At 61.3% G+C, this 57,671-nt stretch carries 41 protein-coding genes (2 of these 41 running past the window's edge); 20 read left to right on the top strand and 21 right to left on the bottom strand.

Annotation, left to right across the window (positions count from 1 at the left end):
- The 4 genes from ROSERS_RS14960 to ROSERS_RS14945 all read right to left on the bottom strand — a co-directional run.
- Positions 1 to 444, bottom strand: partial view of an acyl-CoA carboxylase subunit beta gene (locus tag ROSERS_RS14960; protein ID WP_011957619.1) — the 5' portion only. 1,101 nt of this gene lie to the left of the window's left edge; the window shows 444 of its 1,545 coding nt (coding positions 1–444); the start codon lies at positions 442 to 444; its stop codon lies off the left edge, out of view.
- On the bottom strand, positions 441 to 1,202 hold the full coding sequence (locus tag ROSERS_RS14955) for a 4'-phosphopantetheinyl transferase family protein (RefSeq protein WP_011957618.1): 762 nt from the start codon (positions 1,200 to 1,202) through the stop codon (positions 441 to 443). The genes ROSERS_RS14960 and ROSERS_RS14955 overlap by 4 nt, the downstream gene beginning before the upstream one ends.
- A 69-nt stretch (positions 1,203 to 1,271) precedes the next feature.
- Positions 1,272 to 11,003 (bottom strand): type I polyketide synthase, encoded by a 9,732-nt coding sequence (locus ROSERS_RS14950; RefSeq protein ID WP_011957617.1) that lies wholly within the window; start codon positions 11,001 to 11,003, stop codon positions 1,272 to 1,274.
- 13 nt (positions 11,004 to 11,016) lie between these two features.
- On the bottom strand, positions 11,017 to 12,654 hold the full coding sequence (locus ROSERS_RS14945) for an acyl-CoA dehydrogenase family protein (protein WP_011957616.1): 1,638 nt from the start codon (positions 12,652 to 12,654) through the stop codon (positions 11,017 to 11,019).
- 165 nt (positions 12,655 to 12,819) lie between these two features.
- Here ROSERS_RS14945 and ROSERS_RS14940 point away from each other — a divergent pair, with 165 nt between their 5' ends.
- The 4 genes from ROSERS_RS14940 (at position 12,820) to ROSERS_RS14925 (ending at position 16,492) form a co-directional block, all read left to right on the top strand.
- Positions 12,820 to 13,362, top strand: a complete 543-nt coding sequence (locus ROSERS_RS14940) for a hypothetical protein (protein WP_011957615.1) — start codon at positions 12,820 to 12,822, stop codon at positions 13,360 to 13,362.
- Positions 13,363 to 13,807: 445 nt separating this feature from the next.
- Positions 13,808 to 14,281: a response regulator gene (locus ROSERS_RS14935; protein ID WP_011957614.1), complete on the top strand. Its 474-nt coding sequence runs from the start codon at positions 13,808 to 13,810 to the stop codon at positions 14,279 to 14,281.
- Between the two features lie 409 nt (positions 14,282 to 14,690).
- Positions 14,691 to 15,044: a hypothetical protein gene (locus ROSERS_RS14930; protein ID WP_011957613.1), complete on the top strand. Its 354-nt coding sequence runs from the start codon at positions 14,691 to 14,693 to the stop codon at positions 15,042 to 15,044.
- A 485-nt stretch (positions 15,045 to 15,529) separates the two neighbouring features.
- Complete coding sequence (locus ROSERS_RS14925; RefSeq protein ID WP_011957612.1) at positions 15,530 to 16,492, top strand: IS110-like element ISRfsp2 family transposase; 963 nt, start codon at positions 15,530 to 15,532, stop codon at positions 16,490 to 16,492.
- Positions 16,493 to 16,548: 56 nt separating this feature from the next.
- On the opposite strand, the gene ROSERS_RS14920 is transcribed toward ROSERS_RS14925, so the two are convergent.
- On the bottom strand, positions 16,549 to 17,430 hold the full coding sequence (locus tag ROSERS_RS14920; protein ID WP_011957611.1) for a metallophosphoesterase family protein: 882 nt from the start codon (positions 17,428 to 17,430) through the stop codon (positions 16,549 to 16,551).
- Positions 17,431 to 17,498: 68 nt separating this feature from the next.
- On the opposite strand from ROSERS_RS14920, the gene ROSERS_RS14915 reads away from it, so the two are divergent.
- The gene (locus ROSERS_RS14915; protein WP_157041098.1) at positions 17,499 to 17,708 is read left to right on the top strand and encodes a hypothetical protein; all 210 of its coding nucleotides are present in this window, start codon (positions 17,499 to 17,501) and stop codon (positions 17,706 to 17,708) included.
- 533 nt (positions 17,709 to 18,241) lie between these two features.
- Here ROSERS_RS14915 and ROSERS_RS14910 read toward each other — a convergent pair.
- Positions 18,242 to 19,201, bottom strand: a complete 960-nt coding sequence (locus ROSERS_RS14910) for an MBL fold metallo-hydrolase (protein WP_041333776.1) — start codon at positions 19,199 to 19,201, stop codon at positions 18,242 to 18,244.
- Between the two features lie 488 nt (positions 19,202 to 19,689).
- On the opposite strand from ROSERS_RS14910, the gene ROSERS_RS14905 reads away from it, so the two are divergent.
- From ROSERS_RS14905 to ROSERS_RS14880, 6 genes are all read left to right on the top strand, one after another.
- The gene (locus tag ROSERS_RS14905; protein WP_011957608.1) at positions 19,690 to 21,048 is read left to right on the top strand and encodes an extracellular solute-binding protein; all 1,359 of its coding nucleotides are present in this window, start codon (positions 19,690 to 19,692) and stop codon (positions 21,046 to 21,048) included.
- Between the two features lie 89 nt (positions 21,049 to 21,137).
- Positions 21,138 to 22,088, top strand: coding sequence for a carbohydrate ABC transporter permease (locus ROSERS_RS14900; protein ID WP_011957607.1), 951 nt, complete (start codon positions 21,138 to 21,140; stop codon positions 22,086 to 22,088).
- 12 nt (positions 22,089 to 22,100) lie between these two features.
- On the top strand, positions 22,101 to 22,994 hold the full coding sequence (locus ROSERS_RS14895; RefSeq protein WP_011957606.1) for a carbohydrate ABC transporter permease: 894 nt from the start codon (positions 22,101 to 22,103) through the stop codon (positions 22,992 to 22,994).
- Between the two features lie 28 nt (positions 22,995 to 23,022).
- A complete protein-coding gene (locus tag ROSERS_RS14890; protein WP_232282624.1) occupies positions 23,023 to 24,702 on the top strand; it encodes a CRTAC1 family protein in 1,680 nt (559 codons plus the stop codon).
- A 13-nt stretch (positions 24,703 to 24,715) separates the two neighbouring features.
- A complete protein-coding gene (locus ROSERS_RS14885; RefSeq protein WP_011957604.1) occupies positions 24,716 to 25,489 on the top strand; it encodes a hypothetical protein in 774 nt (257 codons plus the stop codon).
- Positions 25,490 to 25,542: 53 nt separating this feature from the next.
- Positions 25,543 to 26,949 carry an alpha-glucosidase/alpha-galactosidase gene (locus ROSERS_RS14880; protein ID WP_011957603.1) on the top strand — a complete coding sequence of 469 codons (1,407 nt, stop codon included), beginning with the start codon at positions 25,543 to 25,545 and terminating at the stop codon, positions 26,947 to 26,949.
- Positions 26,950 to 27,265: 316 nt separating this feature from the next.
- Here ROSERS_RS14880 and ROSERS_RS14875 read toward each other — a convergent pair whose 3' ends face one another.
- Both ROSERS_RS14875 and ROSERS_RS14870 read right to left on the bottom strand, forming a co-directional pair.
- Positions 27,266 to 28,345 carry a UDP-glucose--hexose-1-phosphate uridylyltransferase gene (locus ROSERS_RS14875; protein WP_011957602.1) on the bottom strand — a complete coding sequence of 360 codons (1,080 nt, stop codon included), beginning with the start codon at positions 28,343 to 28,345 and terminating at the stop codon, positions 27,266 to 27,268.
- A gap of 429 nt (positions 28,346 to 28,774) precedes the next feature.
- A complete protein-coding gene (locus tag ROSERS_RS14870; protein WP_011957601.1) occupies positions 28,775 to 29,452 on the bottom strand; it encodes a hypothetical protein in 678 nt (225 codons plus the stop codon).
- A gap of 213 nt (positions 29,453 to 29,665) precedes the next feature.
- Here ROSERS_RS14870 and ROSERS_RS14865 point away from each other — a divergent pair, with 213 nt between their 5' ends.
- Positions 29,666 to 30,808, top strand: coding sequence for an SH3 domain-containing protein (locus ROSERS_RS14865; protein ID WP_011957600.1), 1,143 nt, complete (start codon positions 29,666 to 29,668; stop codon positions 30,806 to 30,808).
- A 3-nt stretch (positions 30,809 to 30,811) separates the two neighbouring features.
- Here ROSERS_RS14865 and ROSERS_RS14860 read toward each other — a convergent pair whose 3' ends face one another.
- The 9 genes from ROSERS_RS14860 to ROSERS_RS14820 form a co-directional block, all read right to left on the bottom strand.
- Positions 30,812 to 31,507, bottom strand: a complete 696-nt coding sequence (locus ROSERS_RS14860; protein ID WP_011957599.1) for a hypothetical protein — start codon at positions 31,505 to 31,507, stop codon at positions 30,812 to 30,814.
- 112 nt (positions 31,508 to 31,619) lie between these two features.
- Positions 31,620 to 33,134, bottom strand: coding sequence for a xylulokinase (xylB, locus tag ROSERS_RS14855; RefSeq protein ID WP_011957598.1), 1,515 nt, complete (start codon positions 33,132 to 33,134; stop codon positions 31,620 to 31,622).
- 188 nt (positions 33,135 to 33,322) lie between these two features.
- Positions 33,323 to 36,298 (bottom strand): PKD domain-containing protein, encoded by a 2,976-nt coding sequence (locus tag ROSERS_RS14850; RefSeq protein ID WP_011957597.1) that lies wholly within the window; start codon positions 36,296 to 36,298, stop codon positions 33,323 to 33,325.
- 270 nt (positions 36,299 to 36,568) lie between these two features.
- Positions 36,569 to 37,738, bottom strand: a complete 1,170-nt coding sequence (xylA, locus tag ROSERS_RS14845; protein ID WP_011957596.1) for a xylose isomerase — start codon at positions 37,736 to 37,738, stop codon at positions 36,569 to 36,571.
- 27 nt (positions 37,739 to 37,765) lie between these two features.
- The gene (locus tag ROSERS_RS14840) at positions 37,766 to 38,188 is read right to left on the bottom strand and encodes a DUF4332 domain-containing protein (protein WP_011957595.1); all 423 of its coding nucleotides are present in this window, start codon (positions 38,186 to 38,188) and stop codon (positions 37,766 to 37,768) included.
- A 110-nt stretch (positions 38,189 to 38,298) separates the two neighbouring features.
- Positions 38,299 to 39,075: an SDR family NAD(P)-dependent oxidoreductase gene (locus ROSERS_RS14835; protein ID WP_011957594.1), complete on the bottom strand. Its 777-nt coding sequence runs from the start codon at positions 39,073 to 39,075 to the stop codon at positions 38,299 to 38,301.
- A gap of 102 nt (positions 39,076 to 39,177) precedes the next feature.
- Positions 39,178 to 40,176 (bottom strand): sugar phosphate isomerase/epimerase family protein, encoded by a 999-nt coding sequence (locus ROSERS_RS14830; RefSeq protein ID WP_011957593.1) that lies wholly within the window; start codon positions 40,174 to 40,176, stop codon positions 39,178 to 39,180.
- 129 nt (positions 40,177 to 40,305) lie between these two features.
- Positions 40,306 to 41,469 carry a Gfo/Idh/MocA family protein gene (locus ROSERS_RS14825; protein WP_011957592.1) on the bottom strand — a complete coding sequence of 388 codons (1,164 nt, stop codon included), beginning with the start codon at positions 41,467 to 41,469 and terminating at the stop codon, positions 40,306 to 40,308.
- Between the two features lie 38 nt (positions 41,470 to 41,507).
- A complete protein-coding gene (locus tag ROSERS_RS14820) occupies positions 41,508 to 41,894 on the bottom strand; it encodes a VOC family protein (RefSeq protein ID WP_011957591.1) in 387 nt (128 codons plus the stop codon).
- Between the two features lie 258 nt (positions 41,895 to 42,152).
- On the opposite strand from ROSERS_RS14820, the gene ROSERS_RS14810 reads away from it, so the two are divergent.
- Positions 42,153 to 42,446, top strand: coding sequence for a hypothetical protein (locus tag ROSERS_RS14810; RefSeq protein WP_011957590.1), 294 nt, complete (start codon positions 42,153 to 42,155; stop codon positions 42,444 to 42,446).
- A 139-nt stretch (positions 42,447 to 42,585) separates the two neighbouring features.
- On the opposite strand, the gene ROSERS_RS14805 is transcribed toward ROSERS_RS14810, so the two are convergent.
- Genes ROSERS_RS14805 through ROSERS_RS27255 form a run of 3 tightly spaced genes read right to left on the bottom strand, consistent with a single transcriptional unit; the run spans position 42,586 to position 44,494 of the window.
- A complete protein-coding gene (locus ROSERS_RS14805) occupies positions 42,586 to 43,779 on the bottom strand; it encodes an MFS transporter (RefSeq protein WP_011957589.1) in 1,194 nt (397 codons plus the stop codon).
- A 1-nt stretch (position 43,780) separates the two neighbouring features.
- A complete protein-coding gene (locus ROSERS_RS14800; protein WP_011957588.1) occupies positions 43,781 to 44,212 on the bottom strand; it encodes a tetratricopeptide repeat protein in 432 nt (143 codons plus the stop codon).
- Between the two features lie 15 nt (positions 44,213 to 44,227).
- The gene (locus tag ROSERS_RS27255; RefSeq protein WP_011957587.1) at positions 44,228 to 44,494 is read right to left on the bottom strand and encodes a YkgJ family cysteine cluster protein; all 267 of its coding nucleotides are present in this window, start codon (positions 44,492 to 44,494) and stop codon (positions 44,228 to 44,230) included.
- Between the two features lie 91 nt (positions 44,495 to 44,585).
- Between ROSERS_RS27255 and ROSERS_RS14795 the strand changes: the two genes are divergently transcribed.
- On the top strand, positions 44,586 to 45,383 hold the full coding sequence (locus ROSERS_RS14795) for a DUF4058 family protein (RefSeq protein ID WP_011957586.1): 798 nt from the start codon (positions 44,586 to 44,588) through the stop codon (positions 45,381 to 45,383).
- Positions 45,384 to 45,418: 35 nt separating this feature from the next.
- On the top strand, positions 45,419 to 46,216 hold the full coding sequence (locus tag ROSERS_RS14790; RefSeq protein WP_011957585.1) for a DUF4058 family protein: 798 nt from the start codon (positions 45,419 to 45,421) through the stop codon (positions 46,214 to 46,216).
- Between the two features lies 1 nt (position 46,217).
- Here ROSERS_RS14790 and ROSERS_RS14785 read toward each other — a convergent pair whose 3' ends face one another.
- The gene (locus ROSERS_RS14785) at positions 46,218 to 47,015 is read right to left on the bottom strand and encodes a metallophosphoesterase (protein ID WP_157041097.1); all 798 of its coding nucleotides are present in this window, start codon (positions 47,013 to 47,015) and stop codon (positions 46,218 to 46,220) included.
- Between the two features lie 229 nt (positions 47,016 to 47,244).
- Here ROSERS_RS14785 and ROSERS_RS14780 point away from each other — a divergent pair, with 229 nt between their 5' ends.
- The 5 genes from ROSERS_RS14780 to prfA all read left to right on the top strand — a co-directional run.
- Positions 47,245 to 49,794, top strand: a complete 2,550-nt coding sequence (locus ROSERS_RS14780) for a PBP1A family penicillin-binding protein (RefSeq protein ID WP_232282623.1) — start codon at positions 47,245 to 47,247, stop codon at positions 49,792 to 49,794.
- Between the two features lie 32 nt (positions 49,795 to 49,826).
- Complete coding sequence (locus tag ROSERS_RS14775; RefSeq protein WP_011957582.1) at positions 49,827 to 56,402, top strand: Ig-like domain-containing alpha-2-macroglobulin family protein; 6,576 nt, start codon at positions 49,827 to 49,829, stop codon at positions 56,400 to 56,402.
- 20 nt (positions 56,403 to 56,422) lie between these two features.
- Positions 56,423 to 56,632 (top strand): hypothetical protein, encoded by a 210-nt coding sequence (locus ROSERS_RS14770; RefSeq protein ID WP_041333765.1) that lies wholly within the window; start codon positions 56,423 to 56,425, stop codon positions 56,630 to 56,632.
- 191 nt (positions 56,633 to 56,823) lie between these two features.
- A complete protein-coding gene (gene rpsU / locus ROSERS_RS14765) occupies positions 56,824 to 57,024 on the top strand; it encodes a 30S ribosomal protein S21 (RefSeq protein WP_041333761.1) in 201 nt (66 codons plus the stop codon).
- Between the two features lie 104 nt (positions 57,025 to 57,128).
- A protein-coding gene (gene prfA, locus ROSERS_RS14760; RefSeq protein WP_041335494.1) for a peptide chain release factor 1 crosses the window boundary here: on the top strand, positions 57,129 to 57,671 show its 5' portion. 540 nt of this gene lie beyond the right edge of the window; 543 of the gene's 1,083 nt are visible here — the first part of the coding sequence; the start codon lies at positions 57,129 to 57,131; the stop codon falls past the right edge of the window.

Below are 57,671 nucleotides of genomic sequence, written 5' to 3'. Positions count from 1 at the left end.
GAAGATGCGCGCATACCCGCCAAGGCTATCGACACCCTCCTGGATCCGCGCTCCGCCGGAGTCGTTGATGGCGATGAAAGGGCAGCCGTACTTCAATGCCATGTGCATCGCCTTGACGATCTTGTTGGCGTGCATTTCGCCAAGCGATCCGCCCATTACCGATGCGTCCTGCGCCGCCACGAATGCGCGACGCCCATTGATCAATCCGAAGCCGGTCACAACACCATCGCCGTAGCGGGAACGCTTCCCGCCAGGGTACACGTCGTAGCGCGGAAGCACGAGCGTGTCGATCTCCTCGAACGTGCCCGGGTCGAAGAGCAGGTCGATCCGCTCACGCGCCGTCAGACGCCCTTTCTTGTGTTGCGCTTCAACGTCCTGCGCCGTTCCGCGAGCAATCGCCTTGCGCTGGCGCAGTTTCTCGATGTATTCCTGCATACTCGTCATGGTGAAACTCCATCTCCAATCCGTTGCACTTCTGCAATCGGAACGGCGGCGTGGGTCGCCTGTTCGCTGTCTGCGGTCGCCAGGGTGAGCACAAACCTGCCGATCTGTCGCCACCAACCACAGCGAACGGTTGCGTTCAGTTCAGGGGAGCATATCACCGTCACCGGCGACCATCCGTCTGCCACAGGCTCTTCGGGCAGACAGATAATGCAGCGCGTGTCCACCGTCAACCCGCGACGGATCGACTTGAGAGCGGCTTCCTTGGCGCTCCAGATCGCCGTCGTCAGCAAGGGTTGCGCCGATGGCGGCGCCCGGTGCACCCGCTCGATCTCTACGTCAGTGAAAAAATCACTCACGAATGCGGGATTGCGCTGCTCAATATATTCGATGTCGGCGCCTGGATGGCGCCCTGGAACGTCTGTCAGCGCACAAAAAGCATACCCGTGACTGTGGCTGATCGAGATCGCCAGCCGATTGATGAAGGCATATCCGTTTCGACTGTGCAGACGGGGTGCACCGTCTGGATCGGTTGTGATCACGATGTCGCTCAGTGCGGGTCGCCGTCCGGTGATCGACTCAATATACTGTGCTGTCAGACGCTTCGCCGTCCAGCGTCCCAGCAACCAGTCGCGGCGGCGCTTGTCGCGTTTCAGCGACTGGAAGCGCACCTGTTCGCCCATACTGAGCATCCCTTCCGGGACTTCAGCGCGGGCGAGCGCAGGATGATCGGCGAGCGTCTGGATCAGCCAGTGCATCATGGGGTAGACCTGTGAGGCGGGGCGTCAGGACCGGCGGAGAGCATACCCGACGCCCCGCATACGGTGAGATTACACATTCACCTCGCCCGGCAATCGCACCGTGCGATAGCCGCGCAGTTCGACATACACGTTGCCGTCGGTATCGACCACGTGCGCGTCATACGATGATCCGTTATTGATGGCGGTGACGAGTGCGTAGAGGCGTCGCCCTTCCGCACTCTCCGGATGCCGGTAGATAGTGACGCTCCCGATGGCAGCCGGTAGCGCCATTGCCCGATGCGTCACCATTTCCCACATGCCAGCCGTCTGGAAGCAGAGTTCGATCAACCGCGGCGCAACCAGCATGGGCGTCTCCGGCACGCTGTTCGGCGGTAATCCGTCGGTCATCAACGCCACTGCCTGATCGCCCATCACGCCGACACGCTCCATCACCTGGTACGCCGGACCGTGGAAGTAGACCCGGTAGATGCGTTCACGGTCGATGTCGAGCGCTTCGGCAGACGGCGGCGTGAAGTTGATCGTCCGCTCCTCAACCGGCGCCGTCGTAAGGTATACCTCACCGACGAAGTGAGTATCGAAGCGCGGTGGCATATCGGGGCGCGGTTGCACCATGCCGCGCAACGTCGTCTTCGCTACCAGCGTTCCGTGACCCGTGGGATGGATCGTCGCGCTCATGTAGAGTGTGCGCGGTTGACTGCGGTGGAACTTGAACGGGCTGCTGAACTGCTCGGTGATCGAGGCGACGCGGAAACCCGGCGTGAGAAGGGTGGCCAGTTCAGCAAATGCTTCGGTTCCCATCACGCCCGGTAGCACCGGCACCCCGTCGATCTGATGATCGTAGAGGAACGGTTGCTCCTTCGGATCAAGGGTCGTCTCCACCTCGATACCGCCGTACAGTTTGAAGGCTTTGACTGACCCGATCATCAGGCGACCGCCGGTATCGACCTTTGACAGGTCAAGGCCGCCGGTCTCGTCGAACTCCGCCCCCAGGATGCCGAGTCGCTGCCCGACGACGATTTCGCCACGGAAGGCGCTCTGCGTCAGTTCGCGGCGAATCGTCGGGATACCGGCTTCCGGCGGCAGCATGTCGATGCCGGCCATTTCCATGATCTTCGGAATGGACCCGCGGGTTGCCATCCCGATGCCGCCCCACGCAGTCCAGTCGATGGCGATGCCGCGCGTCTCCGGTCGCCACGAGCGCATACTGCTCGTCACCTTGCAGAGCAGGTCGTTGGCGGATGAGTAGTCGGACTGACCGCTGTTGCCGAAGCGACCGGCGACCGAACTGAACACCACCGCCGCGCCAATCGGCATACCTTTCGCCGCATTCAGGATGCTGAAGTAGCCGTCCGCCTTGATGTCGAACACCAGGTCGAACTCCTTCGGCTCCTTGTCTGGCAGCGCCTTGGAGATCTCAATCCCGCCGGCGTGCAGCAGGACATCGATCCGCCCATAGCGCTCGCGCACATCGGCGATGACCGCAGCAACGCCAGGACCGTCGAGCAGGTTGACGCTGAAGTAGTGCGCCGTACCGCCTGCAGCCTGGACTGCCTCAATAGCGCGCAATGCCGCCTCTTCACGCTCGATCGCCAGGATCTTGCGATCGATCATGACCGGCGTCGGTCGCTCGCCAGCCGCGCGGAAGTCGTCGATCAACTTGCGCTTGAGCGCCTCTTTGTCCTGGCGGAACAGCGCAATGTTGGGATCGTCCGGGTCTGGCTTCGGCGTCAGGTCGAGCAGGTAGAAAACACCGCCCGACGCCGCTGCCAGGTCGGCAGTGATAGCCGATGTGATGCCACCGGCCGCGCCGGTGACAACGAAAACGGTATCTTTGCCGAGATACATCCCTGGTGTGCCATCGACTGCCGGGCGCTCCTCGAAGGTGACCGTGTAGCGCAAACCGTCACGGTAGCCAACTTCGACAACACCGGGATCGAAGAGGGTCTCGGCAATCAGCAGGTCTGCCGGTTCTGCTGTCTTGCGTCCCGGTTCGAAGTCAACCGCTTTGACCAGAATGTTCTGCCGTTCGCGCTTGTACGACTTGGTGCATCCGACGACGGCGCCGCCGAGAGGTGCGCTGGCGCCCTCCGGTCCGTAGCCGTGCAGACCGCCGAGCCGCGTTGCCGAAACCAGGAATGTGCCGGGTCCGACAAGCGTGTCATACAGCGTTCGCAGGGTCAGGTAGAGATTCTTGACACGCACCCGGTTATGCTCGCGCCACGTCGCCAGGTCCATGTCTTCAATTGCCGGTTCGACATCGAGCGCTGGCAGCCAGTAGACGCCGTGGATCGGTCCTTCTGCCAGCCAGCCTTTGAGTTGCTGTTCGAGCGCTTCGGCGGATGGTGGTTCGTCGAACACCAGCGTGCCGACGCCGCGCTTCTCCAGCCGGTTGAGCAACGCCTTGCCGACGCCGCCACGATCCATCATCACGACGACGCGTGTGTTACCGTCGAGTACGACGCCGGTTGGCTTGCACAGTTCGATAGGCGGGCGCAGCGCCGGGACGACGACGCGGCGCGGAACCATATCGGCGTTCTCGACCGGAACGAGCGTCACGGCTGGTCGGGCTGCGGGTGCGGGAGCGGTCGGTGCGGAAGGATCAGCCACCGGTGCAACCGGTGTCGCTGACGCCTCTCCCGTCGGCTTGAGGTCGGGTCGGCGCTCGTAGACGAAGTTGATGACGTGGCGCAGGGTCGGATAGTCGCGCAGTTTCAGGTCCTCGACGCGCTCGATGCCGAACGCTTCGCGGATGGCGGCGAACGTCTCCGCCTGCTTGACGGTATCAACCCCCAGGTCAGCTTCCAGGTCAAGGTCGAGTTCGAGCATCTCCGGCGGGTAGCCGGTCTTCTCCGCCACGACTGCCAGCACCTTCGCAGTGACCGGGTCTGCCGCAACCGTTGTTGCTGTTGCAGGGGCAGGCGTTGCCGCAGCAACCGCTACAGGCGGGGCCGCCGGTTCAGGCGTTGGCGCGGCGGTCGGCTTGAGGTCGGGTCGGCGCTCGTAGACGAAGTTGATGACGTGGCGCAGGGTCGGATAGTCGCGCAGTTTCAGGTCCTCGACGCGCTCGATGCCGAACGCTTCGCGGATGGCGGCGAAGGTTTCCGCCTGCTTGACGGTATCAACCCCCAGGTCAGCTTCCAGGTCGAGATCGAGTTCGAGCATCTCCGGCGGGTAGCCGGTTTTCTCCGCCACGACTGCCAGCACCTTCGCAGTGACCGGGTCTGCCGCAACCGTTGTTGCTGTTGCAGGGGCAGGCGTTGCCGCAGCAACCGCTACAGGCGGGGCCGCCGGTTCAGGCGTTGGCGCGGCGGTCGGCTTGAGGTCGGGTCGGCGCTCGTAGACGAAGTTGATGACGTGGCGCAGGGTCGGATAGTCGCGCAGTTTCAGGTCCTCGACGCGCTCGATGCCGAACGCTTCGCGGATGGCGGCGAAGGTTTCCGCCTGCTTGACGGTATCAACCCCCAGGTCAGCTTCCAGGTCAAGGTCGAGGTCAAGCATCTCCGGCGGATAGCCGGTCTTCTCCGCCACGACCGCCAGCACACGCTCGGTCACCGGGTCGGCGACCGGCGCCGCTGCTGCCGCAGGTGTGACTGGCGCCGTCACGGGTGCAGACGTTGCTGCGGGTGCGGCGGCCATTGCCATTGCGGGTGCAGGAGCGGGCGCTGCCGACGGCTTGAGGTCGGGGCGGCGCTCGTAGACGAAGTTGATGACGTGGCGCAGGGTCGGATAGTCGCGCAGTTTCAGGTTCTCGATCCGCTCGATGCCGAACGCCTCGCGGATGGCGGCAAACGTCTCCGCCTGCTTGACGGTATCAACCCCCAGGTCAGCTTCCAGGTCAAGGTCGAGGTCAAGCATCTCCGGCGGATAGCCGGTCTTCTCCGCCACGACCGCCAGCACCTTTGCGGCGACCGGATCGGCGGCTGGCGCCGGTGCTGCCGCAGGCGCGGCTGGCGCTGCCACAGGTGCAGCGGCAGCCATTGCCATTGCGGGCGCAGGAGCGGGCGCTGCCAACGGCTTGAGGTCGGGGCGGCGTTCGTAGACAAAGTCGATGACGTGGCGCAGGGTCGGATAGTCGCGCAGTTTCAGGTTCTCGATCCGCTCGATGCCGAACGCCTCGCGGATGGCGGCGAACGTCTCCGCCTGCTTGACGGTATCGACCCCCAGGTCGGCTTCCAGGTCAAGGTCGAGGTCGAGCATCTCCGGCGGGTAGCCGGTCTTCTCCGCTACAACTGCCAGCACCTTTGCGGCGACCGGATCGACTGCCGGCGCCGCTGCCGGTGCGGGCACCGATGTCGGAGCGGGGGCAACTGCAGGCGCTGGTGCAGGTGGTGCAGCCACCGCAGGTGCGGCGACACTTGGCGCGGATGGTTTGAGTTCCGGTTTCTGCTTGTAGACGAAGCCAACCACATCGCGCAGGGTCGGGAAGTCGCGCAGTCGCAGATTTTCGACCTGCGGAATGCCGAATGCTTCACGCACTGCAACGAACGTTTCTGCCTGCTTGACCGTATCCACCCCCAGGTCGGCCTCCAGGTCGAGGTCGAGGTCGAGCATCTCCGGCGGGTAGCCGGTCTTCTCGGCTACGATTTGCAGCACTTTTGCTGTCACCCCATCCATTGCTGGTGCAGCGGTAACCGGCGCGGGTGCAGGCGCAACCGGTGCGGGTGCAGGCGCAACCGGCGCAGGCGCCGGTGCAACTGGCGGTGCAACGACCGGCTCGGGAGCCGGGGGTGGTGGTGCGACTGGCGCCGTCTCAACCGGTTTGCCGTTGATTGGCGCGGGAGCAACCGGTGCGGGCGGCTCAACCGGCTTTGGCGGAGGAGGTGGCGCGACCGGCGTGGGTTGAGGCGCGGGCGCGTACTGGATCGTGGCCGGCGCAACGGTCACACTGTCACCCGGTGCAGCAGCGCGCAGGGTCGGACCCGTACCAGGTTGCCACGTACTGGGCGCGGGGCGGCGCGCTGGCGCACCTTGCGCCTTGATGCGCAACACACGTTTCACCACTTCCGTTTCAGCGTGATCATACCCGCTCACCTGGTCGAGCCAGTAATCGTAGCGCGCGCGGTTATCAATCCGATCAATGCTTCCGGGGACGCGGCGCAGCAACGTCATCGCAATCTGCGAGCCAAAGCCGGCCGCCAGGTGCAACGCATACTGGACCGGGTAGCGTCCGCCACGGCTCAGGTTGAGCGTGCCCAGATCGGGATCGACCTCCTTATAGTTCGGAACCGGAGGCACAATACCGTGTTCAAGGATCTTGACAGCGATGACATCTTCAATGCCGACCCCCATCGGGTGCCCGGTAAAGCCTTTGGTGTTGGCGACGATCACCTGATTCGCCGCTTCGCCGAAGGTCTTGCGGAGTGCGACCACTTCTGCCGATGCGCTGCCGCCACGCGCGGGGGTGAACGTCTCGTGCGAGACGAAGACCAGGTGCGGCGCAATCGTTCGGCGGTCGATGCCAAAGCGACGTTCGGCGGCGGTCATCAGGCTGTTCATCACGCTGGAAATGTGCTCAACATCGAGGCGTGTGCCGTGGAAGGCGCTATTCGCCGCTTCCGTGCTGAGCACCTCAACGATGCCGCGCATACCACGTTCGCGCACCGCATCTTCGCTTTCGACCACCAGCGCGCATGCGCCCATCCCCAGGATCATGCCATGACGCCGACGGTCGAAGGGGAGCGCCGCCTCTTCGACGCGGTCATCGGTTGCAGCTGCGCCGGTTGCCAGGAAACCTGCGCCGATCCATCCCAGCAGATGGTCGCTGGTGACATTATCGGCGGCAATCACAAGGACGCGTCGGCAGCGACCGGTGCGAATCCAGTCTTCGGCAATGGCAATCGCCTGGGTGGTTGCAGCGCAGGCGGCATTGACGTGCGTGTTCGGACCGCGCGCGCCGATGTATTCGGCGAACTGGCTATGTCCCATCGCCAGAATGCGGAAGAGGAACCGCCGGTCGAAGACATACGGCTCACGTTCCAGCAGGCTGCGCAGTTCACCGATGCGTCGAACGATTTCGCTCAGTGTTGCGGGGTCGGTCGTTGTCTGGCGGAGCGCCTCCAGCATCTCCAGTTGTTCACGACGGTGTTCGTAGGTGTAGTACCGTTCAAACTCTTCCGCGACCCGGTCCAGACCTGGAAACGCCGAGGCGAAGATCACGCCGGTTTCATCACGCAGGGCTTCGGGCAACATCCAGCGATCCGGCAGGTCTTTCCCGGTGGTCGTTCGGCGGTAGGTCTGCACCAGTGGAATGCCCGCTTCGCGCAGTGCATCAAGACCGGCGGCCATCGCCAGTTGGGTCGTCGAGTCGAGCGCCTCGACAAGTTTGGCAGGCACGCCATACTCTTCACTGAGATTGAACGGTCCGGGGCGTCCGGCAAGGCGAATAACTTCGTCGGGTTCAGTCAGCGTCTCAAAACTGCCGCTGCCGTCTTCGCTCTTGACGACGCGCGTGATATTATGCGCCAGCATCTGGCGGCGGAAGCGCTCCGGGATCAGGTCGATGAACTGCTCGCCGTGCAGGATGCGCAACGCATTCTGCTCATCCATCACGGGTTTCTCGGCGCCGGGCAACCCCAAACCCGTACCCGAAATAACGACCGAACCGGTTGGTGGCAAATTGCGGTCGTACACCGGCGCGCCGGGTGTCGCAGGATGCACGGCTTGCGCGCCCTGGAGCGCCTGTACGAGAAGTTTCCCAAGCGTATCGATCGGTATGCCGTTGACCATATTCGCCTCTTCAGTGGTTGGTCGTGCTGGTGCGCTGGCGACGGCCGTCGCGCTGGCAACCGGCGCGGGTGTTGATACCGGTGCACTGACAACCGGCGCAGATGCGGACGCTGATGCGCTAACGACCGGTGCGGATGCACTGGCAACCGATGGTGCAGCAGACGCAACCGTCGCAGCGACCGTTGCGCTGCTCTGTGTCGCGCCATCCTGGCGAGCGTCTATCGTCTCATCAGCGAGACCATACCCCGCCGCATAGAGACCGCAGAGCGCCTGATTGAAACTCTGAAGCGTACCGGTCTTCGGATGGTTGGTAAACAGCGACACCACATCGGGCTTATTGCCCAGCACATCATCAACGAACCCCTTGAGCGCCTTCTTAGGTCCGACTTCGACGAAGCAGCGCACTCCCTCGCGGTAGAGGGTTTCAAGCCCCTTGACCCACTGAACCGGTGATGCGATCTGCTTTTCGAGAATATCCTTGATCTCTTCGACCGTGGTTGGATAGAGCTCACCGGTCACATTCGCGACCAGCGGGATGCGGGGCGGGGCGATATGGAAGCGGTCGAGCTGTTTCCGCAGCGGACCAGACGCCGGTGCGACGATGCGGGTATGGAAAGCGTGGCTGACCGGGATGCGCTGCGCCTGATACCCTTTCTGCGTGAAGACCTCGATGGCTCGCTCGACGGCTTTGCTGGCGCCGCCGATCACCACCTGGTTGTACGAGTTGATATTGGCGGGAATGACATACCCATCAATTTCGTTGAGGGTGCTCAACACCACATCGAGCGGACCCATCACCGCCGCCATCCAGCCATTATCATCAACCTTCACCTTGCTCATCTCGGCGCCACGCGCCGCCGACGCCTCCAGCGCCTCGGCGAACGGCATAATGCCAGCCGCATTCAGCGCAGCATACTCGCCAAGCGAGTGCCCCATCACCATATCCGGCTCGAAGCCGTATTCCTTGAGCAGGCGGCAGAGCGCAGCGTCGAGCATCAGCATCGCCGGTTGCGTAATCGCCGTCTGCATCAGGTCGTACTCAGCCTTCTTGAGCGCGTCGGGGTCATTTGCATCAACATAAATGTAACTGGTGAGCGGTTTGCCCAGGATCGGCGTCATCACCGCATCACCTTCTTTGATCACCTCAGCGAACGCCGGTTCACTGAGGAGTTCTCGCCCCATGTTGACATACTGGCTGCCCTGACCGGGGAAGAGGAAGGCGATCTTGCCGGGTTTGGGACCGCTGCCGCGGAAGACGCCCTGCGCCTGCAATGACTTCCATGCCGCAGGACTATCGAAACCGGCCGCTTTTTGCGCCTTTTTCAGGCGATCAAGCAGTTCGTCATGGTTGCCGAAGTCGATCACCACACGTTCCGGCTGTGCCAGTTCGTTCGGGTCGGGCGGCGCAACCGGCGGCGTCCAACCACCCTCGACTTTCTGGTAGATCGCATCGATCTTGTCCTTCAGCGCTTTTGGCGTTGGCGCCCCGATCGCCAGAATGCCGCGCAGTGGCATCTTGGCAGAGCGCAGTTTTGGTCCAGTGGGGGGTGGGGCGCTGGCGGTCACCGTGGACGATGCGACGCCCATCGCTGCTGTCGTGCTGCTGGTCGTACCGGTTTGGGGAACGGCGGCGCTGGCGTAGACCTTTGGCTCGGTGCGGATCATTCCCGGAATATACTCCTCGAGGACGACGTGGAAGTTCGTGCCGCCGAAGCCATAGGCGCTGACGCCGGCACGTCGCGGCGTGTTGCCGCGGCGTTCCCACTCGCGCGCTTCGGTGAGCAGGTAGAACGGTGTCGCGTTGAAGTTGATATTCGGGTTCGGCTTTTCGCAGTTCAGGGTTGGCGGCAGGATCTTGTGATAGATTGCCATCACCGCCTTCAGCAACCCGGCCGCACCCGCCCCCGCCTTGAGGTGGCCGATATTGCTCTTCACCGAACCAAGCCCGATGCTGCCGCGCTCCGCTCGACCGAAGCAGGACGACAGACTTTCAACCTCCACGACATCGCCAACGCGCGTGCTGGTGCCGTGCGCCTCAACCAGCGTCGCCGTCGCCGGGTCAAGCCCTGCATCCTGCCAGGCGCGCTCGACGGCGAGAATCTGCCCGATCGGGTTTGGCGCGGTAATCCCTTTCCCCTTGCCGTCGGACGAACCGCCAACGCCGCGGATGACGGCGTAGATCCGGTCACCGTCACGTTCGGCGTCGGCGAGCCGTTTGAGCAGGAAGGCGGCGGAACCTTCGCCCATCACAAAGCCATCAGCACCATCGCCGAAGGGTCGTGTGCCGGTGGCGGAGAGCGCGCCGATCTTGCAGAACTTTACAAACGTGCTGGCACCCATATTGCGATCCACGCCGCCGGTCAACACTGCGTCGCACTGATGATGGATGAGTTGTTCACACGCTGCATCGACTGCCGCAAGCGTCGAGGCGCAGGCGGCATCGGTAATGAAGTTCGGACCGCGCAGGTTCAGCACATTCGCCACGCGCCCCGAAACGATATTCGGCAGTTCGCCGGGCATCGTATCCTCGGTCACCGGCGGGAGACTGCGGTCGAGTTCTGCGTGCCACTGGGCAATCAGCGCCTGCTGCACGTCTCGCGGCAGGCGACGCCAGGCTTCGGTGCGTTCGAGCAGATGGACATAGTCGGGGAACACAATGCGCTGGTGCGTAATATAGTGCAACTCACCCCCCATTGCCGTTCCCAGAATGACGCCGGTGCGATCGGTATCGAGCGGACGTTCGGGATAGCCATAGTCGGCAAGCGCTTCGGCGGCGATTGTAACCGCCCACTGCTGCCCTTCGTCCATCGCAGCGGCAACGCGTGGCGGTATCTTGAATCGCTTCCAGTCGAAGGTGAACCCGCGCACCCAACCGCCAATCTTCGAGTAGGTCTTATCTGGAGCGGCAGGATCGGGATCGTAGTAATCCGCGATGCTCCAGCGCTCCGGCGGCGTTTCGGTAATGCTATAGCGCTTGTTCAGAATATTGTTCCAGAAGGCAGGCGCATTGGGGGCATCGGGAAGGATAGCGCCCACCCCGACAATCGCAATCGCCCGTTCTGCTGAGTCACTCATCGTTGTCTCCCTTTCAGGTTGCCGGGAATGCCTCGACCAGTTTCGCCGCGACAAAGTCCATATCTGCGATCTGCCCTGCCTGCGCCGCAAAGATGGCGGGCAGGTTGAGCGTATTTGCCAGGTTCGGATCGGTCTGACCAGCGCCGATCAGCCAGGCAAGCCCATCAGTTGCCACCTTATACGCCGCCATGCGCGCAAAAATGCGGGCAAGCGCCTGTTCGGTCGGAAGATCAAGCCCGGAGGCAACCGTCGGTTTGCTGGTCACGCGCTCACTGAAGATTGCCGCAGTTTCTGCCCAGGCGATCAGTTCACCGAGGCGGAACAGGATATGCTGATTGCGCGTCAGGCGGTCGATACGGGCGCGTTCGAGGATATTCGCCAGCGCATGCATCGCCAGTGCAGCGACGTTCGCGCCATTGTTCGGCTCGCGCTGATGCGCCTGTTCGACCCGCGCCGCCCAATCGTGGTAGTATGCGCCTTTGGTCTTCAGATGGAGTTGCCAGCGGTCGCGCGCAATCGTCCACTCCATGATTTCGGACGTACCCTCATAAATGCAGGTAATGCGCACATCACGCTTGATCTTCTCGACCATGTACTCTTTGGTGTAGCCGTAGCCGCCGTGAACCTGAATGGCATCTTCGGCAGCCTTGTTGCCGGCTTCGGTCGCCATATACTTCGCAACGGCGCCTTCGGTTTGCTGCTGATCGTTGCCGCCGTCAATCGTTTCGGCAACCCACTCGATATAGTGGCGCGCCGCTTCAAGCCGCGCGACATTCGGCACAATCAGTTTATGGGTCAGACCCTGCTGCTGGCTGAGCGGCTTGCCGCCCTGAATGCGTGTTTGCGCATAGCGAATGGCGCGCCGCATCGCTTCCCAACCGGCGCCAAGTCCAAATGACCCGACCATCAGGCGGGTATACCCGAAGACTGCCGCCGCCTGCGCCAGTCCTTTGCCTTCCACGCCGCCGACCAGACGATCGGCGGGTACGAAGACCTCATCGAGGAACAGCGCCGCAGTATTGGAGGCGCGAATGCCGTGCTTATCCTCCGGTTTGCCTTTGGTGAAGCCGGGTGCATCGTGCTCGACGATGAACCAGGAAATGCCGCCTGGCGCGTTTGCAAGAATGGTATAAATCTTTGCGACGCCGCCATTCGAGATCCACTGTTTTCGCCCGCTGATCTTGTAACCGATCACCTTGCCGTCTTCCACCACAGGCACGGCTTTGGTGGTGAGCGTCGCCAGGTCGGAACCGGCTTGCGGCTCGGTTGCCCCGTAGGCAACCAGCAAGCCCTCCTCGGCGATGCGCCCCATCCAGTATTTCTTCTGCTCCTCCGTACCGCCGACCGTGATCGGGTCAGTGCCGAGGAATGTCGCCAGAACGCCGGTGGCGATACCCAGGTCAATTGCAGCCATCGCCTCTGAAACCCGGTAAATATCGTAGGCGCCGCCGCCCAGACCGCCGTACTCCTCTGGGATGAACAACAGATGAATGCCCAGTTTGTCGGGGTCGTACAGGTCTTTCAGAACTTCGGCGGGGAATTCGTCGTTATGATCGAGTTGGCGGAGATATTCGGGCGTCAACTTTCGCGCTGCATATTCGCGCAGCGTCGCCAGAACCATATCAAGCGTCTCAACGTCCAGAGTGGTCATTGCCTGCTCCTCCTCACAACGTACCGCACGGTACACTTTGCACCTGACTTCACGGAAATCCGTTGCAGATTGTAGCGATGCGCACTGCGCCATGCAGGAAAGAACCATCTATCGTATGGAAAGAAGTCTTCACCTGTCTGTAACTTTTGCGGTACACTGCGCATCATGAGAAACACACCTCACACCACACCGCTCCTCATCGGACTGGCGCTGCTTCTGGTGCTGTATCTCGCCGTGAGCGCCTGGATCGGCGCCGGCGAGCAGGAACGTCTGTCCAGAGCGCGTGAACGTATTGCGGCGCGCGCCTTGTGGGAAGGACGTCCCTTCCGCGATTACCACCTGGTGGTTGAAGATGGCGACTGCACCTACGACGTGGTGGTACGACAGGGACAGATCGCCGGCAGGTACCGCGACAGTTGCAATCTTCGCGCGCGCACGATCGAAACACTCTTCCTCGTTGCCGAAGGCGACGGCACTGTAACGCCTGTCTGTGGCATTCACGGATGTATATGTGAAACGCACATTCGTGTTCTTGCCACCTACGATCCGGTATTGGGTTACCCGCGTTCACTCGTCATCGAAGCGACGCTCCGACCGAACTGGCGCCACCAGGACTTCTGGCGCAATGTTTTGTCCAGCGGTATCGCCCTGTGCCGTGGCGCGAGCCAGCGAACGATCAGCGTGTTGTACGTCGCTGCTGCAACCTGAGCCTGCGAAACAGCAACGTTCCTGGATACCCATATGATATGAATGAACTGGCAGATGGTTCGGAATGTCGTGGCGCGGATAAGCGGTACACCGCTGACCGGGTTCGTTGACAGTTCTTATTCTGACATAAAGCGCGCAAGATTGCAACCTTTTTTTGAGGTCATTTGACCACGATCGCGGTCTGTGCGCTGAGCGCTCCCTGATTTCGTAAGTGTTCACATGCCTTTCGGGAGCGAGGGCATCGTGCCCTCACGGACGTGACGAGGGCGTCCCGCCCTCGCTCCCAGGCGCGTGTGTCGCCCCAGGTGTGTGTGAGCAGTTACCTGATTTCAGTCTTTTGACATACTACGATCTGGATTCGTACCTCATGCGCATTGGCACGTATCTTTCCGGTGCATATCTGCATTTGTATTCAGTAGAAAAGATTGTAAGGGAGGAAGCATCTATGGCGCGCGTTGTTTGCCTGTCCGACACGGTCTCACTGGTGCGTGCAGTGCGTGAAGAAATCGCCGCCTGGGGGCATACCCTGTACCCGTTCCCATGCTCCCGTCTCAATGATGCGCTCCGGCAGGCAGTGCGGCAGGCATCGCCGGATGTTATCCTCCTCGAACTGACCGGCGCTACCGATAATCCGCACATCTACTTCTTCCTGCGCGCCGATCAATTCACCCGCAATGTTCCGGTGATCTTCCTTTCCGCCTCTCCTGATCTTGCAATGTTTGCCGAGGCGCTCGGTGCAAATGGGAGCCTCCGCATTCCCTTTGAGCGTGCGATGCTTCGTCGCGTGCTCGGCAACTATCTGGATATGCCCCGCGTGGTTGATACGCCGCGCATCGAGGTTCCTCGTTCAACAATCCAGCGCTACGCATCATTGCTGCAACGCCCGCAGTTGATGACAGTCGCTGCGCCAGCCTGGTAGCATGCCAGCCGGGTGTGGCGGCGCCTGTGCAACCAGGTCTTGCCATCGGTGCTGATGATCAGGGTCCGCTGCAAAGACGCAGCAGACTCGCAGCGCTCCATGACTTTAGTCCTATCCGCTGATCCGCCGTTTGTCCGGTTGTGTATCTGGACAAAATGACCTCTTTTATGAAATGCAGGTTCATGGTATCCTGCCGCCCGGCGTATGCGCACGCATGCACCATTGAGTCCACTGCAAATAAGGGTAGGTCACTGCAGCGGCGCAGCGTTCGCAGCGGACGATGCCAGAGCGAGTCGCTCCAGCGCCTCACGCTTCGCCGCGCATATGTTTGAAGTTCTCTGCGCGCCCGGCGTCTCGGCGGTGCGTTTTTGCAGTGAAGTCACCATTGTTATGATGAAAGGAGTGCACGATGGCTCCCCGCCCTCAGTCAGCAGCCAGCCGCGCCCGTCGAGCACAGGAGCGTCTCCGTGTATGCGGCGGCGGCGATGCCCTGCCCGCTGTGCTGACCTCACACGATGCAATCGCCTGCCTTGGACGGGCGTGGTTCCATCATCTGTTGCGCCACAATGCTCTGCCGGGTGTGCAGGTGATACGGTTCGGCGTGTGGCGCTGCGCACGCGAAACGTTTCTGACCTGGCTGGCGGAGATGGCGAACGAAGTCACCCTGCCAGCGGAAGATGTTGTCGACGCACCCGTGCGTAGCGTCGATACAGTCCGCACAACTGCCAGGGTGCGTCGTCGCAGTGCAACAACGCACAAGTAGGGCGCAGCGCCGCTGCGCCCGTGGTGCGCCCCTACGCCCCCGCGCGTGTCCGGCGTTCATTCCGCGCCCGTGGTGCGCCCCCGCGCGTGTCCGGCGTTCATTCCGCGCCCGTGGTGCGCCCCCTCACCGGGTAGATTTCTTGGCAAACCCCTGCGTGCCATCTTCCGTTTCAGGCATCAGGATGCCCAAACTCCCCCTTCTCCCCGTGTGGGAGAAGGGGGTTGGGGGGATGAGGGGCAAAGGCGCACGGGAATGTAGAACATCGCTTATCGCTCCCAAAGACTCGCCCGGCGTTCGTTCCGCGCCCGCTGCGCCTAGTATAATCTAACGGGACACGGTATACCGTTCTGCGCCAGGTTCACGAGATCGCCGCGGAGTGTTGGGTAGCCGTGTCCTTCAACGCGACCAAGCCGAACAGTTATCTGGGCCCTCAAACCCGCATATGCTAGCAAGGCTGGCGCCGTTTTCCTCAGGAGGTTCTGTGTATGGCTTCCCGTGAGTCGCTCTTTATCGGCATTGATGTCTCCAAACAGACGCTGGATGTGGCGTTTGGCGCCGACCCGCACGCGCCACTCGAGACGATACCGTCTACCGACGAAGGTGTCCAGCTCCTGGTCACGCGACTCCAGCGCCTGCAGCCGACCCTGATTGTGCTGGAGGCGACCGGCGGGCTGGAGCGCATGGTGTTCGCCCAACTGCTCCAGGCTGGCGTGCCGACGGCGCGGGTGCAGCCACGCCGCGTGCGCGCCCTGGCGCACGCGGAAGGACGCCAGGCGAAGACCGACCGCCTGGATGCCCGGTTGCTCGCCCGCTTTGCCGAACGGGTGCGCCCGCCGCACCACCAAGCGACGGACGAGCAGCGCGCATCCTTGCGCGACCTGCTGGTCCGGCGGGAGCAGGTGATTCAGATGCGGACGGCTGAGATCAATCGGTTGACGGCTGCCGCGCCGAACCTCCGCCCGGGCATCCAGCAGCATATTGATTGGCTGGATCAGGAGATCCGTGCGCTTGAGCAGGAACGCGACAACGAGGCGGAGCGCACCGACGAGGTGCGCCGGAAACGGGAGCTGCGCGAAAGCGTGCCCGGCATCGGCGCGATCACCGCACTGAACCTGCTGCTCCGCCTGCCCGAACTGGGGACCATCAATCGCAAGGAAGCGGCGGCCTTTGTGGGCGTTGCGCCGTATGCCAATCAGAGCGGCGCACAGCACAAACCCCGGCATATCTCCGGCGGCAGGAGGGATGTGCGCAGCGTGTTGTACATGGCGACCCTGGCGGCCACGCGGCGCCGTCTGGTCAGGCGCGCCTTCGATCAGCGCCTGTGTCAAGCTGGCAAGCCGCGCAAGGTCGCCATCGTCGCTGCGATGCGCAAGCTGCTGACTATTCTCGGCGCAATATTGCGTCAGCAAAAGCCCTGGGATCCGGCTGTGCATACGAGCGCCCCTTGACAAGCAACACAGTTACTCCGCGCCCGCGCCCCGCACCCGCCATTCGCCGGGATCATTCAGGAAAACGGCGCTGCCGGTTGTTTCCAGTCGGGGGGTGGTCCGCCATTGCAGAGCGCCAGCAACTCGTCAATCGACTCATCGACCGATAGTTCACCCGCCAGCACCGCTTCGCGGTACCGCGACACCCATGTGTAAATACGGGGCCAGCCGGTGCGGAACTCATCGTACACCAGGCGCGCCACGGGACCGCTGGTATCGAGATACCCGGTCGCAATAAAGTCGTATTCCGCCCGTTCGCGGTCATACGGCAGGCGCACGATTTCAGCGTGCCAGATTCCATCGCGCCACTCCATACGTCCATAACACGCACGCGTATCGCCGTCGAACGGCAATCCCACCGAACCGACATTCACGACCAGCGTTGAGTCGATCCGCCGGATGAGCGGACGATGCGTATGCCCGACCACAATCAGGGGGCAGGGAGGCGCAATCTGCTCGCGCAGTTCGTCGTCGGGGGTGGTTGCCAGCACATTGTCGCGGTTGTGACGCATCGATGCGTGCACAATACGCACCTCGCCGCCGGCGGGATCGTGCATGCTGATAATCTCCGGCAACCGTTCCAGTTCTGCCGCCGCCGCGCCGAGTTGATCCGCCGTCCAGCGCACATTGCGCCGGATTGCCCCTTCGATGCCGGGGCGATCAGTTGGATCATGCACGACGGAAATGACATAATCTTCGTGATTCCCGCGGATCAGACGCCATCCACTGTCCGCGCAGCGCTCCTGGACGAAGCGCAGGCACGCGGCGGAGGACGGACCACGGTTGACCACATCACCGCCGACAGCGATGGCGTCGGGGTTCCAGGCGGCAATATCGGCGGCAACGGCTGCGAGTGCGGGGAGGTTGCCATGAATATCGGCGAGAACGGCGATTTTCATACGTTTCCAGGTGATACGAGTGATGCGATCTTGTGTATAGTACCATGATTGACCCATCGGCAGGAGATGTGACTGTATTTGAGCAGATCGAAACGTTGTACGGCGCAGTCCGATGCCTGGAAGGGTACCAGATCGAACTTGAGCAGATGGAGCGGCTCGGCGTTCCGCTGGCTGCGATGCTGCATGCTCCCTCGTCTGCAGGTGAGTTGATAGTGTGCGTACCCTCCGATTCGGAACTGCTACCGCAGGAACGTCGGCGCCCGTGGTTCCGTGGTTAAGACGGTGAGCGGCTCAACCCGCATCCTCCCCTTTCTCCTGATTGTGAGAGTTCAGAAGGGAAGCGAGACGCGCATCGGCGAATGGAGCATGACGGACGCCCTGCGGTCTGATCGCGGGATCGCACACAGCCGCGTTTTGGTTCGTCAGGACGCCCAATTTCTCTCCCCTGTGTGCAGGAAAGACGGGCAGGGGAGTGAGGGAAAAAAGGTATCAGGACGCCCAAAGTCCCCCTTCTCCCCTTGTGGGAGAAGGAGTGCGGGGGGAGACTTACAGGAGAGGGTTGTTGGGGAAGCCCCTGTGTGCCATCTTCTGTTTCAGGCGTCAGGACGCCCAAACTCCCCCTTCTCCCCTTGTGGGAGAAGGAGTGCGGGGGGAGGCTTACAAGAGAGGGTTTTTGAGAAGCCCCTGTGTGCCATCTTCCGTTTCAGGCATCAGGACACCCAAACTCCCCCTTTTCCCCTTGTGGGTGAAGGGGGTTGGGGGGATGAGGGGCAAACGCGCCTGGAAATGCAGAACTCTACGAATCGCCTCGTCACCCCACGCGAATGCGCGTTCCGGCGCAGGTCTGCACATAGGCGTCGGGCAGGGCGCGCGCAATCGCGTGTTGCGCTTTCCAGCCGGTGCAGTGACCCGGCAGCACCAGTTTCGGCGCCATATCGGTCAATGCAGCGACCGTATCGGGAATGATCGGCTCGAACACCCGTCCAGAGAGGTGCAGCCCGCCGATGACGCCATAGATGTCGGTCACGCCGGTCAGTTTGCGGGCATAGTGGAGAATGTTGACGATCCCGGAATGGCTGCAGGCGGACAGCACAACCAGCCCCTGGTTGCGCACATGGACGACCAGCGCCTGATCGTCCCAGATCCACGGATCCGGCGTCCAATCACCGTCGTTGTCCCGCGCGAAGTGTCCGGGCATGCCCCGCTCAAATGACGTGACACGCTCCACCTGCCCGGTCACCAGAACCTGATTGTCAATCAGCAGCGACGGATCGCGCCGCTCGACAAGGACGACGCCTTCACGTTCGAGATCGGCGCGGTTGGGCGCCGGCAGATGCAGTTCGTTTCCGCCCGGAAACACTGCCTTGCGGTCGCGCCAGGCATCAGGATGCAGGACAAGAGGCAGATTCCGGCGACCGATGCGCGCCAGCAACCCGGAGAGGCCACCGTGATGATCGGTGTGACCGTGTGATAGCACAATCGCGCGCAGAATGCCGGGATCGACGCCGAGCACGTCCATGTTGTGAACCAGCGTTTCGCGCCCCATGCCGGTATCATACAGGATGGACGTGCGCTGTCCCTGGTTTTCAACGGTCACCAGCGCGGCGAAGCCATGCTCCGCCAGCAGCGGCGTCTGCTCAAAACTCTCCCAGCGCAACGGCGCACGGTGCACGTTTGAGGTGCTCGGGAGAAGCGCATCCATAACGTTATCCACCAGAATGGTCACTTCGACGGCATCGACGGGATGCAGTTCCACCGGTTGCGTGTCCATATCACATCCTCCTCCACAACGCATAGAAGAACCTGCCGGATTCAGCCGTAGCGCGATGGACGCCGCAGAATCGGAATGCGGGAAAGATGGGTTGAAGTGTGTCTATGGGCATACGGTGGGCGGCAGGTATATGTTGGCGCAATTATACGTAAATGTTACGGGCATGTCATGGTTGACGTTTGCTTCCTCTCAGGTTATAATCCGATAACCTTGCGATGTGCTGCATGAAAGAGTCTCCGCCAACTGATTAGTGGAATCTGACTTGTGACCGCTCACAGTCGCGTCATCTGGAGAACCGTTTTCAACCAGGGTTCTGGTTGAGCATTGTCGCCGTGGCGTGATTCTATCCGTCGCGCAGCGCCTGGCATGCCTCTGGATGAACAGAGGTGCGAACGTACAAATCGTTTCCTGCAAGTCTCGCCTGAGCACCGGTTCATGCGCGAGACTGCGAAGTCCGTCATCCGATGCTGGATAGGAAAGGGAACATCATGACCACCAAACTCTCACGACGCAGGTTCCTCAAGGTTGCTGCCGCGGGCGCAGGCGGCATTGGTGCAACGGCGCTGCTGGCGGCTTGTGGCGGCGCAGCGCCTCAGGGCGGTCAACCAACGGGCGGGCAGGCGCAACCTGCAGCGCCGGTTCAGGGTGACACAGTTGTCACGGAAATCACCTTCTGGTGGTGGGATCAGGTCGGTGAGGTCTGGAAAGAACCGTTCGAGAAGGCGCACCCCAACATCAAACTCAACTTCGTCAACACCCCCTTCGCCGATGCGCACGACAAACTTCTGACCTCGTTCGCCGCCGGAAGTGGCGCTCCCGATGTCGCCTCGATCGAGATTGGTCGCGTCGGCAATTTTACCGCCAAGGGCGGGCTTGCCGATCTGCTGGCGCCGCCGTTCGATGCGGGCAGTCTCAAGAATGATATGGTCGCCTATAAATGGACCCAGGGATCGACTGCCGATGGTCGCCTGGTCTGCCTGCCGTGGGATATCGGTCCTGCTGGGGTCTGGTATCGCACGGATATTTTCGAGGCGCTCGGTTTGCCAACCGAACCGGAAGCGGTAGAGGAGTTGATCGGCGGTCCGAACCGCACGTGGGACGATTTCTTCGCCTTTGCCAAACAACTCAAGGAAAAGAGCGGCGGGAAGACGTCCCTCTTTGCCGATGCCGGCACTGATATTTATGGCGCCGTCTATCGCCAGCAGGGTGAGGGGTATGCCGATGGCAACAAAGTGCTGATCGAAGAGAAGGCGACCCGTCCGTTCCAGCTCGCGGCGCGCGCCCGCAAGGAGGGGATCGATGCCAACATTCCCTGGTGGGGCGCCGAGTGGCAGACCGGCTTGAAGGACAATGCCTTTGCCGGAATGGTGATTGCCTGCTGGATGCAGGGCGGTCTGACACGCGAGCAGCCCGATCTGGTCGGGAAATGGCGTGTCATACGCGCTCCAGAAGCCAATTACAACTGGGGCGGTTCGTTCATGGCGATCCCGGAGCAGAGCAAGAACAAGGAGGCGGCCTGGACGTTCGTCAAGTGGGCATGCGCAACGGCGGAAGGGCAGAACATCATGTTCAAGGCGTCCGGCGTGTTTCCCGCATACAAGCCAGCCTGGCAGGATCCACTCTACGACGAACCGGTGCCGTTCTTCGGCGGTCAGCGCGCCTATCGCTTGTGGACCGAAATCGGTGACAATATCAAAGCTATCTTCCGTACACCGAACGATCTCCAGCTCGATGACATCGTTGGCGCAGAACTGACGAAGGTCTTGCAGGATGGCAAGGACCCCGTTCAGGCTGCGAAGGACGCCGAAGCAGAAGCGCTCAGGCGCATCCCCGATCTGCAAGGATAGCGTCGTCTGTCCAACGTGTCGTATCCGAACATCCTGATGGGTCCCGAAGATTCGTGCGATCTTCGGGACCTCCATGGAGGATCTGAGTCGTGGCTACCACATCTGTTTCTGTTGATCAGCAACGCGCTGCTGATCGGCGCTCCATGCGACGCGAGATGAAACGAAATATCTGGGCGTATGTGTTTATCTCGCCGTTCTACATCCTCTATGCCGTCTTTGGCATGTTTCCGCTGCTGTATGGCGTCTGGTTGAGCTTCTTCAAATGGGACGGCATATCACCGATGCAATGGATCGGTCTGCGCAACTATACACGCCTGTTTGCCGATGATATCTGGTGGTACGCCGTTTACAACACGATCTGGCTGTTTTTCGGCGCAACTGTGCCTCAGTTGACGATTGCTCTGATTCTGGCGTTCATTATCAACAGCAATTATATTCGCGGTAAGGATATTTACCGTGCGGCATTCTTCTCACCGTTCGTTGCATCTTCAGTCGCCATCAGTATCGTTTTTCTCTCGATTTTTGGTTCACGCTACGGTTTGCTCAACTATGCGCTCAGTTTCGTCGGAATAGGTCCAATTCGCTGGCTTGAAGATGCTGCGTGGATTAAACCTTCCATTGCGATGGTTATCATCTGGCAATGGACGGGATACAGCATGATCATTTTCCTTGCCGGTCTTCAGTCGATCAACACGGAGTTGTACGAAGCGGCAAAAGTCGATGGTGCGAGTACGCGTGAGGTCTTCTGGCATATCACCATGCCGCTGATGCGACCGGTGATTCTGTTTCAGGTCATTCTGTCAATTATCGGCGCGATGCAGAACTTTGATATTCCGGTGATGCTGGCGGGCGGCACGCAATCGTCGTCGCCAGGCGGCACGGATCGTGCCGGGTTGGTGGCGATGGTGCAGTTGTACTGGACGGCGTTCAAGTATGGCGATTTTGGCTATGCTGCTGCGATGGCATTGATCCTCTTTTTCATGATCCTGGTGTTCAGCATTGCCTACAACCGCTGGCAGGGTCGCAACCCAACCGATTGAAGGAGTGCGAGCATGGCAACGACAACCCAATCGCGTGCTACTGTCCGGTCTGCCCGGCGTCGCAGTCAGCGTGATCAGTTGATGGGTCCGTTCGGCATGGCGGTGCTGTATATTGTGCTGACGATCGGCGCGCTGGTGACCGCTTTTCCTTTCTATTTCATGCTCGTTGGCTCGACGTTGCGCAGCGCCGATATTTTGCGCATTCCACCGCCGCTCTGGTTTGGCAGTTCGTTCTGGAAGAACTATGAGGATCTGCTGGCGGCGCTGCCGTTCTGGAATTCGCTCTGGAATAGCGTGGCGATTTCGTCCATCCATACGGCGCTGGTGTTGTTCTTCTGTTCGCTGGGCGGGTATGGCTTCGCCAAGTTTCGCTTCCCAGGGCGTAATGCGCTGTTTGGGTTTTTGCTGGCGACGCTGATGGTTCCTGGCGTGCTGGGTCTGATTCCGTCCTTCGTCATTATGCGCACGCTGGGCTGGATCGATACCTGGAATCCGCTCATTATTCCGGGTATTGCAAATGCGTTTGGCATTTTCTGGATGCGTCAATATATCGCACAGGCGATCCCCGACGATCTGATCGATGCGGCGCGTATCGATGGGGCGCATGAGTTCCGCATCTACTGGAATATCGTCGTGCCGGTGATTGTGCCTGCGCTGGCGGCGCTTGCAATTCTGACGTTCCTCGGCAAGTGGAATGAGTTCCAGTTCCCCCTGCTGATTCTCAAGCAGGAGTCGAAGTATACGCTGCCGGTGGCGCTCAGCACGCTTCGTTCGCTGCGCGGCACCGAGATCGGTGTGCAGATTCTGGGGGCTGCCGGGGCGATTGTGCCGATTCTGACGGTGTTCATCCTGGCGTCGCGTCAGTTTATGTCGGGCCTGACGGCCAGCGCTGTCAAGGGGACGTGACAGCAGTATGGCGTGTTGGTTCGCGTCTGTGTTCAGGTCGCGTGTGGTTGTGCTGGCGCTGGCGCTGGGCGTTATCGCGGCGCCTGCCGCCAGTTGCGCTCCCGCGCCGGTTGCTCCGCACACCACGCCTTCGGCGGCGCGTATCGTTGCTGCGCGAGTCGACGCTCTGCCGTTGCTCGATCCACATCACCCGTGCAGTTCGTTCGTGGCGCACGATCTGGCGCATATCACCCGCGCTGCAACACGCATTCCCGCACTCTACGACAGCAACGGCGCGGGTCTCGCGGTCGGCGACCTGGATGGCGACGGTGATCAGGACATCGTGCTGGCAAATCTGGCAGGCGCCAATACGCTGCTCTGGAACGAGGGCGATCTCCATTTTCGCGCTGAACCGCTTGGCAACGGGCGAATCCGCGGGTTGACGATTGTCGATGTCGATAGCGATGGACGGCTGGATATCGTCGGAACCCGTCAGTTCGATAAGCCGGTCTGGTGGCGTAATGCTGGCGCCGGACATTTTGAGGAAACGACGCTTCCCGGTGTTCACAACTGGTTCTATGCCCATACCTGGGCTGATCTGGATGGTGATGGCGATCTTGACCTGGTTGCTGCGTCATACGACACCGAAATCCAGAAGCAGCAGGGATTGATTTTCCAGTACCGCGGCGGCGGTGTTGGCGTGTTCGTCTACGAACGGCGCGGGGACGCCTTCGTCGCGCATCGCCTCACCGATCAGGCGGATGCCCTGGCGATTGCGTTGCCCGATCTGAATGGCGATGGTCGTCGCGACATCTGGATTGCCAATGATTTCAATCGTCCGGATTATGTCTGGACGCAGGGCGCCGCGATCAGTGAATGGACGCCGTTCGTTCTTCCTGAGCGGATCAGTGAGAATCCGATGAGCCTCGATCTTGGAGATGTCGATAACAATGGTATGGCGGAGTTGTTTGCGACTGATATGAAACCGGTGCGCAAGGACGAGGCGACAATGGCGCAGTGGCTCCCCGCAATGCGACGATTGACCAGACCACTGTCCAGTGCCGACCCGCAGTATGCCGAAAATATGCTGCTGGTGCGCGGCGCCGATGGTCGCTGGCGGAACGAAGCCTACGAGCGCAGGATCGACTCGACCGGATGGAGCTGGTCGGGTGTTTTTGGTGATCTCGATCACGATGGGTGGCTCGATCTCTATGTGGTCAATGGCATGATTGCTGCCGGATTGCTCGATTATCTGCCCGACAGCGAGCTGGTCGAGGCGAACGTCGCGCTGCGCAACACTGGCAACGGTCGCTTTGCGATGGCGCCGGAGTGGGGGCTTGGCGCGCAGCGCAGCGGTCGCGGCATGGCGATGGCAGACTTCGATGGTGATGGCGACCTCGATATCGTGGTCAACAATCTGATGACACCGGCACAGTTGTTTGAGAACCGGCTCTGCGACGGCGCGAGTCTCCTCGTCGATCTCCGCATGCCGGGAAGCGCCAATGCCGCTGCGATTGGCGCCGAACTGACGTTGATAACGAATGTTGGAGCATTCCACCGCGATGTGCGCGCAACAGCAGGTTATCTTTCGGGTGCGACGTCGCAGGTGCACTTTGGTTTCCCTGTCGATGCTGTTCTGGAACGGCTCGAGGTGCGCTGGCCCGATGGGGCGGTCTCGGTGATCGAGAGTCCGCTGGCGCGGCATCGCTTGCGTATCCTCCGCCAATGAACGGTTTGCAACTATGCATACGATACGGTCTTCCGCTCTTCAGAGGCGTCCGCCGCTGCTTGACCTGATCGATCTGCGGTCGCAGACATTGCCGTTTGCTCTTTTGTTGACGCTGAGCATTGCAGGGAGCATCGTTGCAGTGACGCTGGTGCGTGTTCTACTATGGCAGGCGACAGCTGGCGCGCTGTTGGTGATCCTTCCGCCAGCGCTGTTGAAGTGGCGTGATGATGCCAGACGCTATGGCGTTCCGGCAATGACGCTCTGCGTTTTGCTGGCATTGCAGGGCTTTCATACTATCGAACATATTGCCCAATGGACACAGTACCACATCTTGCGCTGGCCCTCGTTCCGCTCGAATGGGTTGCTCTCCGCAGCGAATTCGGAATGGGTTCACTTCGTGTGGAACTGGGGGTTTCTCCTGGTCTGTGTTTATCTCGTGCATGCTGGCATGCGCGGGTGGTGGGGATGGTTGTTGCTCGGCGTCGCCGCGTTTCACACCCTGGAGCATACCTATCTGATGTGGCGGTTTCAGGTGACGCTGCGCGAACTCGGCGCGCTCGGCATTACCGATCTGCAACCGCAGGGTCTCCCCGGTTTCTTTGGGCGCGACGGCTGGCTGGCGACATCAGATATGACGCAAAACACGTTCCTCTGCCGTTTGCCGGGCTTTGCCACCGCTCCACGGATCGATGTCCACTTCTGGTGGAACGTGATCGAAATGACCTTCCTGCTGCCAGCAGCGAATGACTTTGCGCGTCGCGTGAGGGCAGCGCGGGTTGTGGCATAATAGCCGCATCTGTGTCGCAGGATCGCCCTGCAAAAGAGAAACGAGGTTCCCCAATGCCGCCAAAAATCGTCTTCATCGGTGCGGGCAGCACTGTGTTCGCCAGAAATCTGATGGGCGACATTCTGAGCTTCCCCGAACTTGCCGACGCAACGCTGACGTTGTTCGATATTGACCCGGAGCGCCTGCGCACCTCCGAGATTGTGGCGCACAAAGTCGCAGCAGCGCTCGATGCGCGCCCGACGATTGAAGCGACAACTGATCGCCGGCGCGCACTCGACGGCGCCGACTATGCGATCTGTATGATCCAGGTCGGCGGGTATAAGCCTGCCACGGTGATCGACTTCGAGATCCCGAAGAAGTATGGTTTGCGCCAGACCATCGCCGACACGCTCGGCATCGGCGGGATTATGCGCGGGTTGCGCACCATTCCGGTGTTGTTGTCGATGTGCCGGGATATGGAAGAGGTCTGCCCGGACGTCACCTTCCTGCAATACGTTAATCCGATGGCGATCAACTGCTGGGCGATCAGTCGCGCCAGCCGGATCAAGACCGTTGGCTTGTGCCACAGTGTGCAGGGCACCGCCGAACAACTGGCGCACGATATTGGCGTGCCGGTCGAGGAGATCAACTATATCTGCGCCGGTATCAACCATATGGCGTTCTACCTGCGGTTCGAGCGCAACGGCGAAGACCTCTACCCGCTCATCCGCAAGGTCTATGACGAAGGGCGCGTGCCAGCGTGGAATCGGGTGCGGTACGAAGTCTTCCGTCGCCTCAGCTATTTTGTCACCGAATCGAGTGAGCATTTCAGTGAATACACACCCTGGTTCATCAAGCGCGATCGCCCCGATCTGATCGAGCGTTTCAATATTCCGCTGGACGAGTACATCCGTCGCTGCGAGGTGCAACTGGCGGGTTGGGAATTCGTGCAGTACAAACTCGACCATCCTGAAGCGACGAGCGCCGATCTGCGCGCGATGATGCATGCGCGCGCCAAAACCAACCCATATCTGACCGATGAGTTCATCGAGTATGTCATCACAGCCGCCGAAGACCTGGAGGCGGGAAAGGTCGTGCGTAGCCACGAATACGGCTCGCTGATCATCCACAGTATGGAAACGGGTCAGCCGCGTGTTATTTATGGCAACGTGCCGAACGATGGTCTGATCGACAACCTGCCACAGGGATGCTGCGTGGAAGTGCCGTGTCTGGTGGATAAAAACGGCGTTCAGCCGACGAAGATCGGCGCGTTGCCGCCCCATCTTGCCGCACTGATGCAAACCAATATCAACGTCCAGGCGCTCACTGTCGAGGCGGCGCTGACCGGCAAACGCGAGCATATCTACCACGCAGCGATGCTCGACCCGCATACCGCCGCCGAGCTCGACCTGGATCAGATCTGGGCGCTGGTGGATGACCTGATCGCCGCGCACGGCGACTGGTTGCCAGTGTATCATTAGCATCTTCGCGAGATGCGCATTTCCAGAAAGCAACCCTGTCCGATACCGTGGGTAACGTTATCGTTTGTTTAACAATCTATTAACCATATGTTATCGCCTCGCAACGCAGAGGTGAACAAAGCGCAACTCTCTTTTTAGCGCAATGCGTTATACTATAGTCGGAACCGGGACGCAGGCCATTGGGCAGGCGGGTAAACCGAAAGGTTTACGGGGAGATCATTGGATCACCCTCCCGGTTATGTGGTTCCTGGGGGTTCTGAAAGTACGGAGCGATGCGGTGTCACCGTGTCGCTCCGTACTATTTTTAGTGTGATTGTTACGGTGATGCGGTTGTATCACGATAGTGGCGTTCCGGGAGCGCGCGCAGGCGTTCGGCAGCCTGTTCTGGCGTAATATCGCGCTGCGCTTCAGCAAGCAGTTCAAACCCCACCATAAATTTGCGCACTGTCGCCGAACGAAGCAGTGGCGGATAGGCGTGGGCATGCAAATGCCAGGCCGGGTGAGGCGCACCATCGGTGGGGCGCTGGTGGAAGCCGAGGGAGTAGGGGAACGAGACCTGGAACAGGTTATCGTAGCGCGTTGTCAATCGTTTGAGAATGTCCGCCAGACCAGAGCGTTCCTCCGGCGTCAGGTCGCTGAGAGCGCCGACATGCCTGCGGCTGATGATCATAGTTTCAAAGGGCCAGACCGCCCAGAAGGGAATCAGCGCGACAAAATGGTCGTTGACGACGACAAGACGCTCTTCGCGCTCGAGTTCGAGGGTCAGATAATCCGCGAGCAATGAGCGACCGGTTGCCTCCAGGTAGTCGCGTTGTGCGACGTCCTCACGCATGATCGTCAGCGGCAGGCGCTCAGTTGCCCAGATCTGTCCGTGAGGATGCGGGTTGCTCGCGCCCATCATCGCACCGCGATTCTCGAAGATTTGCACATACCCGATGAAGGGCAGCGCTCCCAGTTCTTCATACTCCTGCGCCCATACATCGACGACTCGCGTAATTGCCGGGACATCCATCTCTGCCAGCGTCAGGTCGTGGCGCGGCGAAAAGCAAACGACGCGACAGATGCCGCGTTCGCTTCTGGCGTACAGCAGCGGCGGCACAGCGCTGCCGGGTTCTCCGTCGCTGGAAGCATACTCGCCGGAAGGAACATCCGGCAGCAGTGCCGAGAAGTCATTTGTAAACACAAATGTATGTTCATACTGTGGGTTGATCGCACCATTCGCTCTGGCGTTGCCGGGACAGAGGTAGCACGTCGGATCGTAGGGTGGACGCTGCTCGTGCGCGGACTGTTCGACCTGCCCCTGCCAGGGGCGTTTGGTGCGATGCGGCGAAACCAGCACCCATTCACGGGTCAGCGGATTGTATCGGCGGTGTGGATGATCGGTGAGCGAGAACACTGGCGCCTCCGGGACTGAGAACCGAGAACCGAGAGCCAAGAATCAGGAACCAGGAACTGAGAACTGAGAACCAGGAACCAGGAACCAGGAACCGAGAACTGAGAACCGAAAGCCGAGAACCAGGAACTGAGAACCAGGGACTGAGAACTGAGAACTGAGCACCGAGAACTAAGCACCGAGAACTGAGAACTGAGAACCGGGAAACAGGAGGTCTCCTTACCGCACAACACACACGTTCTGAACTATTGTTCCGCTTCCTGGTGCGCTCCAGGCAATTGGACAGGTGCTGGACTCACCCGGTACGATGGCGCTCTCACACCCGTATCAGACGGGAGGATTCCACGCGCCAGTTGTCCGTATTGTACGATATGGCGTCCGCCCTGGAGTCGCGCGCCGCCATTTTGTCCACCTGGTCGCCAGCATCATCCTTCACTGGACAACCCGCAACGCCCGCACAACAATCTGATCCGGTAACGGTCCTTCGACAACTTCGAGCCGCAGGGCAGTATTGGTTGTATTGGTAATCTGAAGATCCTGTCGCCCGCCAAACGAACCGGGCTGACCGTCGATATTCCAGATGGCAACGGCGTCTTCATTGGCGACGTTCAGCAAACCGATGCCGGCGGTGCGCACATGATTCGGAAAAGCGAAGGCTTCAGGCGGCAATACCGGACGCAGCGCCTGCACGTATCGGCTGGCAAGGTCGCACCATCCACCGCCGGGTACGCCAGCGACAACCCGCACATTCACGTGAGATGGATGACCGATGCTGGCATTGAAACTCCACGTTTCCCCGGGAAGAATCGTAATGCTGCGCAGTGCGCCGTTACTGGCATCGAGCGCTGCGCGAACGTTGTAGCCGACATCACCGGCAAGGCTCAGCGCCGCGCTTTCGCCGACCAGTTCGAAGTGCGCTGCTGACGACGATTGTGCGAAGGCAGCGGTCATCCCTGTTGCTGACCAGAAGAGCGATAACATATCGTTGTGCTGCGATGAGCGGTCAAAAATGACGGAGTGCGGTGCATACCGGTAGTCCAGATACAGAATGACGGCACTGATGACCAGCACAACCACCGCACCGTAGGGGGACAGGAATGATCGCAGCATGGCGCAACTCCTCTGTGTCTGTGCAGGCGTTTCGACCCGTGCGCAGCGCACGGGTAGGCGCAGGCTCGAAGATGTGCGGATTATAGCACAAGTGTTCTAAAAATGCAATGCCGCTTCCTTCACATTTCTCCGGCTCACCCAAAAGTACTGTCCTGCCTGGTTGTCGGTTGGGGTATACTTTGGGCGCCAGATATGTGTGAGGGAATCGATGCCATGCAGATTCGTTTGTTTGTTCTGGTGACCGGCGCCGCGCTGTTGATGGTCATGGCAATGCCCGGATCGGCAGCCACGCCGGTTGGGGCGCAGACGATCAGAACCGTCACTCCCACGCCGGTGCGGCAACCGGACGGCGCGCCGCGTCCGACGGCTACGCCGCTCAGCGCAACAGCGCGCGAAACGGAACGTCTGCTTGCGGCGGCGTTGGAACGCACCGCGCAGATTGCGATCTATCAGATGGATGTGACCGTTCGCGCCGCCGGTGTCGTGGCGGGCGCTCGCGGGACGCGCGAAGAGGCGCTGATCGATTTTCGTGGCGAGTATAATGGCGCAGATTATGCGTTCGTTCTGCGCGCGCCAGACCTTGAGCGTCAGGGTGTCGATCCGACCACCGGCATCACTGCCGCGCGCGCGAAAGGTGTCACCTATGCGCCTGGTCCACTGCCGATCCATGGAGTGACGGAACCGGTCTGGTATGATCTGGGGTCCGATGTGCCGTCGTTTCTGGCGCCGCCGTACCGTCTCGATGATATGCTGCGACGGTTGGGGAATGTTCTCCCGCTGGCGGAGATGGCGCGTGGTCGCACCGAGACGATCGATGGGCGGCGTTGCACTGCGTACCAGTCGGGCGCGGCGGTGGCGCCAGCGGCGCTGGGAGCGTTAGGGCGACCACTCGTACCGCCAGCATCAACGAATGCCAGCGCACCGCTCGATCTGAACATTCAGCGCGGAACGGTGCAACTCTGGCTCTGCGACGACGGGATGTTGCGGCGTATTCAGGCAGTTGCCGCCGGCAACGTTCGTCAGCAACCTTCACAGGTATTCTCGACCACGTTTCGGATCGATATCAGCAATATCAATGGCAAAGTGACGATTGCCGCCCCGGCACAGGTTCGCACCATTCAGCGCACGCCGGAGCCGATTGTCGCAGCGCAGCGCGCCGGTCCGATCCGCAGTCTACCGGGCGGCGGCAGGATTGTGGGGCAGGTGAATGTTCAGGATGCTGTGATCATCATCGAACGCAGCGCAGATCGACGCTGGTACCGTGTGCGTGCGCCGGCTGCAACGGGGTGGGTCAGTGTATCGCTGCTATCGGTGCCCCCGACTATTGCGCGTCAGGTGCCGGTAGCGTCATCGTAATGGCTACGCCATGCGTCCGGGGTTGAGCGGCGGTGCCGAAAAGACCAGACCGGCGCGTTCGAGCAGGTCGATACAGGTTTCCAGGATCTCGACGCCGTGATCATTGAGGGGTACGCCGCTCTCCCAGTCGTGCAGCAGGCGCGACGCTTCACTGTAGGATGCCAGGGTGGCGGCGGTTTCCGGCGTTGCTGGCATGCGCGCGTCGATGGCGGCGATCAGGAGGTTCAGACGCTTGCGGGTGATCTCCATATTCTCAGCGTGTGGACGAATGGCTTGATCGCATTCGATCAACAGACGTTCTTCTTCTTCCAGATACGCGATGATATTGTTCAAACAGACGGTCAACTCGTGCGCCAGCGGATCGTTCCCCGCGTGACGCGCCAGTAGCGCGATGCCGCGACGCGCTTCATCGCGGTAGGCGCGCGCTTCGTTGATCTCGTCGCCAAACCCCAGCGTGCGCGCAAAGGATTGATCCCGGTAGGACCAGAGATTGCTGAGCGTATAGGCGATCTGCGCCAGCGCCGCCATCTGCGGACCGCTGGTGAATGCCAGCAGCGCCTGGATCAGACGCACTTCCTTGAGCACCTTATCGCACAATGCCCGCGCTTCTGGCAGCGCTGCGACAATTGTGCGCAATGCCCGGGCATAGGCGATCATGTCGCGCCGAAGCGCCTGGTTGGCATAGTCGAATGTGCTCATGGATCATCTCCAGGAAAGGGGCGCGGCATGCCGGTCTGCTGTCTCGTAGCGGGTGAATGTGGCATGCCGCGCCGTCGTTTCTGCTGATGTACCGTTGGGATGCGCCGTCCGGTTACGCAGACACTCCTGCCAGACGGTGCATGCCGTCGCGCAAGGCGGCGTACATATCGCGGTAAATGGCATAGACGCGATCATACTGTGCGACCGCGTGATCGTCGGGGACGACGCTGGCGGTCAGGGTGACGCACCGGTCGACCGCGTCCGCGACATCGCGGAAGAGTCCGGCGCCAACACCGGCGAGCAGAGCAGCGCCGTATGCCGGTCCTTCTTCGGCAGCCAGCGTTGCCACCGGGGTTGCGTAGATGTTCGCCTGCATCTGCCGCCACAGTGGGCTTTTGCCGCCGCCGCCGGTTGCGCGGATCTGGTCTGGCGCCATCCCCAGGTTGCGCATAATCTCCAGTCCATCACGCAGCGCAAACACAACCCCTTCCATCACCGCACGCGCCATATGCGCCAGGGTGTGGCGCGCCGTAAGTCCGATGAATGCGCCGCGGGCAAGCGGATCGAGATGCGGCGTGCGCTCGCCGCTGAGGTACGGCAGGAAGATCAACCCTTCGGCGCCGGGCGGAACCGATTCCGCCAGGTTGGTGAGATCGTCGTACCCGAGATGTTGACCGGTCACGGTACGCAGCGTGTCGCGGAACCAGCGGAACGATCCGCCAGCCGCGAGTGTGACCGCCATCAGGTGGTAACGACCGGGCACACTGTGGCAGAAGGTGTGCAACCGCCCATGCGGATCAAGCGCAATCTCGTCGGAATGGGCGAAGATAACGCCGCTGGTGCCGATGCTGCTGCTGACGATGCCGGATTGTACGATGCCTGCGCCGACTGCTGCCGCTGCATTATCGCCGCCGCCAGCAACGACCGGCAGACCCGCGGGCAATCCCAGCGCCGCTGCGATGTCAGGGCGCACTTCGCCGGTCACTTCAGGACCCTCAAACACACGGGGGAGCCAGGCGCGCGGGATGTCGAGCGCAGCCAGAATCTCATCACTCCAGTCACGCTGGCGCAGGTCGAGCAGCAGAGTACCGGCGGCGTCGGCGGCATCGGTGGCGCTGATGCCGGTCAATCTGCGGCGGATGTAATCCTTCGGCAGGAGCACCTGCGCTACCCGCGCATATCGCTCCGGTTCATGATTGCGCAGCCAGAGGATTTTCGGCGCTTGAAACCCGGTAAGCGCCGGATTGCCCGCGATCGCAATCAATCGTTCGGCGCCGACCCGCGCCGTGATTTCGGCGCACTCTGCCGCAGTGCGCTGGTCGTTCCATAGCAGCGCCGGGCGGATAACCTGATCCTGTTCGTCGAGAAACACCGATCCATGCATCTGTCCGGTCAGTCCCAATCCCCTGATCTGCTCAGGCGCAACACCTGCCTGAGCGACGACGGCGCGCAACGCATCACATGCCCCGCGCCACCAGTCTTCCGGGTTTTGTTCGCTCCAGAGAGGTTGGGGCGTCGATAGCGGGTATTCGGCGGTTGCAACCGACAGAACGCGACCGTGTTCGTCGCAGAGGAGCGCCCTGGCGCCGGTGGTGCCAATATCGAGACCGAGAAGACAGGCAGACATAGGAATCCCTCGCAGGCTAGAATGGTTCTTGCTGCGATCATACCGGGTTATGCCGTGCCGTCAAGGGTGGAGCGGGAGCGTTTATTCTACAGGGTTGACAATCACTTCAGGGAGAATTCCCCGTATCATGGTTCCGCTGGAGGGCGGTATTGCCCTCCAGCGGAAACCCGACAAGACATCCCGTAAATCTAGCGGACGACCATAGGGACGTACACGACGAAGTATCGGCTCACGCGAACAGAGATCGACGCCGTTCCGATCGCCCCTTCACGATCGGAGACGCGCACAGTGACGGTGTATGTCCCCTCTTCCGCATAGGAGTGGTTCAGCACAAAACGCTTCTCGTCGGACAGCGCGAGAGGTTGTGGTCCGCTCCCATCGCCATAATCGACGGTCGCATTCCAGTTGCTCAGCGGAACCTCTTCGACATCGGAGAATGAGCCGGCGCCGACGAAGGGATCGTCACGTTTGATCTGGGCTGGTGCGCTGATGGTGACAACCGGCGGATGATTGATCACCCGCACCGGGTATGTTGTGCGCGTTGTCGATTCTGAGTCGCGCACGGTGACCGTCATCGTGTACTGTCCGCTTCGTTCATACCGATGGTTGAAGGTGAACGTCCGATCCGTCGCTGGAGTTATCGTTTGCGCAGGCGTGCCATCGCCGAAGTCGATCTGGAGTGTGATCGAGTCATTTTCGGTGTCGGAGAACGAACCGGCGCCGCTGAATGGCGTGAAGATATGCACAGAAGAAGGGGTGGTCGCGTCGAGCGTCACTTCGGGCGGATCGTTCACAGCGCGCACAACGAACGACGCGCTGGCAGTTGCCTGTGCTGAGTCGCGCACCGTCACGGTGACAGTATAGGCGCCACTGCGTTGGTACTGATGGGTAACATCGAATGTGCGCTGCGACGTGAGGGTATTGGACACGCCATCGCCAAAATCGATCGTCACGTTCAATGTCTCGTCTTCGATATCGACGACCGATCCGCTCACATTGAACAATGCCAGGATGTGGGTCGTGGTAACGTTGCTGGAGAGTGTGATCTCCGGCGGGTCGTTGACCGGATTCACGGTGATCGTTGCCGTTGCCGTGGCGCTGCTGTAGGCGCTCGTTCCGCCGCCATTGCCAGGATTGACGCCGCGCTGACCATTGGCTGCGCCGTCACTGCGATCCCATGCGCGGTAGGTGACACTCGCCTGCCCGAAAAAGTTCGGTGCGGGACGGAACCTGATCCGGGCGGTTGGTTCGAGCGTGAGCGCGCTGGTTATCGATACCGTGCCGACATCCAGCCATGCAGCGCCATCGAGCGAGTACTGCCATGTCCCGTTGCCGCTGGCGCCCACCAGCGCTATTCCTGCCGGAAGAGCATCAGAATCGACATCGGTAACCATGTCGGTAAGCAGCGCGCCAACCGTTGTGCCCGGATTGCTGGCGTCAGGGATATCTTCATCGATGGATGGCAATGTTCGTGGTGCAGGGTTTAGCACCGGTGCGTCGTTGACCGGTGTAACGACGATATAGATCGTTCCGTTGTCCTGCCCATCACTGCTGGAAACGCGGAAGTCGAACCGGTCAGTTCCGTTGTAATGTGCCTGCGGCGTATAGATACGGGTCGATCCTGCGCCGCTGAGCGTTCCACGTGAAGGATTGCTGATCGGGGCGATCGTCAATGGATTGACAAAAGGCGTCGATCCGGTCAGCGTGATTGTTATCGGCGTATCTTCCGGAGTGACAACCACCTGGTCATGGGCATAAGGAGCGTCCACCCATTCGACCATCAGCGCCGGACCGGGCCACGCGATCTCCAGGTGATGACCCTGCCGATTCGTCCACACACGAAAGAGATTATCGCCCTGGATCAGTGCCGATACCGGCACATCGCGCCAGTCGAAACTCCAGTGATGATCGGCGCCAATCGGCGGGGTGGGAGTTTCGGGAGCGCGGGCATTGACATTAACGATTGGAACATCGTTGATCGTGATACGATCACGAACCGTCGGCTCTTCTTTCGTCTGATCGCCAGCCCATGTATGGATGATCATGCGTGCGGCGGCGGCGCCGGTTGGATCATCGGCGATGGTAAGGGTCGATGTCACGGTCTGCGAATTGCGCGGACCAAAGTTCTGCGGCACGCCAAAGACGCGCTGCGCTGAAGCGCCGTGATCGTGTGAGGAGGTGTACATACGCACCTGACGACCGCTGCGTTGAAACCATACGGTGCGCGCTGCGGTCATAATCGATACCCCGTCGCTATCGGTGATCTTCGCCATGAGACGGACCGGCAACGGGTTGCCGTTCGCATCGACCTGATCCGGAATCCATGTCGTATTCCACACCACGCGATACACATTTCCGTCACGCACCGCCTGACCGATATGGCGTTGCATCTGGGTGCGCGCCATCTGGTACTGCCATTCGCGCAACACGCCGTTGCCATCCCAGTCGTAATCGAGATACTCACCGATCACATCAACCCGCGCTATTGTCCGTCCGGTTGGAGGCGTCGCCTGGACGGTGATCTGCGGCATTTCACCGATGGTCGCGTTTTGGGCGGGCGATACGATTGTGCCGCCGGGAGCGGGAATACTGCCGGGTGTGTAGTAGAGGCGGGCGATGAAACCGTAGACATACGTTGTTCCCCAACCAAAGTTGCCTGGACAACTGATGTCCTGACCATACTGATTGTTGTGCCCGATTGTAAAGCGGAAGCGATTCTCGCCGTTTCGCAATTGACTCAGATCAAGCGGCAGGGTGCGTCCCAGCACGGAGCGGAAATAGCAGTGCTGGCGAGCGCCTGCGGGAACATTCTGGATCGGTGGCAAAGGTTGCCAGTAATCCTGACTGTTGACGCGAAAATGCTGGCGGGTTCCGATGTGACCGCCCCAGTATTCGACCGCCAGTTCAGCGCGCACTGCGCCAGCCGGGTTGAATGTCAGACCCGCAGAGCGTTCTACCGGAATGTTGTTGCACGATGCAGAATTGGAAGGACGGAAGCAGAGTGTCAGGCGTTGCGGAAATGCATACTCACGAAACACGTCACCCGGTTGTGGTCCATCGGGCGCACTCTGCGCAATGGCGGTCGAGTGGGTGGGGGATGAAACCGGCAGCATGCTCGCAATAAGGAGGATTCCAAGCCATACAAGGGCACGATTGCATCGCATAATTCGCTCCTGGCGTCTGTTTTGGCGCAACAACAGGCGCATGATGCGAGCAGTGCGGCGCTCAGGCATCAAAACATGGTCCTGCTTCGCTCTTTTGCTACGACATATTGCTTCAGGCTGAACTATAAGGAGAAATGGAGCGCTTCGTCAATAAATCTGAAAAGATTGTTATCAGCGGGGGAGATGGCTGTAAGAAGAGAGTCAGAAATGGCACAGGCGAAGGCAACGCCTTCGCCTGTGTTACAAGAGCAGATACGTCACTTCCGCCGCTTAACGAACGCCGAGCAACAATTCGTTCGTCAGTTGATCGAGGCGCTCATACGCCAGCCCGCGTCGCCCAAGCGCCGCCCGGTCGAACGGATGCGCCTTGAGCGCGGCAGCCTTTTCGCGGCTGTAGCCGCCCTGGAACGGCGCCATCGAGCCGTCGTCGGCAGAGATTTCCGCCAGCAACGCCTGAATCTCGGCATCTTCGTCAAAGCGGCGCGCCTTTTCTTTCAAGATCAGGTAGGTGCGCATACAGCCGCGGGCAAACGCTTTCACCCCTTCATAATCCTCGGTGCGGTAGGCGTGTGCATCGAAGTGACGACTCCCCTGGTACCCGACCTTTTCCAGGAAGCGCACCAGGAAGAAGGCGGCTTTCAGATTGACCGCTCCGAAGCGGAAATCCTGATCGTAGCGCCCGATTACCTGATCGTTCAGGTCGATATGGAACAGTTTGCCAGCATCCCACGCCTGCGCGACGCCGTGCAGGAAGTTCAGTCCTGCCATTGTTTCATGGGCGACTTCCGGGTTCAGCCCGACCATGTCCGGGTAGTCGAGCGTGTTGATGAACGCCAGCGCGTGCCCGACAGTCGCCAGATAGATGTCGCCGCGCGGCTCGTTCGGCTTGGGTTCGAGCGCGAATTTCAGGTCGTACCCCTGGTCTTTCACATAGGCGCAGAGGAAATTGATCGCTTCGCGGTAGCGTTTCAACCCTTCCTGCGGATCCTTCGCCGCGTCACTCTCAACGCCTTCGCGACCGCCCCAGAAAACGTACACCTTCGCGCCACATTCAACGCCCAGATCGATTGCGCGCATTGTTTTTTGTAGCGCGTATGCGCGCACTTTAGGATCGTTCGAGGTAAAGGCGCCATCCTTGAAGACCGGATCGGCAAAGAGGTTGGTCGTCGCCATCGGCACAACGAGGCCGGTTTCCTGGAGCGCCGCCTTGAACTCGCGTAGAATGCGGTCGCGATCCGCCGGTGTTGCATCGATCGGGATCAGGTCGTTGTCGTGGAAATTGACGCCATACGCGCCAACTTCCGCCAGCAGATGGACGATTTCGACCGGCGAAAGAGGCTGGCGCACCGGTTCGCCGAACGGATCACGCCCGATGTTGCCAACCGTCCAGAGTCCGAAGGTGAATTTGTGTTCGGGTTTGGGTTCGTACATGTCACTCATAGGGATGCTCACTTTCGCAGGAAGTCATCAATATGTTTCGCCGCCGCCGCCAAACGTGAGCACACCCGGCAGGGTGCGCGCGTGGTCGATCCAGGCAGTCACCTGCGCCAGCGATGGTACGCGCTTCACCAGACCGCGCTCAGCATTGACTGCTGCCAGGCGTTTGCGTAACTCTTCCGCCTGGCGATGCGCCAGATCGGTCACCGTGCTGACCCCGGCTTCCACCAGCAGACCGGCGTAATCCCACCCGATCCCGTGCACCCGTTCCAGATCGGCGCGAAACAGAATGCTGAGCAGGGCGGGTTCGGTCAAACCGGAAGCGCCGGTAATCTCAGCTCTGCCAGCAGGTTCGGCGCCGCGTGCCAGCAGATCATGGGTTGTCTCAATGCCTGTCGCGCTGAGGCGGGCGATCACATCCGGTTCGAGTCCTTCGACCTGCGCCAGTTTCATCGTTGTTCCTCCTCTCTTCTCCTGAATGCCGCAACCGGGCGGCGTTCCATTCATACGCGCTGCATTATCTGTTGACCGGCGCGTTCGCGCCGCGCGTATGATACCAGGAGTCAGGAAGATGGCGGCAGAGGACTGGTCAGCGTCCAGCCGCCGTCGATGATCAGGGTCTGACCGGTGATGTGCGCCGCTTCTGGCGATGCCAGGAACAGGAGCGCCTGCGCCACATCGGTCGGCAGTCCGACGCGCCCGGTGGGTGTGACGCGTCCCCAGTGCGCTTCGTACTCCGGGTCGTCGTTGCGGTTGCGTTCATTCACAATGGCCCCGATGCCCAGCGCATTGACCGTAATGCCATACAGACCGAGTTCGCACGCCAGCGTTTTTGCCATATGACGCAGCGCCGCCTTGGTGATCCCATAGGCGCTCAAGCCGGGAATTGCCTGCACGCCGGTCACCGAAGCGGAGAAGATGATGCGCCCGCCGCTTTGCTGCGCGATCATCTGGCGTGCGGCGGCCTGCGCGGCGAAGAACGATCCTTTGACGTTCAGATCGAACAGGGTGTCCCACTGTTCTTCGGTTGTGGCGAGAAAGGGCGCGCTGATGGTCAGTCCGGCGTTCGCCGCCAGAATATCGACGCGCCCAAAGGCATCCACGGCGCGTGCGATCAATGCCTGGTTCGCCGCAACCCGCGATAGATCGGCGTCGTGGATCAGGATGCGCCCGCCGTTTGCACGAATGCGTTCCGCCAGCGCCTCCGCACGCTCCGCCTCACCGAAGTGCGCCGCCAGCACTGCGCACCCATGCGCCGCCAGCAATTCAGCCATCGTAGCGCCGATCTCCCGACTGGCGCCGGTCACAATAGCGACTTTTCCGTCAAGTAACCTGCTCATATGCGCTTTGCTGTCTGGCGACTGACCTTGTGATGCGCCGACGGAGACTCCGTCGGCGCGGAAGATGACGATGTAAGTGGCTCAGGGATGCCTCCCGGCGCCTCACGACTTCTGGAATGCCGCGTCGAAGGCGACGGCGCTGGGCGGGAAGTCGCTCTTCTTGACCAGCGCACAGGCTTCTGCTGCGCCAAACTCGCGGTCCATCCCGCTGTCTTCCCATTCCACCGAGAGCGGACCGGTGTAACCGATGCGGGTCAGCGCGCGGAAGATCGGATCCCACTGAATATCACCGTGTCCAGGTGATACGAAATCCCATCCCCGGCGTGGATCGCCGAAGTTGAGATGCGATGCCAGAATGCTGGTGCGTCCGTTCAGGTTACGCCGACTCTCCTTCACGTGCACGTGATAGATCCGGTCGGCAAACGTTTCGATAAACAGCACCGGATCGACGAACTGATGGATCAGGTGGCTGGGGTCGAAATTAATGCCGAACGCCGGGCGGCGCCCGATGGCGGCCAGGGTTTTCTCGGTGGTCACAATATCATAAGCGATCTCGGTCGGATGCACCTCAAGACCGAAGCGCACTCCGACTTCATCGAACACATCCATAATTGGGTTCCAGCGCGCGGCGAAATCGGCGTATCCTGCTTCGATCTGCTCCGGAATGTTGGGCGGGAAGGAGTAGATCAGATGCCAGATCGACGAACCGGTGAAGCCGTTCACCTGTTTGACGCCGAAGGCGGCGGCGGCGCGCGCCGTGTTCTTCATCTCCTCGGCAGCGCGCTGTCGCACCCCCTCCGGATCGCCATCCCCCCAGATGCGTGCCGGAATGATCGCCTTGTGACGCTCATCGATACGGTCGCATACGCATTGCCCGACCAGGTGGTTGCTGATGGCAAAGCACTGCAATCCGTGCTGTTCGAGCAGTTCGCGCTTCTCGCGGATGTAGCGGTCAGACTCGAGCGCCTTATCGACCTCGAAATGATCGCCCCAGCAGGCGAGTTCCAACCCGTCGTATCCGAAACTCTTCGCTTTCGCAGCCAGCGTCGCCAGCGGCAGGTCCGCCCACTGGCCCGTGAATAGAGTGACCGGACGTGGCATAGATGCTTCTCCTGTATTCTATTGAAGACTTCGCTGCAAAAACGCACCGCCGAGACGCCGGGCGCGCAGAGAAGTTCAAAGACGAACTTCCCACCTGCAACCTTCAACCCGCGCGCCCCTACGTCGCCTCTAATACTCCGGCTCCACCCACTGCCTGCTTCCGGCTGAACGTTCAACCGCATCGAGGATCGCCTGGCAGCGCAGACCGTCCTCGAACGTCGGGGCGGGCGACGTGCCAGCGGCAATACCGTTCAGCAGGTCGTAGATGCCGTGGGTGAACGTGTGCTCCCATCCGATGATATGACCGGCGGGCCACCAGGCGCTCAGATATTTGTGCGCATTGCCATTGGTGACCAGCACGGTGCGGAATCCGGCAACGTCGGGCATATCGTCATCGAGCAGCACTTCCAGTTCATTCATGCGTTCGAGATTGAAGCGAATGCTGCCCTTGCTGCCGTTGATTTCGAAACTGTTGTAGTTTGCGCGTCCTTTGGCGAAGCGCGTGACTTCAAACGTACCAACGGCGCCGTTGGCGAATCGCGCCAGGAACAGCGCTGCATCATCGACCGTTACCTCACCCATTTCCGCACCCGCAGCCGCGCCCAATCCGCCGGTCGTCGCCGCCAGCACCGGTCGGCGCTTGATGAATGTCTCGGTCAACCCTGTCACCTCGGTGATTTCACCGACCAGCATGCGCGCCAGATCGATGATATGAGCGCCAAGATCGCCCAGCGTTCCCGCACCGGCGACATCCTTCTGCAACCGCCAGACCAGCGGGAAGTTGGGGTCCATGATCCAGTCCTGCAAATAGACGGCGCGCCAGTGATAGATCCTCCCCAGGCGACCGGAGTCGATCAGCGTTTTGGCGAGTTGCACCGCCGGAACGCGGCGATAGTTGAAGTTGACCATGCCGACGACCTTGTTGCGCTGTACTGCGTCGAGCATCTGACGCGCTTCGGCGAGGGTGTTTGCCAGCGGTTTTTCGCAGAAGACATGCTTGCCGTTCTCGGCGGCTGCAATGCTGATCGCGGCGTGGGTATCGCCGGGGGTCGAGACATCGATCAGACCGATATCGTCGCGCGATACCAGTTTCTTCCAGTCGGTTTCGTATCCTTCCCAGCCAAACTGTGCGGCTGCGGCGCGCACCGCTGCCTCGTCGCGCCCGCAGATCGCTTTCATCACCGGGCGTAGCGCGACATCCGGGAAGAACGCGGCAACCTGCCGGTATCCGTTGGAGTGCGCTTTGCCCATGAACTTGTAGCCGACCAGGCCGACGCCAATGGTGTTCGACATACGTTTCTGCTCCTTTGCTTCAGCACAGTCGGTGTGCACTACTTCTGATATTTCAGATAGTCATCGATGATGGTGGTGAACTCGATCCGGTTGCCGAACGGGTCGCGGCAGAAGAACCGCGGTCGTCCCGGAATGGCGATGGTGTCTTCGGGAGTGTAACCGGCTGCAATCAGTCGCGCGCGCACCTCGTCGAGGTCTTCCACCTCGATGCACACATGCCTCCCGGAGCGATCAGGGTATGGTTCTTCGGCAAAGAGATGGAGTTCGGCATCACCGAGGCGATACCAGATGACATCGAGATCGGCAAGCGATGCAGGGGCGGGAATCTCTTCAAAACCGAGCAACGTCCCATAGAAAGCGCGGGTGGCTTCATCACTGCGAGGTGGACGCGGCAGGCTTACATGCTGCACTCGTGGCCGTTTCATGGGAAATCTCCTGATCACCGATGGAACAGCGGCTGTCAGGCGATGGCTGGAATACAATGCGGTGCGTTCAGTTCTTGAGCGGAGGCGGGGAACTGCGCGACCGCACTGTCGTTCACAGAACCATTGATCAGGCATCGGCGCCGCTGACCAGGCGATATGTGCTGCGGGTGTCGGCGTGGAGTATACCGCAGCACCGGAACAGCGTCAAGGTGATGCTATAATAGCGCGAATGTTGATACACTTTCGAGGAAGATACGTGTGAGTCGGACCGAGCGTCGTCTGCTGACGGTTGACGTTGACCGGCGCGGGTATGGTCGGCGCTACACCAGCCTGCCGGTGGATGAGATCCGTCGTGATGGGTTCAGTATCAGATTCGAAGGGGCATACATTCGTCCTGAACATATCGATGTGCGTCTGGACGACATTGTGCGCTGGCGTGAGGGAGGGCGTCTGTTTCAGGGACGTGTGATCGCTGTGCGGCGTGAAGCGCAGGCGTTGCACGTGACCCTGACCGATGTGGCGCCGCTGCCGCCCGATGCGTTCTTTCCGTGAATGGTTCACATTTCCGGTTGACTTCCAGGCGTACAGGAGGATTGCGCCTCGCACATTGCCTGTTTGAAGGTTGCCAGTTGAATGCTGAATAGTGCAGGTAACCCTCCCCCTCGCTCCTGGTTCCCGGTTCTCGCAGCCCCTACTCCTGCGGTCGGACCACCAGCAAGCAGAGGAGCGACATACAAAGGATCGCCGCAGTGATCGTCGCCGTCCAGCCGATGCCGAACGTGAGCCAGAGCGATGTGGCGACCAGCGACGCGACGACGCGCCCGGCGCCGATGGCGGCTGAGCTGAGCGCGAGCATGGTTCCGCGCGCCGCCGGCGCCACTGCCGAGACCAGCGGGAAGGACGCAACAATCGCGTACTCGAACGACACGTAGAGCAGCAGATACACCGGCAGCAGCCAGGTCCACGCCTGCCCTGCGAATGGCAACGCCGTAACACACATCGCCGCCAAAAGAAATCCGGCGGCAGTCGAGCGCCGAATCCCCAGCCGATCCCCCAGGAGCGCGACTCCCAGCGAACCGACCAGTTCGCCGATGCCCGCCAGCGCGAGCAGTTGTCCCAATTGCGCCTCATTCGCCGCGAGCGCCTCACGCAACCAGGGCGCCTGCACAATCTGGATCAGGTCATACGCGCAGAGGGTCAACGCCATGAACAGCAGCGCCAGCAGCGCTCCTGGCGTGCGCAGTTCCCGCCACTCGACCCGCTGCGTTTCATTCGGCGCATGCCGCTGTCCATCCGGCAGCAACGTGTGCACCAGCGCCAGCGATGCCAGACCGGCGACAAGCAGGATCCAGAAGACCGGCGCCGACTGCTGTGTCTCCTGGACGACCTGCATCAACGGCGCCACACCAAGCAGCGCCCCCAGCGCCCAGGATGTCTCGAACATGCCCAACGCCCATCCACGGCGCGTATAGGGCGTGCGTGCCGCCAGATATGCCTGCGCTGCCGGCTGGTAGAGCGCGACCGCCAGACCAACAAGAATGTAGCCGATCAGAAAGGCAAGAAATGATGGTGAAAGGGCGCACAGCAGCGTGCCAGACGCGAAGAGCGCCAGTCCGCCGCTCATCGTTGTGCGCTCACCCCTGGTATCCGCCAGCGCCCCGCCGATCGGACTCAGCATCGATGCCGCCAGTTGCACGGTGATCAACGCGCTGACGGTGCGCAGATCGATGCCCAGTTCGCCGGTGAGGAACGGCTGTAACGGATAAATGATGCGAAATGCGGCAACCAGCGCCAGACGACCGCCGGTGACAATGATCAATTGGGTCGTTGTCAGATTGGCGTCCCGGCTCGCTGGAGCGACGCGGCTCTGCGCTTCTTCCGGCATCTCAGCATTCCGCTCGCAGCGCAGCAATCTGTCGCTCCGCCTCATCGCGCCAGGACGAGTCGCCACTCAGTTCCAGATAGCGCTCGAGGTCGGCAATAGCTTCGTGAGGGTTGCCGTGGAAACGGAGGATCAGTCCACGGCGAAGGTATGGTTCGGGCCATTCCGGCGATAACTCTATTGCGCGGCTCAGGTCGCGGATGCCGGCGATGCGTTGACCAAGCTCGCGTTCGCGGATAATGCCGCGCTGGAAGTAGGCGCCGCTGAAGTCGGACCAGATCGCAATCGCGCGACTGTACGCGCCATCCGCTGCATGGAAGAAACTGACATCCGCCGTTCGCAAACCCCAATACGTCAGGCTCCCGCCCCACATGTACCAGAGATGTGCGAGCCAGCGACGCCACGCAGCAACCTTCGGTTCGGCATTGTCGTGCATAGATGGTTCTCTCCGTCATCCTGGCTGTGTTGCATGTTCCAGTGTTGTCAGGAATATGAACGCTTCCTCGTTCGTCGTTCCACACATCTCCGCTGTTGGTCGCAGCGAAACACATACCGCTGGTCGTTCAGGACGCCCAAACAGCATGCAGCGATTATCGGCGCTTAACTGCACGCAGCGCACACCTGCCGGTTTGCCGTCCGGCATACCGGGGATCGGCGATGAGATCGAAGGAGCAATACAGCACGCGCCACATCCCGCTCGACAGTCGAACCGTTGCATCGCAGATACCCGTATGGTACACTGAACACAACCGTCAGTTTGCGGTATTCTAGCGCAGAATGATGGCGGCTGCCAAATGAAGGAACTTCCTATGCGCTCGCCATTTCCCGGCATGGACCCCTTCCTCGAAGCGCCCGACATCTGGCCCGATGTGCATACTGAACTGATCAGCAGTATGCGCAGTGAGCTGACGAGTATCTTAAGTCCGCACTTTATTGTCACTATTGAACAGCGCCTGATCGTCAGCGAAGAGGAGACGCCGCCGGTCGGCGCCATCATTCCCGATCTGGCGGTCGTCACTCCGGCGCGTCCAGGCGTGACGGCGCCGCTCGACGCCGGGTATACCGCCCCGACCCTGATTGAACCGCTGCCGGAACCGGAGGTGCGCGAGCGCTTCATCGAAATCCGCGACGCGCGCACGCGCCGCGTGGTGACGATTATCGAGCTCCTGTCGCCAGCCAACAAGACCCCCGGCGCCCCCAGCGCGACCGCCTTTGAACGCAAACGCGCCGTGGTGTTCGAGTCGCGCACCAACTGGATCGAAATCGACCTGCTGCGCGCCGGGGCGCGCTTCACGGCGACGGCGGGCAAGAGCGACTACTGCGTGCTGCTGAAGCGCGCGACCGATTATCGCTACGAAGTGTGGTTCATCGACCTGCGCGACCCGTTGCCGACGATTCTTGTGCCGACGACCGTCGAGTTCGGCGTGGTGACGCTGAACCTGCAACAGGTGTTCGAGACGGCGTATGCGCGCGCGCGGTACGGCGATTGGGTGGATTACAGTGCGCCCGTGCCGCCGCCGCCGCTGCCGCCAGCAGACGCCGCCTGGGTGCGGGAGCGGGTGCAACGCTGGCTGGCGGCGAAAGCGACGCAATCAGCGGAAGGGTAGGGTTACAACATCCCGCACAAATGAAGGAACTTCCTATGCGCTCGCCATTTCCCGGCATGGACCCCTTCCTCGAAGCGCCCGACATCTGGCCCGATGTGCATACCCGATTGATCGTCGGTATGAGCGATGTGCTGGCGGAAAAGTTGAGTCCCCACTTTATTGTTGCGGTCGAGCAGCGCCTGATCGTCAGCGAAGAGGAGACGCCGCCGGTCGGCGCCATCATTCCCGATCTGGCGGTCGTCACTCCGGCGCGTCCAGGCGTGACGGCGCCGCTCGACGCCGGATATACCGCCCCGACCCTGATTGAACCGCTGCCGGAACCGGAGGTGCGCGAGCGCTTCATCGAAATCCGCGACGCGCGCACGCGCCGCGTGGTGACGATTATCGAGCTCCTGTCGCCAGCCAACAAGACCCCCGGCGCCCCCAGCGCGACCGCCTTTGAACGCAAACGCGCCGTGGTGTTCGAGTCGCGCACCAACTGGATCGAAATCGACCTGCTGCGCGCCGGGGCGCGCTTCACGGCGACGGCGGGCAAGAGCGACTACTGCGTGCTGCTGAAGCGCGCGACCGACTACCGCTACGAAGTGTGGTTCATCGACCTGCGCGACCCGTTGCCGACGATTCTTGTGCCGACGACCGTCGAGTTCGGCGTGGTGACGCTGAACCTGCAACAGGTGTTCGAGACGGCGTATGGACGCGCGCGGTACGGCGATTGGGTGGATTACAGTGCGCCCGTGCCGCCGCCGCCGCTGCCGCCAGCGGACGCCGCCTGGGTGCGGGATCAGGTGCAGCGCTGGCTGGCAGCGAAAGCGGCGCAATCGGCGGAAGGGTAGGCTACAACGTCAACTCGACCGCTGTCGGTTCGCCGGGAGCGCTGCCGACGATATGGCATTCAACGGGACCATACCGCCCCGCAATCGTCCAGCGCCCGGCGCGGTGGAGATGCCCGCTGACGATATGGCTCACCTTCGGCTGATCGAGTACCAGTTTCCCCAGTGTAAAGTTGCCCATATAAGCGCGCATCAGGCTCCAGAAATCGCTCTCAGGGTAGCGTGGCACAGCGATCTCGATGATCGGCACGTGGGTGACAACCAGGATCCGCGAAACCAGCGGATTGTTGACCAGGTTCCCCAGGCGCCCGGCAAAACCCTTTGCCAGATAGCGCGCCATTGCCCGGTCGCTCCAGGGCCAATCGACATAATCGGCGTCGTGGTTGACACTCCCCTTCAGCACGCGATACTCGTGATCGCCGAGCGTCAGGTGCGGCGCGCGCGATGAATAGTCGTACCACGCCATGGTGCCGCAAACACCGACATTCCCCAGGGTCAGCACATCATCTTCGAGCCAGATAAACCCTTCGTCGCGGGCAATGCGCGGCAGCCATGCCTCCCACAGCGTGCGACTGTCGTAATCGCTGCGATAGACATCGTGGTTACCGGCAATGACAGCACGGGGACACGTCAGATCGCGGAAGAGTTGCAGACCGCGCTGAAACAGGCGCAGCGGATGCCCGATATCTCCTGCAATAATGAAACAGTCGGGGTTACGCTGCCGCACCCATTCGGCGAACGCCAGATAAGCATCGCGCTTCGCCGGTCGATAGTGGAGATCGGCTGTCACAATGATACGCATCGCCAGAATACACGTTCTACGATGCCGTGCACCTGTATGATACCGTGTTCGTTGCGGGATGGCAAGACCCTTCTGATGCACTGCGTTACAGTCATGCCGTCATGTCATCCGTTATTCATTCCCTTCGCGCGGCTCATGTGCTATGATGTAATCGTGACGTATCTATCTACAGACGCTCGGCAATGGAGAATGCACGTTGCTGCGGTTCGGCTCAAAACGGTTGCGCAGCGTGGCTGCAATTGTCGCGCGTTGCACCGGCATCTGCGTCCTCGCGCTGGCGCTCCTCGTCGCCTGGTTGTGGATGTCGACCGATCTGCCTTCCCGTGAGCGGTTGCGTGAACGTGCCGCCCTCGATGCGACACGGGTGCTGGACCGCAACGGTCGTCTGCTCTACGCCGTGCCTGATCCGCTGGGTGCGCAACGTTCTCACGTGTCGCTTGGCGACATTTCGCCAGCGCTGATTCAGGCGACGATTGCGGTCGAAGACGCTGGTTTCTACGCCAATCCGGGGATCGACCTGCGGGGCATCGCACGCGCAATCTGGCTCAATCTGCAGCAGGGTCGGATTGTCGCTGGCGGCTCCACGATCACACAGCAACTGGCGCGTTCGTTTCTGCTCGATCCGTCGCTGGCGCAGGAGCAGACACTGGAGCGCAAGGCGCGCGAGATGATACTGGCGCTCAAACTGACCGCGACGCTTCCCAAGGACGACATCCTGGAAATGTACCTCAATCAGACCTATTATGGCGCGATGAGTTACGGCGTCGAGGCGGCATCACAGCGGTTCTTCGGCAAACCTGCGCGCGACCTCGATCTCGCCGAAGCAGCCTTGATCGCCGGTTTGCCGCAGGCGCCGTCGCGCTATAATCCGTTGATCAACCCAGACGCAGCGCGCGCCCGTCAACGCGATGTGCTGGTGGCGATGGTGCGCGTCGGTTTCATCACGCCAGCAGAGGCGGAGATTGCCGCCAATGAACCATTACGCTTCAGCGCCGGATGCGATACTCCCGGATGCCTGCCGCGCGCGCCGCATTTCGTCTTCTTCGTTCTGGAACGCCTGGCTGCCGAACTGGGTCCCGACATTGTGGCGCGTGGCGGTCTGACGATCACGACAACGCTTGATCTGGGGTTGCAGGAAGCCGCAGAACGCGCGTTGCGTCGTCAGATCGCTGCGCTTGCCAACCCGTATGATGGCAGCCCGGATCGGCGTGCCCGCAATGGCGCAGTGGTGGTGATCGACCCGCGCGACGGCGCCATTCTGGCGATGGTCGGCAGTCCGGATTTCACCGACAACACGATTCAGGGGCAGGTCAACGCCGCACTTGCGCTCCGCCAGCCCGGTTCGGCGATCAAGCCGCTCACCTATGCGGCAGCGCTTGAACGTGGATGGACACCGGCGACCACGATCCTTGACGTACCGGTGTCGTTCGTCGACTCCAGCGGACAGGTCTACGCCCCTCTGAACTACGACCGCGCGTTTCACGGTCCTCTGTCGCTGCGCGAGGCGCTTGCCACCTCCTCGAATGTCGCCGCCGTTCGCACCCTCGATTTTGTCGGCATTCCAGCGTTGCTCGATATGGCGGCGCGTCTTGGCATCACATCACTCGGCAATCAGCCGGGGCGCTTCGGTCTGGCGCTGACCCTCGGCGGCGGCGAGGTGTCGCTCCTGGAGTTGACCGGCGCATACGCGGCATTTGCAAATGGCGGCATGCGGGTAACGCCGTATGCTATCCTGAAGATCGGCGGCGATCCGGTTTCGCGTGCGTCTGGGCCGGAAGCGGTCGATCCGCCATCCCCGGCGCTCGATCCGCGCATTGCGTATCTGATCAGCGACATCCTGAGTGATCGGTATGCCCGTATGCGCGCATTTGGCGGCGCGCTCGACATGGATCGCCCCGCAGCGGTCAAAACCGGTACCACAACCGACTGGCGCGACAACTGGACGGTTGGATATACACCAGACCGGGTGGTTGGGGTGTGGATCGGGAATGCTGACGGTCGGGCGATGGAGGCGGTGAGCGGCGTCACCGGCGCCGCTCCGGTCTGGCGCCAGGTGATGCTGGCGGCGCACCGCGGATTGCCGCCGCGTCCGTTTCCCCGTCCGCCGGGGATCGTCGAACTGACGATCTGCGCTGAGGGCGGTCTGCTGCCGTCGCCGGTCTGCCCGGCGACGCGACTCGAACGGTTTCTGGCAGAGCATACGCCGCAGCGACCGGACGATACGCACATTCTGGTGCGCGTCGATCCGGTGCGTGACTGTCGGGCGCCGGATCGGTATCCGTCGGCGCGTACCGTGGTGCGCATCTATCGGGTGTTGCCGCCGGAAGCGCAACCGTGGGCGGAGAGCGCTGGCATTCCCCGTCCACCACGCCAGGTCTGCCCGCCGATCACGGCGAATACTGGCGATCCGCCGGGCAACAATGCGCCTGCGTCTGGTTCAGGCGGGGACGCTGGCGAACGCGAACCCCGTCTCATATCGCGCAACACGCTGCCATTGCTGATCACCGCTCCTGCCCACGGTGCGGTGTTTGCATTGAGTCCAGGCGTACCGGCGGAGCGACAGCAGATTGCGCTGACCGTGGGGGCGGCGCCAGAGATCGACCGTGTGACGATCTACATTAATGGTGCGCCGCTGGTTACAACGTCGGCGTCACGGGTATTCTGGCAACTGCAACCGGGGAGGCATCGGGTGTGGGCAGAGGGACACAACGTGGATGGGCACATCGTGCGCAGTCCGATCGTCGAGTTTGAAGTGCGTCAGGCGTCACAGGCAAACTGAGCGTCTCACAGATTCTGAGGAGGGGAAACACAATGAAACCGTCGCCACGCTTCCCGCTTCGTGCAATCATTGCCGCTGGCATCGGACTGATCCTGATCATCGCCGGTGTGTTCGCCGGCCCGTTGATCCTGAGCGCGCCGCAGATCGTCCGGATCGAGCCGCCTGATGGCGCAGAGGCGGTCAATCCGCAGGCGCCGCTGCGGATCGAGTTCAGTCAACCGGTGCAGCGCGACTCGCTGGTTGCCGTTGTGCGCCTCGAACCGCCGGTCGATGTGCAGATCGATGTCCAGGGCAATGTTGCGCTGGTGCAACCCGTCGGCGGGTTGCAGTACGGCGCGGAGTATGCCCTGACGATTGGCGCGGGTGTGCGGAACGCGCTTGGTCGCGCCTCCGAAGGCGCCCAGACGGTGCGTTTCCGCACTGCGCCGTATGTGGCAGTGCGCGATGTCGCGCCTGCCGATGGCACCGCCGATATTCCCCTCGAAACACTGATCACCGTTGAGTTCAGCGCCCCGGTGGTGAGCGCAGAGACCGTCGCCGCGTCCGCCGACGATCCACGCCGCGCCGCCGATCTGCCCCAACCGCTGACACTGACCATCGGCAGTGATTCGACGGCAGTGAGCGGCATTGGGCGCTGGCTCTCGCCGACCCGTTTCGGGTTCTTCCCTGAAGGCGGATTGCGTGCTGCGACAACCTATCAGGTGACGGTGCGCCCTGACCTGACACCCGATGGCGCGGCGCGGATGGAGCGCCCGTTCAGCTGGAGTTTTACCACCGCAGCACCGTTGCTGGTCGATACCCGCCCGTTTGATGGCGAGTTCGATGTTGCAGCAGACCGACCAATCGAAATCCGGCTCCATCGTGACGTGGATCGCTCGTCGGCGGGCGCCAGTTTTCGTTTGTTCGACGCGGGCGGGGTGGCGGTCGCGGGTACGGTCGAGACGTTCGATGACGGTATTCGCTTCAAGCCGGCTGCGCCGCTGCAGCGCGGGGTACGGTATCGCGCCGTGATTGAACCGGGAGTCAGCACAATCTCCGGCGCAATGCTCAACACCAAACCGTTCGAGTGGTCATTCATCGTCATCGGCGATCTTGAGGTGCGGCAGGTCGAGCCTGCTGGCGATACGCGCGATGTACCGACCGACATACCGCGGATCAGTGTGCGCTTCAACCATCCGGTCGTGCCGCTGGTGGATGTGGCATCAACCGGCGGATTGCCCGTGGCGGCAACCGTTGACCCGCCGGTGCGGGGCGTGGCGCGCTGGATCGACACGTCCACGTTTGTCATTTCGCTGACGGCACCGCTCGATCCATCGACCGATTACCGGGTGCGGGTTGCCGCCGGATTGACCGATCAGACCGGCGGCGTGCTGCGCAATGAGTATGTCTGGTCGTTTCGCACCATCGATCCGGCGGTGGAGCTGGCGCTCCCGCAAACCGATTTTGCGTCGCCAACCGAACCGATCACGATCACCTTCAACCAGCCGATGGATCTGATGTCGCTCCGCAGCGCCCTGCGCGTCGTGCGGAGCGATGGCGCCCTGATCGCTGGCACACTAGCGATCAGCGGAACAAGCGTGATCTTTCGTCCTGACGCGCTACTGGATCGCGGCGCTTCCTATACCATCATCGTCGATGCCGGTGCACGTTCGGCGCGCGGCAACGGGGCGCTGGCGCAGGCGTTCAGCAGTTCGTTCCGCGTCGCGCCGTTGCCAGCGCTCGTCACGACCAGACCGGCGCCGGGCGATGTGGTATCGCCTGATTATGGGAGCCTGACCCTGATCTTCAGCACACCGATGGACTGGACAACAGTCAGCCAGAATCTGGTCATCGAACCGGCGCTGACCGATGTCTATACGTCGGGATACGAAACCGGGTTCACTATCTACGGGCAGTTCGAGCCTGATACGGAATATCGTGTCACCGTCGGGGCGGCAGCGCGCGATCCCTTCGGCGTCGCACTGGGGCGCGATGTGACAGCGACCTTCCGCGTCGGTCCGCGTGAGCCGTCACTCAGTCTGATCGGTTCCTACCGCGCCGGTTTTTATCGCGCTGCTGGCACGGTACGAGTTCCGATCCAATGGATCAACGTGCCAGACGTCGAGTGGCGAATTTCGCGGCTGTCGCCGGAACAGGCGGCGAAACTGATGCTGAGTTATGAGTACTGGAGGGATTTTTCGCCAGCAGCGAACGATATTGTGACCGGGGGAACGCAATCGCTCGGCGGCGAACGCAACAAGGGGAGGGTCGGAATCATCGAGGTCGGCGCGCTGGAGGCAGGTCTCTACTATCTGGAGTTGCGCGCGTCGGGCGATCTGGTTGATCGTCAGGTGATGGCGGTCAGCCCATATGCGCTGACGGTGAAGCGTGGCACGGATCGCCTGTTCGTCTGGGCGGTTGATCTGTCCACCGGCAAGCCGGTTGCGGGACTACCGGTGCGTGCTGCCGCCTACCGGTATGAGACCGGTCTCAGTACACCCGTCGATCTGGGGCGCACCAATGCGGACGGTGTGTTGGAAGCGCCGTTCGATGCGCGTGATGTGTGGTCCCTGTTCGTCTGGTCGTCGGATGGCGACAGGGTGCAGACATTCACCACCACCGAGTGGTCTTCCGGGATCGATCCCTGGAGTTTCGGTGTGCCAGCCGACTACCAGCCGCAGAAATTTGCCGGGAGTCTGCTGACCGACAAACCGATCTATCGTCCGGGTCAGACGGTGCGATTGCGTGGCGCATTGCGCGGCATTGCCGTTAGTGCGGGGCAGGGTCAGGCGGAGCGGTATGTCCTTCCCGGCGCCGGTGACCGCGCGTATCTGTACGTGAGTGATCCGGAGGGAAACACCGTTTTTTCGACAACCCTCACCTTCAGCGCCTTCGGAACATTCAACGTCGACCTGCCGCTGGCGCAGGGAGCGCCGCTGGGGTCCTACTCGATGGTAGCGCGGCTCGGTGGTGTGCAGGGAGTCGATGAAACCGATCCCGCCGTATTCGGCAGTTTTCTGGTTGCCGAGTATCGCGTGCCCGCCTTTGAAGTCACTGTCACGCCGGCTGCCACCGATCTGCTGCGCGGCGATCCGTTGAATGTCAATGTCCAGGCTGCCTACTTTGCGGGCGGCGCGCCTGCCAGAGCGCCGGTGCGCTGGCGCGTCCTTGCGCAACCCTTCTGGTTCTTCAGCGACGCGGCGCCAAACTTCAGTTTCGCCGATTTCGATAATGCGTATGCCTGGTATGCCGCCGGTGAACCATCGTTCCTTTTTGGCGAACTGATTGCTGAAGGTGAGGGGGCGACTGATGCACAGGGACGGTTCGCCCTGACGCTTCCCGCGTCGATCTATGAACGCCGTCCTCTGGACAGCGGAGTGCGCACCGGCAGCCAGACGCTGACCATCGATGTCGAGGTGACCGATGTTGATGGTCAGGTGATCGCCGCCCAGGGGGTGGTAACGGTTCACGCTGGCGCGTTCTACGTCGGTCTGCGCCCTGAAGGATATGTTGCCAGCGCCGGGCAACCGCAGCAAATCTCAATCATCACCCTGACGCCTCAAGGCAATCCGGCGCCGAACCGTTCGCTGGATGTGGAGGTCTATGAGCGCGAGTGGTACAGTGTGCGCGAACAGGGCGCCGATGGGCGTTTCTACTGGACATCCGCCTACACCGATACGCTGATCGAGACGCTCTCCGCCGTCACCGACGGGCAGGGGCGCGGGCAGGTGCAATTCACGCCGCCGCAGGGCGGTCTCTACCGGATTGTGGCAAAAGGGAAGGATGACGCGGGACGGGTTGTGCAGACGAGCGCCTATACGTGGGCTTCCGGCGGCATTGTCTTCTGGGGAGTCGATGACAGCAACCGCGTCGATCTGATCGCCGACAAACGCCGCTATAAGCCCGGCGACACTGCAACGATCCTGGTGACGGCGCCCTACCCGGACACGACCGCGCTACTCACCATCGAACGCGGCAATGTTATCGAACATCGCGTTCTGACGATCCAGGGTTCGACCGGTGTGTTGCAGGTTCCCATCCGTGAGGAGTATGCGCCAAACGTGTACGTTTCGCTGACGCTGATCAAAGCGCCGGGTGACGGCAGCAGCGTCGATGCGCCCGCCGCGCCCGATCTGCGGGTGGGTATCGTGAAACTGCCGGTCTCAACTGAACGTCAGGAACTGACCCTGACGCTCACCCCTGATAAAACACAGGTCGGTCCGCGCGATACGGTCACTTACACGGTGAAAGCGACCGACTACACCGGCAAGGGGGTGCGTGCCGAGGTGGCGCTGGCGCTGGTCGATAAGGCGGTGCTGACGCTGTTTGATGATCCCAATCCGTCACTGCTCCAGGCGTTCTACAATCAGCGCGCGCTTGGCGTATTCACCTCCAACCCGCTGACGGCGCTGGTTGATCGGGTGACGTTGCGGCTACAACCGGGCGACAAAGGCGGTGGCGGCGGTCTGGAAGCAGGAACCCTCGTCCGACGCGATTTTCTCGATACCGCCTTCTGGAACCCGGCGCTGGTCACCGATGATAACGGCATGGCGCAGTTCAGCGTGACCCTGCCGGACAACCTGACGACCTGGCGCCTGACGGCGCGCGCCATCACCGCCGATACCCTGGTTGGTGAAGCAACGATCGACATTGTTTCCAGCAAACCATTGCTCCTGCGTCCAACCCTGCCGCGTGCGCTCACCGTCGGCGACCGCCCGGTGTTGCAGGTGGTGGTGCAGAACACCACGAGCGCCGCCATCGACGCGACAGTGCGGATCGCGCCCAACCCTGCGCTGACCATTGACGGACCGACCGAGCAGCAGGTTAATGTTCCGGCAAACGGAACCGTGCTGGTGCGCTGGCAGGCGACGGTCAATGAGCCGCCCGGTGAAAGCGATGAAGCGTTGCTGACGGTACGCGCCGTCGGTGGAGGGTACCAGGATGCCATCGAGACGCGGGCGCCGCTGCGTCGGCTTACTACTGCCGAAGCGACCGCCAGCGCCGGTCAGGTGATCGATCAGGTGGTCGAAACGATCAAACTGCCGCCGGAGAAAATCGCCAGTGCGCGGGTCGAACTGGATCTCACACCGTCGCTGGTCGCTGGCATTGTCAAAGGTGTCGAGAAACTGGCGAGCGCGCCGTACTTCAGCAGCGAAGCAACTGTCAGCAGTTTTCTGCCAGCAGTCGCGTCCTACCGTCTGATCCAGCAGGCGGGCTTCGACGACCCGCAGTTGCGCGCAACGCTGGAGCGCAGCGTAACGAATGGCGTGCAGCGTCTTTCTGCGCTGCAACAACTCGATGGCGGTTGGGGATGGTGGAGCGGCGACCGGAGCGATCCCTATCTTACGGCGTATGCCGTTCAGGGTCTGGTGGAGGCGCAACGCGCCGGGTTTGCCGTGGATCAGTCGATGCTGGATCAGGCGCTGACCTTCCTGACCGAAGCGCTCAATGACTCCCGGCGCCTGAACGACCCCAATGACCGCGTCTATGTGCTCTTTGTCCTTGGTGAAGCAGGGAAGCCGGATCGTGGACGGTTGGTGAACCTGTACAACGAACGGAACAATCTCACACCTGCCGGAAAAGCCTACCTGCTTATGGCGCTCCAGACGGCTGGGAGCGAGGAGAGTCGCATCAAGACGCTCCTTGCCGAACTGATGGGGCGGGCCGTGCTGACGGCATCCGATGCGCACTGGGATGCAGGGGACATGTGGTTCTGGGGACTTGACAGCGACGTGACTACCACCGGTCTGGCGTTGCGTGCGCTGTTGCGCGCCGATCCGCAGAACTTCTTAATTCCTAACGCAGCGCGCTGGTTGATGGGCGAGCGGGAGCGTGATGTCTGGCGCACGACCTACGATTCGGCGGGCGCCGTGCTTGCGCTTGCCGAATACGCGAGCCAGACCGATGACCTGCAAGCCGACTACCGCTATCGCGCAACACTCGACGGGCGCACCCTCCGCGAAGCGACCGTCACGCGTGACACCCTGCGCGAGACTGATCGGGTGATCATTGCAGCATCCGAACTGAAACCCGAAGGCAATCAGGTGGCGCTGCAACGGCAGGCAAGACCCGGACAGAGCAGCAAAGGGCGGCTCTACTACACCGTGCGCCTGCGCTACGCTGAGGATGTCGCCACTGCTCAGGCGCTTGATCGGGGATTCATCGTGCAGCGCGAGTATATCGCCGTCGCCAGCGACACGCTCACTCCAACCGGGCAACTGATCACTCAGGCGCGCCAGGGCGACCTGGTGCAGGTCCGCATCACCCTGCGCGTCCCAACCGATGTGCGCTACCTGACCGTGGAGGACTTCCTTCCCGGTGGGTTGGAAGCGCTGGATGCCAGCCTGAAGACAACCACTGCAGCAGCGCGGGAAGCGACGCTGGCGCCGCGGATCGAAGGCGGTGACGCGATGCCCTACTGGTGGTACTTTACGCACACCGAAGTGCGCGATGGGCGGGTGGCGCTCTTTGCCACCGACCTGCCGAAAGGGGTCTACACCTACACCTATCTGGCGCGGGCGACCGTTCCAGGGACATACGTCGCGCTGCCGGCAACTGCGTATCGAACATATGCGCCGGATGTGTTCGGCAGGAGCACGGGAGCGTCGTTTACGATTGTTACGCCGTAACTGAAATCACGGAGCAACCTATGACAACTGGCGACGAGTACATCCGTCATACCTTCGCCATTCTGTTTGACGTTCCCGCCGATCTGGCAGCAGATCGGGCAATCACGAAGGACGTATTGAACGCAGCAGTCAGCCGGATCACCGAACTGATCGAAGCCGACGCACGCCTCCAGGCGCTCCTGCAGCAACACGGCATTGAATATGGCTGGGAAGCGGGGAGTTGGGAATAAGCAAACGGACAGGGCATGTGCCGGTTTCGCGGTTTTGCATCCAGGTTGCGCGATCCAGATCGAGCGTGTATACTAAAGGATGTGCAAGCGGTGCAGGCGCAGATCGCACCGTAATGCTGCGCCGGGGGGAGGTGAACAGGTTGTTCTTCCGCGCCGGGTGAATCACCAGCGTGTGTGGATAAGCCAGAAATATGCGAGTAGAACGACGCGACGGCGAGACCGTTGATCAATTGCTTCGTCGATTCAACAAGGTTGTTGTTGCCGAGCGCATCACCAAGACCTTCCGCGAGAAGATGCATTTTATTTCTGAAAGCGAAAAGCGCAAAGAAAAGCGTCGCCGTGCTGAGCGCAATCGCCGCAAGAAGGCATTGCAGCAGGCTCAGCAGGGTTAACCCGCTTCTCAACCGTCGCAGAGCGCCGGGCATGGCACCCGGCGCTCTGTCATGCCCGATGCGCATGGTATAATGCTTCAGGTGTTACAACTATGGCTCTTGCTCTGATCGATAAACTTGCCAACGTCGCTGCACGCTACAACGAACTGCTCGATCTGATGGCGCAACCCGAGATCGCCACCGATCCCGTTCGGTTGCAGCAGTATGTGCGTGAGCAGCGCGACCTTGAACCGCTCGTCGAGGCGTATCAGGCGTACCGCGATGTGGAACGCCAGATCGAGGATACCCGCTTCTTGCTGGCGAACGAGACCGATCCGGAGGTGCGTCAACTCGCCCAGGAGGAACTGGACCATCTCATCGAGCGCCGCGCCCGACTCGAGACGGATATCAAGGTCTTGCTGCTGCCGCGCGACCCGAATGACTCGAAGAATGTCATCATGGAGCTGCGACAGGGCGAAGGCGGCGACGAGGCGGCGCTCTTCGCCGCAGACCTGTTCCGCATGTATACGCGCTACGCCGAACAGCGCGGGTGGGATGTGGACGTCATCAGCGCAACGGAGAACGGTCCCGGCGGCTATAAAGAGATTGTGTTCGAGATCAAGGGCGAAGGGGCGTATAGCCGCCTCAAGTACGAAGGCGGCGTTCAT

Origin of the sequence: Roseiflexus sp. RS-1, assembly GCF_000016665.1 — a bacterium.
Classification (GTDB): Bacteria; Chloroflexota; Chloroflexia; order Chloroflexales; family Roseiflexaceae; genus Roseiflexus.
The sequence above is the reverse complement of the archived record's forward strand: the minus strand, read 5'-3'. Positions and strand labels throughout refer to the sequence as shown.

Bases quoted from the DNA above. Each gene is read 5' to 3' on its own strand.
- ROSERS_RS14955 (WP_011957618.1), bottom strand. From the start codon at position 1,202: ATGATGCACTGGCTGATCCAGACGCTCGCCGATCATCCTGCGCTCGCC.
- ROSERS_RS14950 (WP_011957617.1), bottom strand. From the start codon at position 11,003: ATGAGTGACTCAGCAGAACGGGCGATTGCGATTGTCGGGGTGGGCGCT.
- ROSERS_RS14945 (WP_011957616.1), bottom strand. From the start codon at position 12,654: ATGACCACTCTGGACGTTGAGACGCTTGATATGGTTCTGGCGACGCTG.
- ROSERS_RS14940 (WP_011957615.1), top strand. From the start codon at position 12,820: ATGAGAAACACACCTCACACCACACCGCTCCTCATCGGACTGGCGCTG.
- ROSERS_RS14935 (WP_011957614.1), top strand. From the start codon at position 13,808: ATGGCGCGCGTTGTTTGCCTGTCCGACACGGTCTCACTGGTGCGTGCA.
- ROSERS_RS14930 (WP_011957613.1), top strand. From the start codon at position 14,691: ATGGCTCCCCGCCCTCAGTCAGCAGCCAGCCGCGCCCGTCGAGCACAG.
- ROSERS_RS14925 (WP_011957612.1), top strand. From the start codon at position 15,530: ATGGCTTCCCGTGAGTCGCTCTTTATCGGCATTGATGTCTCCAAACAG.
- ROSERS_RS14920 (WP_011957611.1), bottom strand. From the start codon at position 17,430: ATGAAAATCGCCGTTCTCGCCGATATTCATGGCAACCTCCCCGCACTC.
- ROSERS_RS14910 (WP_041333776.1), bottom strand. From the start codon at position 19,201: ATGGACACGCAACCGGTGGAACTGCATCCCGTCGATGCCGTCGAAGTG.
- ROSERS_RS14905 (WP_011957608.1), top strand. From the start codon at position 19,690: ATGACCACCAAACTCTCACGACGCAGGTTCCTCAAGGTTGCTGCCGCG.
- ROSERS_RS14895 (WP_011957606.1), top strand. From the start codon at position 22,101: ATGGCAACGACAACCCAATCGCGTGCTACTGTCCGGTCTGCCCGGCGT.
- ROSERS_RS14885 (WP_011957604.1), top strand. From the start codon at position 24,716: ATGCATACGATACGGTCTTCCGCTCTTCAGAGGCGTCCGCCGCTGCTT.
- ROSERS_RS14880 (WP_011957603.1), top strand. From the start codon at position 25,543: ATGCCGCCAAAAATCGTCTTCATCGGTGCGGGCAGCACTGTGTTCGCC.
- ROSERS_RS14870 (WP_011957601.1), bottom strand. From the start codon at position 29,452: ATGCTGCGATCATTCCTGTCCCCCTACGGTGCGGTGGTTGTGCTGGTC.
- ROSERS_RS14865 (WP_011957600.1), top strand. From the start codon at position 29,666: ATGCAGATTCGTTTGTTTGTTCTGGTGACCGGCGCCGCGCTGTTGATG.
- ROSERS_RS14860 (WP_011957599.1), bottom strand. From the start codon at position 31,507: ATGAGCACATTCGACTATGCCAACCAGGCGCTTCGGCGCGACATGATC.
- xylB (WP_011957598.1), bottom strand. From the start codon at position 33,134: ATGTCTGCCTGTCTTCTCGGTCTCGATATTGGCACCACCGGCGCCAGG.
- ROSERS_RS14850 (WP_011957597.1), bottom strand. From the start codon at position 36,298: ATGCGATGCAATCGTGCCCTTGTATGGCTTGGAATCCTCCTTATTGCG.
- xylA (WP_011957596.1), bottom strand. From the start codon at position 37,738: ATGAGTGACATGTACGAACCCAAACCCGAACACAAATTCACCTTCGGA.
- ROSERS_RS14840 (WP_011957595.1), bottom strand. From the start codon at position 38,188: ATGAAACTGGCGCAGGTCGAAGGACTCGAACCGGATGTGATCGCCCGC.
- ROSERS_RS14835 (WP_011957594.1), bottom strand. From the start codon at position 39,075: ATGAGCAGGTTACTTGACGGAAAAGTCGCTATTGTGACCGGCGCCAGT.
- ROSERS_RS14830 (WP_011957593.1), bottom strand. From the start codon at position 40,176: ATGCCACGTCCGGTCACTCTATTCACGGGCCAGTGGGCGGACCTGCCG.
- ROSERS_RS14825 (WP_011957592.1), bottom strand. From the start codon at position 41,469: ATGTCGAACACCATTGGCGTCGGCCTGGTCGGCTACAAGTTCATGGGC.
- ROSERS_RS14820 (WP_011957591.1), bottom strand. From the start codon at position 41,894: ATGAAACGGCCACGAGTGCAGCATGTAAGCCTGCCGCGTCCACCTCGC.
- ROSERS_RS14805 (WP_011957589.1), bottom strand. From the start codon at position 43,779: ATGCCGGAAGAAGCGCAGAGCCGCGTCGCTCCAGCGAGCCGGGACGCC.
- ROSERS_RS14800 (WP_011957588.1), bottom strand. From the start codon at position 44,212: ATGCACGACAATGCCGAACCGAAGGTTGCTGCGTGGCGTCGCTGGCTC.
- ROSERS_RS27255 (WP_011957587.1), bottom strand. From the start codon at position 44,494: ATGCAACGGTTCGACTGTCGAGCGGGATGTGGCGCGTGCTGTATTGCT.
- ROSERS_RS14795 (WP_011957586.1), top strand. From the start codon at position 44,586: ATGCGCTCGCCATTTCCCGGCATGGACCCCTTCCTCGAAGCGCCCGAC.
- ROSERS_RS14790 (WP_011957585.1), top strand. From the start codon at position 45,419: ATGCGCTCGCCATTTCCCGGCATGGACCCCTTCCTCGAAGCGCCCGAC.
- ROSERS_RS14785 (WP_157041097.1), bottom strand. From the start codon at position 47,015: ATGCGTATCATTGTGACAGCCGATCTCCACTATCGACCGGCGAAGCGC.
- ROSERS_RS14775 (WP_011957582.1), top strand. From the start codon at position 49,827: ATGAAACCGTCGCCACGCTTCCCGCTTCGTGCAATCATTGCCGCTGGC.
- ROSERS_RS14770 (WP_041333765.1), top strand. From the start codon at position 56,423: ATGACAACTGGCGACGAGTACATCCGTCATACCTTCGCCATTCTGTTT.
- rpsU (WP_041333761.1), top strand. From the start codon at position 56,824: ATGCGAGTAGAACGACGCGACGGCGAGACCGTTGATCAATTGCTTCGT.